Below are 56134 nucleotides of genomic sequence, written 5' to 3'. Positions count from 1 at the left end.
CGCGTTCAACGCCTTCGGGCGATTCAACGTGACCAAGCCGACCTTTCCCCGAGTCTCAACCAGGATGTTCTCGTAAACCATGACGCCTCCTAATGGTTAATGGCGCGCGAAAACGCTTCGCGCGGCCGTCCTAAAAATGCTACCATTCACCAACCAACCGGTCGGTCAATTATTCGACAGGCTTTTCCCAACGCACAGCCAAGCCCCTCTGCCATGACACATCCGCTATTCACCAAGCACGAAGACACGCTGCAAAAGGCACTCACCGCGATCGAAACGCGCGGCTACTGGAGTCCGTTCGTCGAGATGCCCAGTCCGAAAGTGTACGGGGAAACAGCTAGCGCAGACGGCGAAGCCGCATTCAAAGCGCATCTGAACAAGACGTTCGAATTGGACCAGCCTTCGACCGGAGAAACCGTCGGCGCTGAAGTCTCGCCGTTCGGGTTCCCGCTCGGCGTGCGCTATCCGAAGGCCGATCCTGACGCGTTGATCTCCGCGGCCGCCGTCGCGCAGCGTGATTGGCGCGCAGCCGGCCCCAGGGCATGGATCGGTGTATGCCTCGAAATCCTCGCGCGCGTTAATCGCGCCAGCTTCGAAATCGGCTACAGCGTGATGCACACAACCGGTCAGGCATTCATGATGGCGTTCCAGGCCGGCGGCCCGCATGCACAAGACCGTGCGCTCGAAGCGGTCGTATACGCGTGGGACCAATTACGCCGCATTCCTGCCGATGCCCACTGGGAAAAGCCGCAAGGCAAAAATCCGCCGCTCGCAATGCACAAGCGCTACACCGTTGTGCCGCGTGGCACCGGTCTTGTGCTCGGCTGCTGCACCTTCCCGACATGGAATGGCTACCCGGGCCTCTTCGCCGATCTGGCCACGGGCAACACGGTCATCGTCAAGCCGCATCCGGGCGCAATTCTGCCGCTCGCGCTGACCGTACGCATCGCACGTGATGTGCTGCGCGATGCCGGTTTCGATCCGAACGTCGTCACGTTGCTGGCCACAGAACCGAACGACGGCGCGCTCGTCCAGGACCTGGCCCTGCGCCCTGAAATCAAGCTCATCGACTTCACGGGCAGCACGCAAAACGGCACGTGGCTCGAGCGCAATGCGCATCAGGCTCAGGTCTACACCGAGAAAGCCGGCGTCAACCAGATCGTTATCGACTCGGTGGACGACATCAAAGCCGCCGCTCGCAACATCGCCTTCTCGCTTGCGCTGTACTCGGGCCAGATGTGCACCGCCCCGCAAAACATCTACGCCCCGCGCAACGGCATCCGCACCGCTGAAGGCACACTCGGTTTCGACGAAGTCGCCCGAGCTATAGCCGGCGCCGTGCAAAAACTGGTTGCAGACCCGGCGCGCGCCGTCGAACTGCTCGGTGCGATCCAGAACGAAGGCGTAACCCAACGTATCGACGAAGCCGCCAAGCTCGGGCGCGTTCTAGTAGAAAGCCAATCGCTCGAACATCCGGCTTTTGCCGGCGCTCGCGTGCGCACACCGCTCGTGCTCCAACTGGATGCCGCCACCGACCACGCACAGCTGACCAAAGAATGGTTCGGCCCGATCTCGTTCGTAATCGCGACGGATTCGACAGCGCAGTCGCTCGACCTTGCCGCCACAATCGCCGCCAAGCACGGCGCACTGACGCTGTCGGTCTACAGTACGGATGAAGCCGTGCTTGAAGAGGCGCACGAAGCATCGATCCGCGGCGGCGTAGCACTCTCGATCAATTTGACGGGCGGCGTATTCGTCAATCAGTCGGCGGCCTTCTCCGACTTCCACGGCACGGGCGCAAACCCGGCGGCAAATGCCGCGCTGGCCGACGCAGCCTTTGTCGCGAATCGCTTCCGCGTCGTTCAAAGTCGCGTTCATGTTGAACCGAAAGCGGCACCGGCGGTAGCTGGCTGAATGGCATAGGACAAGAGCACGGCTTTCGTCCTATGCCGTTTGGCCGAATAGACCGAGCCGTGCGCCCCAACTAACATGAGACATCGGATCGGCATGTCCCGCCGATCCGTCCCAGCAGGAACCCACATGAACGACGCCTTCATTTGCGACGCGATTCGCACTCCAATCGGCCGCTACGGCGGCGCCCTTAAGGATGTCCGCGCCGACGACCTCGGCGCCGTACCGATCAAGGCGCTGATCGAGCGCAACCCTGGCGTCGTCTGGCAAGCCCTCGACGACGTGATCTACGGCTGCGCCAATCAGGCCGGTGACGACAACCGCAACGTCGCCCGCATGTCGGCGTTGCTGGCCGGCTTGCCCACGGATGCATCCGGAACAACCATCAACCGGCTGTGCGGCTCGGGCATGGACGCGGTGGGCACGGCTGCTCGCGCCATCAAGGCTGGCGAAGCGCGGCTAATGATTGCAGGCGGTGTCGAAAGCATGACGCGCGCGCCGTTCGTGATGGGCAAGGCCAGCAGCGCGTTCTCGCGGCAGGCCGATATTTACGACACGACTATCGGCTGGCGCTTCATCAATCCGCTGATGAAGCGCCAATATGGCGTCGATTCGATGCCGGAGACGGCGGAAAACGTCGCCGTCGAGTTCGGCATCAGCCGTGCGGATCAGGACGCGTTTGCGCTGTCGAGCCAGCGAAAGGCAGCCCGCGCGCAGCGTGATGGCACTTTGGCCCAGGAAATCGTCGGTGTTGAAATTGCGCAGAAGAAAGGCGACCCCGTACTCGTAACGCTCGACGAGCATCCACGCGAAACGTCGCTCGAAAGCCTCGGCAAGCTCAAGGGCGTGGTCCGCCCCGACGGCAGCGTGACCGCCGGCAATGCATCGGGTGTGAACGACGGTGCATGCGCACTGCTGCTCGCGAATCGCGAAGCTGCCGATCAATACGGATTGCGTCGCCGTGCGCGCGTGGTGGGCATGGCAACGGCGGGCGTTGAACCGCGCATCATGGGCATTGGCCCGGCGCCGGCCACGCAAAAGCTGCTGAAGCAACTGAACATGACTCTCGACCAATTCGACGTGATCGAGTTGAACGAGGCCTTCGCATCGCAGGGATTGGCGGTCTTGCGCACGCTCGGTCTGCGCGACGACGATCCGCGCGTCAATCCGAATGGCGGAGCGATTGCGCTCGGCCACCCGCTCGGCGCATCCGGCGCGCGTTTGATCACCACTGCGCTTTATCAGCTGGAACGAATCAACGGCCGATTTGCGCTTTGCACGATGTGTATCGGCGTGGGCCAAGGCATCGCATTGGTGATCGAGCGGGTCTGAGACCAACGCCGCACCCACCGGTCAAAGAGACTTTGAGGAGACACCCAATGTCATATGAAGCGATTCGCGTCGACTTGGACGCATCGAGCCATGTAGCGACCATCACGCTGAACCGCCCGGACAAGCTCAACAGCTTTACGCGCGCGATGCACCAGGAATTAAGCTCGGCACTCGGCGAGGTTGAAGCGTCCGGCGCCCGCGCGCTCGTGCTGACCGGTGCAGGCCGCGGCTTCTGCGCAGGACAGGATCTGGCGGATCTCGACTTCACGCCGGGCGCGATGACCGATCTGGGCGAACTGGTCGACGCGCATTTCAATCCGCTGATTCGCCGCCTGCAAGCATTGCCATTGCCTGTGATTGCTGCGGTCAACGGCACGGCTGCCGGCGCAGGCGCCAATCTGGCGCTGGCTTGCGATCTCGTGCTTGCGGCGCGTTCGGCCAGCTTCATCCAGGCATTCGTGAAGATCGGCCTCGTGCCGGACTCGGGCGGCACCTGGTTCCTGCCGCAACGCGTCGGCATGGCACGCGCCTTGGGTCTCGCCATCACCGGCGACAAACTGAGCGCGGAGAAAGCCGAAAGCTGGGGGTTGATCTGGCAAACGGTTGATGACACCGAGTTGGCCACCACGGCAAGCAAACTCGCGGCACAACTGGCGCAGCAGCCCACGCGTGCCATCGCCGCGATCAAGCAGGCAATGCGCACGGGTGCAACGCAGACCCTGGATCAGCAACTCGATCTCGAACGCGATCTGCAACGCAAACTCGGTGCTTCCCACGATTATGCGGAGGGCGTGCAAGCCTTTGTGGAAAAACGCGCGCCGCGCTTCGAGGGTCGCTGACATGTCCGCACAACCGAACCACCCGACCCACATGACGCCCGACGAACTCGCCCGCGCAACCGCTGCCGCCATGTACGAAAACGACGCGTGCAGCCGGGCGCTTGGACTCGAAATCGTAGAAGTGCGCGCAGGTTACGCGCGTCTGCGCATGGCCGTGCGCGACGACTTCCTGAACGGTCATCAGATTTGCCACGGCGGCCTGATTTTCACGCTCGCTGATTCGACGTTCGCTTTCGCCTGTAACACGTACAACATCAACACAGTCGCAGCCGGCTGCTCAATCGAATTCCTGAGGCCGGTAAAAGGCGGCGACGTGTTGACGGCCGAAGCGGTCGAGCAAACGCTCAGCGGTCGCACCGGCATTTACGATATTCGCGTCACGAATCGCGCAGAAGAGACCGTGGCGATGTTTCGCGGCAAATCTGCGCAGATCAAAGGCAACCTGATTCCTACGGGCGATTGAGCGGCAGATTGAAAAGCAGGACCCCGGCACATTGGCAGCACCTACATAGATAGCAACGAGTCCCCGGTTTTGCGCGCAAGCGCACCGCACACCAGACTCAAGCATTGAGGCAGCAAGGAGACATTCGATGACCACCGCCCTCCCGCTCGATCCCATCGAGACAGCCAGCCGCGACGAACTCGCCGCGCTCCAACTCGAACGGCTCAAATGGTCGCTGAACCACGCTTATGAGAATTCGCCGGTCTATCGGCGCAAGTTCGATGAAGCCGGCGTCCACCCGAGCGAAGTGAAGACTCTCGCGGACCTGGCGCGCTTCCCCTTCACCACCAAGAAGGATCTGCGCGACAGCTACCCGTTCGGCATGTTCGCGGTGCCGCAGGAACAGATCTCGCGGATCCACGCGTCGTCCGGTACGACGGGCAAGCCGACGGTCGTCGGCTACACGGCGCGCGATATCGATACATGGGCAAATCTCGTCGCACGTTCGATCCGTGCCGCAGGCGCGAAACGCGGCGACAAGGTTCACGTGAGCTACGGCTACGGTTTGTTCACTGGCGGCCTGGGCGCACACTACGGTGCCGAGCGTGCAGGACTGACGGTAATCCCGTTCGGCGGTGGTCAGACTGAAAAGCAGGTGCAACTGATTCAGGACTTCCGGCCCGACATCATCATGGTGACGCCGAGCTACATGCTGTCGATCGCCGACGAACTCGAACGGCAAGGTATCGATCCGGCGAATTGCTCGCTGCGCCTCGGCATCTTCGGCGCGGAACCGTGGACCAACGACATGCGCCAGGCGATCGAAAAGCGCATGGGCATCGACGCGGTCGATATCTACGGCTTATCAGAAGTGATGGGACCTGGCGTCGCTTCGGAATGCGTCGAGACCAAAGACGGCCCGACCATCTGGGAAGATCATTTCTATCCCGAGATCATCGATCCCGAAACCGGCGAAGTGCTGCCGGATGGCGAACTCGGCGAACTGGTATTCACGTCGTTGACCAAGGAAGCGCTGCCGATCGTTCGATACCGGACGCGCGATTTGACGCGCCTCTTGCCGGGCAGCGCGCGCACCATGCGCCGGATGGAAAAGATCACGGGCCGTTCAGACGACATGATGATCGTTCGCGGCGTCAACGTGTTCCCGACGCAGATCGAAGAGTTGCTACTCAAACAACGCGCCCTGGCGCCGCACTATCAGATCGTGCTGACGAAGGAAGGCCCGCTCGATGTACTGACGTTGAATGTCGAGCCCTGCCCCGAATCGGCGCCGGATACTGCCGCGCTGACCACGGCAAAACAGGCGCTCACCTACGACATCAAGGCGCTGATCGGCGTGAGTGCGATCGTGAACGTGCTGGCTGTGAACGGCATCGAGCGTTCGGTCGGCAAAGCACGGCGGGTGGTGGACAAGCGGAAGTCGGGGCTCTAAGCGAAGCCGAAACGCCGAAGGTTGATACCAGATAACGGAGCTGATCAGCGTCAGCGCCGTTATCGAATATGCCGACCTTGCATACCCTCACGAATTCGGCAGCAACAACCACATCCGGCCGCCCTGCTTCATCTTGCCGGCCAGATCGCCGGCATCGTCGCCGAGGCCCCAGAAGTAGTCCGCGCGCACGCCGCCTTTAATCGCGGAACCCGTGTCCTGAGCAAAGACGAGACGATTCATCGGCGAATTTGTCAACGGACGCGTGGTCTGCAAGAACACCGGCGTCCCGAGCGGAATCGAAGTGGGATCCACCGCGATCGACCGCTCCGGCGTCAATGGCACACCCAGTGCACCGATTGGACCATCTGCCGCGCCGCTCGGCGCGCTCTCGCCCGACGGCATCTCGCGGAAAAACACGAAACGCGGATTCGTATCGAGCAACGCGTCGACCCGCGTGGGGTTGGCTCGCGCCCATGCCTTGATGCCTTGCATGGTCGCCTGCGCCGGCGTCAATTCGCCGCGATCGAGCAGCCACCGCCCAATCGACTTGTACGGCTGATTGTTCGTGCCACCAAATCCGACCCGCATCACGCTGCCGTCTTCCATCACGACGCGCCCGGAACCTTGCACTTGCAGGAAGAAGGCTTCGATCGGATCGTCGACCCACACGAGTTCATTGCCATTGAGCACGCCCGCGCGCTCGAGTTGCGCACGTGCCGGCAGTGGCGCACCCGCGCGATAACCGGATGGCCAGCGGTACAGCGCCGTTTGATACACGCCATGCCGCGTACGCGAACCGCGCAGCAACGGCTCGTAGTAGCCTGTGACGAGGCCGTCAAGCGTACCGTCGTTATTGGCTAGCTGGAACGGCGTGAAATACGCCTCGAAAAACGCTCGCGCGCCGGTGACGTCCAGATCGTCGATCTGCGAGGCCGCCGCGCATGCGCGGGCCCAGTTCGGTTGACGCGCAAGCCTCTGGCAGTTTTGCCGCAACGCAGCCGTTGCGCCGATCAGGGAATCGTCCTGCCACCCCGGCACCTGCTGCCAGGCCACGGCTGTCAGCCGCGTCGCGGCGATCTGTCCAGGTATGATCGCGGCACCCGTGGGCGGCGAAACCGAAGGCCGGATCGAGCCACCGCCACCGCAGGACGCCAGCATCACCGCGACCGAAAGCGCCCCGAGCCATGCTCCGGCCGTGCGGACAAAACGCATACAATGTTCGTTCTTGATGGAAACCGCCATGTCTGATCTGTTCGACGAATACCCGATGCTCATCTTCGCGCTGGAATCGCTCCTCGCGCTCTTCCTGCTCGTCTTTATCGTTGTCTGGACGTCGTCCGGCAAGAAAAAGGCCGCGCGCGCCGCCACCAATGAACAGCAAAAGCAGCAAAAATCTCAGTAAAGTTGCGCCGCAAAGCTTTTTAAAGACCGCGAGTCGCGCCCTCGGTTCAATGCAAAGTACGCGGCATACGCAGAATGAACTCGGGCACGGGTGCGTCGAAGCGCTCGCCGTCCTCCGCCACGCAGAAATAGTCGCCGCGCATGGTGCCGACCGGCGTGGCGATCACGGCCCAACTCGTATATTCGAAGTGCTCGCCCGGTTTGAGCAATGGCTGATGCCCGACCACGCCCAAGCCTTTTACTTCCTGGACATTGTTGTCGCTGTCGGTAATCACCCAGTGCCGCGCAATCAATTGCGCGGGCACCTGGCCGCTGTTACGGATAGTCAGCGTGTATGCAAACGCATACTGGCGGCGCTCCGGGTCCGACTCTTCGGGCAGAAACTGCACCTGCGCCGAGACGCTGAATTCGTACTGGCTCATCCTGATTCCGGTCTGGTGAAACGGGGTGTAAAAAATCGCGGAAAGCCCCGAACGCCAATGGTTTGCGGGCGCATTGGCAAAGCGGCGCTTATGGTTTGGCATTCTGCTTGATGCGCGGCACGCCCGCAACCGGACAAATCCCTCTGGCCGAGGGCCGCTAAGGCGTTTTGTCACTTTTGCCGCGCCTTTCCGGTGCCGGCCCCAAACCGACTGCGAGCCGGTTCGGAAGCGCACAAAACGGTAAAATGGCGTTTTCCCGCTTGCATCCGCCCCCGCCATGACGCAATTCCGCATCGCCCCCAGCATTCTGTCCGCCGATTTCGCCCGCCTTGGCGAAGAAGTCCGCAACGTTGTCGCCGCCGGCGCCGACTGGATTCACTTCGACGTGATGGACAACCATTACGTGCCGAACCTGACAATCGGCCCGCTCGTCTGCGAAGCGATCCGCCCGCACGTAGACGTGCCGATCGACGTGCACCTGATGGTGCGCCCGGTCGACCGCATCGTGCCGGACTTCGCCAAGGCCGGCGCGAATCTGATCAGCTTTCACCCGGAAGGCTCGGACCATATCGACCGCACGCTGTCACTGATTCGCGACCACGGCTGCAAGGCCGGCCTCGTGTTCAACCCGGCCACGTCGCTGAACCATCTGGACTACGTGATGGACAAGGTCGATCTGGTGCTGATCATGTCGGTGAATCCGGGCTTCGGCGGTCAATCGTTCATTCCTGAGGCGCTCGTCAAACTGCGCGAAGCGCGCAAGCGGATCGACGCCTACAAGGAAAAGACCGGCCGCGAGATTCATCTCGAAGTGGACGGCGGCGTGAAGGTCGATAACATCGCCGAAATCGCGGCGGCTGGCGCGGACACGTTCGTGGCGGGCTCAGCGATCTTCGGCGCGCCGGATCACAAGGCAGTGATCGACAAGATGCGCGCCGCACTCGCCAACATCGCGCACTGATATCCCGCACTAAAGATGACGACTCCGTTCCCTGCTCCGACCTTCACCGGCCCGCGCCTGCAAGCCGCGATCATCGACCTTGACGGCACGATGATCGATACCGCCGACGATTTCACCGCCGGTCTGAACGGCATGCTGGCGCAACTCGACGCGGCGGAAACCTCGCGCGAAGAGGTGGTCGGCTACATCGGCAAGGGCTCGGAGAATCTGATTCGTAGCGTGCTGGCTCAGCGCTTCGAAACGGACCACGCACAGGACCGTTTCGACGAGGCGCTCGCCATCTATCAGGCGGAATACGCAAAGATCAACGGCATACACACGCGACTGTACCCCGACGTCGAAGCAGGGCTCAGAGCGATGCGCGACGCCGGCCTCAAACTCGCCTGTGTAACCAACAAACCGCACCGTTTCGCGGTCGAATTGCTGGGGCAATACGGACTCAGCCAGTATTTCAGCGTCGTGCTCGGCGGCGACAGTCTGCCGAAAAAGAAACCTGATCCGCTGCCGATGCTCACCGCCGCGGCGCAGCTAGGCGTCCCGCCGCATGCCACGGTCGCGATCGGCGATTCGGAAAACGATGCGCTGGCGGGCCGCGCGGCGGGCATGGCAACGCTGACGCTGCCGTACGGCTACAACCACGGCCGAGCTATACAAGAAATAAAATCCGATGGTATAGTTGCCTCGCTGCTCGATGCCGCCAAGGCTATCGCAGCGCACCATTCCACGACTTGAAAAGTCCCTCATCCTCATGTTTCTGAATAAAAAACGGAGTCTGATTAGCATCGACCGGGGAGCCTGGCCCTGGCGTCGCTGGTCGCGCTAACCTCGCCTGAGGTACGCTGAAGCTCGTCTTCGGCAACCGTTTTTTACTTCGCTGCGCTCACGCGTTTTTTCCATCACCTTGTTTCGCTGCATCGGTTGATTCGGCCATCGTGTACCTGCAAAGTACCTCTGTGCGCTGAAACCCCTTGCGTGCGTCGGTGGAAAACTCGCGCCGGTCGGTATCATCGTGTCGAAACGTCGAACGAACGCCTGACCGGCCACGCAACGTCCCGCTTTGTCCGACGCATAGTGTCGTCTGACGTACGTACAGGATCGGAACATGACCGAACTCGAATTCCAGTCCCTCGCCAACGAGGGATTCAACCGCATTCCGCTGATCGCCGAAGCGCTCGCCGACCTCGAAACGCCGCTTTCGCTGTATCTGAAGCTCGCGCAGAGCGAACGCAACGGCGCCAACTCGTTCCTGCTGGAATCGGTAGTGGGCGGCGAACGCTTCGGCCGCTATTCGTTCATCGGCCTGCCGGCGCGCACGCTGCTGCGCACCCGTAACGGCGTGTCGGAAGTCGTACGGGACGGCAAAGTCGTCGAAACGCACGAGGGCGATCCGCTCGAGTTCATCCAGCAATTCCAGGGCCGCTTCAAAGTGGCGCAGCGCCCCGGTCTGCCGCGTTTCGCGGGCGGTCTGGCGGGCTACTTCGGCTACGACGCGGTGCGCTACATCGAGAAAAAGCTCGCGCACACCGCACCGAAAGACGATCTGAACCTGCCGGACATTCAGTTGCTGCTCACCGAAGAAGTCGCGGTGATCGACAACCTCGCTGGCAAGCTCTACCTGGTGGTGTACTCGGACCCAACGCAGCCCGAGGCGTACACAAAAGCCAAGCAGCGTCTGCGTGAATTGCGTCAGCGTTTGCGCTCGACCGTGCAACCGCCAGTCACGTCGGCCAGCGTGCGCACCGAGACTTACCGCGAGTTTGCGAAAGACGACTATCTGGCAGCGGTCCGCAAAGCGAAGGAATACATCGCGGCCGGCGAGCTGATGCAGGTGCAGGTCGGCCAGCGCCTGACCAAGCCGTATCGCGACAATCCGCTTTCGCTGTACCGCGCGCTGCGCTCGCTGAATCCGTCGCCGTATATGTATTACTACAACTTCGGCGACTTCCACGTAGTCGGTGCATCGCCGGAAATCCTGGTACGTCAGGAAAAACGTGGCGAAGATCGCATCGTGACGATCCGGCCGCTCGCCGGCACACGTCCGCGCGGCAACACGCCGGAACGCGATGCCGAGCTCGCCACCGAACTCCTGAACGATCCGAAGGAAATCGCCGAACACGTCATGCTGATCGACCTCGCCCGTAACGACGTAGGCCGGATTTCGCAGATCGGTTCGGTGGTCGTCACCGATCAGATGGTGATCGAAAAGTACTCGCACGTGCAGCACATCGTGAGCTCGGTCGAAGGCAAGCTGAAGCCCGGCACCACCAATTTCGACGTGCTGCGTGCCACCTTCCCGGCCGGCACGCTGTCCGGCGCACCGAAAGTACGCGCGATGGAACTGATCGACGAACTGGAACCGGTGAAGCGCGGCCTCTACGGCGGTGCGGTCGGCTATCTGTCGTTCACCGGCGAAATGGATATGGCGATCACGATCCGCACCGGCGTGATCCACAACGGCAATCTGTATGTGCAGGCGGCAGCGGGTGTAGTCGCGGATTCGGTGCCGGAATCCGAATGGCAAGAGACCGAGAACAAGGCGCGCGCTGTCCTGCGCGCCGCCGAGCAGGTTCAAGACGGCCTCGATAGCGACTTCTGACCGGAGACACACCATGCTGCTTATGATCGACAACTACGACTCGTTCACCTACAACCTGGTGCAGTACTTCGGCGAACTCGGCGAAGACGTGCTCACCTATCGCAACGACGAAATCACGCTGGACGAAATCGCGAAGCTCAACCCGGAGCGCATTTGCCTGTCGCCCGGCCCGAGCAATCCGCAACACGCCGGCATCACCCTCGACGTGCTGCGCGAATTCGCCGGCAAGACGCCGATTCTGGGCGTCTGCCTCGGCCATCAGGCGATCGGCGAAGCATTCGGCGGCCGCGTGGTGCGTGCGCAAACCATCATGCACGGCAAGGTGAGCACGATCGAAACCGACTGCAAAGGCGTGTTCGCCGACCTGCCGAAGCATTTCGTCGTGACCCGCTACCACTCGCTCGCGATCGAACGCGAATCGCTGCCGGACTGCCTGGAAGTGTCCGCATGGACCGAAGACGGCGAAATCATGGGCGTGCGTCACAAGGAACTGGCTGTGGAAGGCGTGCAGTTCCATCCGGAATCGATCCTGTCCGAACACGGCCACGCATTGCTCGAAAACTTCGTGAAGCAGTCGAAGACGGCCCACCGCAACGCTTAATGAAGAGAGACGAAATCATGTCGATTACGCCCCAGGAAGCGCTGCAACGGACCATCGAGCACCGCGAAATTTTCCACGACGAAATGCTGCACCTGATGCGGCTCATCATGCGCGGCGAACTGTCACCCGTGATGTCGGCGGCGATCATCACCGGCCTGCGCGTCAAAAAAGAGACCATCGGCGAAATCACCGCTGCTGCCACGGTGATGCGTGAATTTGCCCGGCACGTCGAGGTGCAGGACAACTCGAACTTCGTCGATATCGTCGGCACCGGCGGCGACGGCTCGCAAACCTTCAACATTTCCACTGCAACCATGTTCGTTACGGCTGCGGCGGGCGCCAAGGTCGCGAAGCATGGCGGCCGCGGCGTGTCGAGCAAGTCGGGCAGCGCGGACGTGCTCGAAGCGCTCGGCGTGAATATCGATCTGCAGCCGGAACAGGTAGCGGCCTCGATTGCGGAAACCGGCATGGGCTTCATGTTCGCGCCGAACCATCATCCGGCGATGAAAAACATCGCGCCGGTGCGCCGCGAACTCGGCGTACGGACCATCTTCAACATTCTCGGACCGCTGACCAATCCGGCCGGCGCGCCGAATCAGCTGATGGGCGTATTCCACGCCGACCTCGTCGGCATTCAGGTGCGCGTGATGCAGCGCCTTGGCGCCAAGCACGTGCTGGTGGTGTACGGCATGGATGGCATGGACGAAGTCTCGCTCGGCGCGGCCACGCAAGTCGGCGAGTTGCGCGACGGCGAGGTGCACGAGTACGAAATCCATCCGGAAGACTTCGGCATGCAGATGGTGTCGAACCGCACGCTGAAAGTGGCCGACGCCGCCGAATCCAAACTGATGCTGCTCGAAGCGCTCGACAACAAGCCGGGCGTCGCGCGTGAGATCGTCACGCTGAACGCGGGCACGGCCCTTTACTCAGCGAACGTGGCGGCGTCGATTGCGGACGGCATCCAGTTGGCGCGCGAAGCGATCGCAAGCGGCAAGGCACGGGCGAAGGTCGACGAGCTGATCCGGTTCACCCAGCAATTCAAGCAGTAACTACGTAGCGAGACACTCATGAGCGACATCCTCGACCGCATCATCGCGGTCAAACGTGAAGAAGTCCGCGCGGCTGAACAGAGCGCGCCGCTCGAAGAACTGCGCCTCGAAGCGTCGTCGCGCGACATCCGCGATTTCGTCGGCGCATTACGCGCGAAACACGCGGCCGGTCTGGCCGCCGTCATTTCCGAAGTGAAGAAGGCAAGCCCGTCGAAAGGTGTGCTGCGCGAAAACTTCGTGCCGGCCGAGATTGCCCGTTCGTATGAAAAACACGGTGCGGCCTGCTTGTCCGTGCTCACCGACGTACAGTTCTTCCAGGGCAGCGTTGCGTATCTCGAAGAGGCGCGCGCCGCCTGCAATCTGCCGGTGCTGCGCAAAGACTTCATCGTGGATCCGTACCAGATCGTCGAAGCCCGCGCGATGGGCGCCGACGCGATCCTGCTGATCGCTGCCGCTCTGGAAACCTCGCAGATGCAGGACCTCGAAGCGCTCGCGCATTCGCTGGGCCTCGCGGTGCTGGTTGAAGTACATGACCACAATGAACTGGTGGAATCGCTTAAGTTGAAGACACCCCTGATCGGCATCAACAACCGCAATCTGCGTACCTTCGAAACCTCGATTGAGACGACCATCGGCATGCTTGAATCGATTCCTGACGACCGCATCGTCGTCACGGAGTCGGGCATTCTGTCGCGTCAGGATGTCGAACGTCTGCGGGCGATGGACGTGCATACGTTCCTCGTCGGCGAGGCGTTCATGCGTGCAGAAGAGCCGGGTGTGGAACTTGCGCGGATGTTTTTCTAAGCGCGATTTCAACATTCAGCGGACGCTGCGGAGCACACGATGGCAATGGAACGTGAAATCAAGCTGGCACTGCCGGCAAGCCAGGTGAAAGCGGCGACGCAGTGGTTCGTCGCGCGCACCGGCGACGAGGGTCGGCCGATCGAGTTGGCAAATATCTACTTCGACACGCCGAGGCTTGCGCTGGCTACGTCGAAAAGTGCGCTGCGACTGCGGCACACGCCGGACGGCTGGCTGCAAACGTTCAAGACGGTGGGTAACGCCAAGGATGGCCTACACAGCCGGCACGAATGGGAAATGCCCGTGGCGGACGAAAAGCTGGAGATCGAAGCATTGCTGCATCAGTGTGACGAGCCCACCGCCGCGGAAGCTCTGCGTCAAGCCGCGCCCGAACTGATCGAACTGTTCCGCACGAATTTCACGCGCACGCTGTGGAATGTTGAACTCGATGGCTCGAAAGTCGAAGCTGCGATCGATCAGGGCGACGTTATCGCCGAGGTCAACGGCGAGACACGCAGCGCGCCGATCTCGGAAGTCGAACTTGAACTGAAGTCCGGGGACGAAGCGGCGCTCAATGCGCTGGCGAAAGAACTCGGCAAGCAGGTAAATGGGCTGGCGCCGGACAATATCAGCAAAGCTCAGCGCGGCTATCAATTGCGAGCCGGCTGAGCAGCAAGGTATGCCAAACCACGCGGCATCCACACCTTGAGCCAGCCCGCGTTTACTGCGACACTTCCCCGCCATGACCTCCGCCTCCCGCACCCGTTCCAAATCGTCGCAAGCCTCGTTATTCGACGACACCTCGGCCGCATCGGTCGACGCAACCGCACAGTTGCAGACACCCAAAGCCGCCGACTCGCCGCCCACGCTCGAAGCCCAATTCGCCGCTCTACCCCCCGCCTGGCGCGCGCACCTCAACCCGTTCATCGAAAGCGACGCCTACGCGCCGTTGTGCCGTTTCGTCGACGGTGAGCGCGCAGCCGGCAAAACCGTCTATCCCGCGGACGTCTTCCGGGCCCTGCGCCTCACCAGTCCCGACGAAGTCAAAGTCGTGATCCTCGGCCAGGACCCGTATCACGGCGAAGATCGCGATACGCCGCAAGCGCACGGACTGGCGTTTTCCGTAGCGCCGAGCGTCCGCACGCCGCCGTCGCTGCGCAACATCTTCAAGGAAATCGCCGCCAGCCTCGGCCACGAACCGCCTCGTCATGGCTGCCTCGACACATGGGCCAAACAGGGCGTGCTGCTGTTGAACACCGTGCTGACCGTGGAGCGCGATTCGGCTGCGAGCCACGCGAAACGCGGCTGGGAGAAATGCACCGATACGCTGATCCACGAACTGGCCATGCGCCATGACGGCCTCGTGTTCATGCTGTGGGGTGCGCATGCGCAAGCCAAACGCGCGCTGCTCGGCGGCAAATCGCATTACGTTCTGGAAGCGCCGCATCCGTCGCCGCTGTCAGCGCATCGCGGCTTTCTCGGCTGCGGGCACTTTGCATCGGCGAACGAATATCTCGCGAAGCACGGCCGCGAACCGATCGACTGGCGCTTGCCTGACGAAGCGCAGATGCTGGCATAACGCCTATCGCGCGAAACTCACCGGCACCCGCCAACGGCCAGAGACCGAAAACCGGAGGCCGAGTGCCGGTCCCAGAGATCGCAGCCGCAAAAGCAAAAACGCCACGGAATCACACCCCGTGGCGTTTTTTCATTCCACCGCGCCGCAGTCACGCGGCGCGAGACAAACCTCAAACCTTACGCAGCAGCGATCGCTTCACGCGCGCCAGCCAATGCGGCGGTCGCAGCGTCCGGGCCCATGTTCAGGCCTTCGGCGTAGATGAAGTTCACATCGGTCATGCCGAGGAAACCGAGGAAGCTCTTCAGATACGGCGTTTGGCTGTCGTTCGGGGTGCCGACATACTTGCCGCCGCGTGCCGAAACTACGTGGACCTTCTTACCCTTCACGAGACCTTCCGGACCGTTCGCCGTGTACTGGAACGTGATGCCGGCGCGTGCGATGAAGTCGAAGTAAGTCTTCAGTTGCGACGAGATGCCGAAGTTGTACATCGGAGCGCCGATCACGACGATGTCGGCGGCTTGCAGTTCGGTGATCAGCGCTTCGCTGCGAGCAGCGATTGCGGCTTGTTCCGGCGTGCGCTGGTCGGCAGGCGTGAAGAACGCGCCGAGGACGGCGTCGTCCAGATGCGGCAGCGGTTCAGCTTGCAGGTTACGGACGACGACTTGCGCGCCCGGATTCGATTGTTGCAGCTTTGCGGTCAGCTCGTTGACGAGCAGTGTCGAGTTCGCGCCTTGCGAGCGGGCTGCTGAGTTGATTTGCAGGATCGTGGTCATGGTTGACTCCAGTAGGGGCGCGCAGTTTTGCGCGAGTGGAGCCATTGTGATTTTTTACCGCCCCGGGAAAAAGCCATCCGGCAGCGAAGGATTGTTGCACCAATAGAACAATCCCCCGCTTTGAACCGTCGATTAACGCCGCCCGGGATTACGATCAGCTTGCTAGCCAGCGCTCCCGCGCCTTGCGCGCGGCGGGCCGTTTATCGCTCACGGTGAGCTTGTAGCGCGCCACCTCAGGCCCGTCCAGCTTGACTTGCGCCGTGCGCAGCTCGTCGCGGCGAAACGCGTGGACTTCGACCTTTGCGCCCGGCAGATAGCGCGAAAGCAGCGAATCAAGATTCGAGCCGGTGACACGCAGACCGTCGAGCGCGATCAGCACGTCGCCCGCCGAGAGACCGGCTTTTTGCGCCGCGCTGCCGTCGTGAACTGCAGCCAGTGTGCAATCCGCGCCGCCACGCACGCGCGCGCCGAGCGACGGCTTGCCGTTCTTGTCCAGTTCCGGCGCAAGCGTGATACCGAACGGCGCGAGCAGCGTGTCGAGGGGCAGATCGCGCGTGCCGCGCACGGCTTCGGCGAACAATTCACCCAGTTGCGCACCGGTCGCTTCAGCAAAAATCGCCTCGATCTCGCTTTCCTCGACGCCGACGGGCTTGCCGCGATAGAAATCGTGCCCAAACCGCTGCCACAGCAGACGCATCACATCGTCGAGCGATTTGCGGTTATCGGTCTGCGCGCGAATCGTCAGATCGAATGCGAGCGCGACGAGCGAGCCCTTGGTGTAATAGCTGACGATCGCGTTCGGTGCGTTTTCGTCCTGCCGATAGTATTTGACCCACGCGTCGAACGAGCTCTCGGCCACCGTCTGCTTCTGACGGCCGCTGCTGCGCAGCACGCCACCGACTACCTTGCCGAGCATGCCGAGATAGTCGTCCGGCGAGATCACGCCGCTGCGCACGAGGATCAGATCGTCGTAGTACGAGGTGAAGCCTTCGAACAGCCACAGCAGCGACGTGTAGTTTTCGACGCTCAGGTCATACGGTGCAAATGCGGCCGGCTTGATCCGCTTCACGTTCCAGGTGTGGAAATATTCATGGCTGCACAGACCGAGATAGGTTCGGTAACCCTCGGTTGGCGCATCCTGGCCTTCCACCGGCAGATCGCCGCGATTGCAGATTAGCGCCGTCGAAGCGCGATGTTCCAGTCCGCCATAACCATCGGTGACGGCCTGCGTCATGAACACGTAGCGATCCATGGGCGCCTTCTTCGACTTCGGCTCGAACAACGCAATCTGCTCTTCGCAGATGCGCTTCAGATCGGCGGACAGACGCGCCATATCGAGCCCGATCACGCGCCCCGCGACCACGATGTCGTGCGGGACGCCGTGCGCCTTGAACGTCGCCAGCGCGAACTCACCCAGTGTGACCGGGTGATCGATCAGCTCGTCGTAGTTCTGCGCACGATACTCGCCGAAGCCGTAGCGCTTCGTGCCGCGCGCTTCCGGAAGTGCGGTCGCGACGCGCCAGTTGCGATACGCCGCGCCTTCCGGCTTCTGGATATCGACGACACACTGCGCTTCCTCATGACCGAGCGGCGCCAGAAACACACTGGTGCCGTTGAAAAAACCGGTCGTATCGTCAAGATGCGCGGCGCGCACCGACAGATCCCACGCATACACCTCGTAGCGTAGCGTCAGCGCGCCTTTGACCGGCGCGGCCTGCCACGTGTGCTTGTCGGTCTTTTCGACGCGCACCTTGCGGCCCGCGTCGTTGACGGCGCGCAGCGTGACGATGTTGCGGGCGAATTCGCGCACCATGTAGCTGCCCGGAATCCACACCGGCAGCATGAAACGCTGGCCGGCCGGATCGGGATCGGCGACGGTCACGGTAACTTCGAACAGATGGGCGTCGGGTTGCTTCGGAACGATGGTGTAGCGGATCAGCTTCATCGGCGGCGATTAGGAGATTTTCTGGCGGGGATGTTCGGGCTTGATGTGAAAGGAGGCGCACTTCGCGCCTCCTCTTTTCGACTGTGCCATGCGCTCAGCGCACGGCGGACATTTCCTTGTCCAGCCGGTCTGCCGGCACGGCGCCGGGCAAGCGGCGGCCGTCGGCAAGGAATACCGTGGGCGTGCCCTCGACGTTCATCGCACGGCCGAGCGCCAGGTTCTTGTCGATCGCTGCGGTATCGCAGGTGCCGGCCGCGGTAGGTGCCTGATGGTCCTGCATCCACGATTCCCATGCCTTCGCGCGGTCGGTCGAGCACCAGATCGACTTCGACTTCGCGGTCGAATCAGGCGACAGCACCGGGTACAGGAAGGTGTAGACCGTGACGTTGTCGATCGACTTGAGCGTCGTTTCGAGCTGCTTGCAGTACGGGCAGTTCGGATCGGAGAACACGGCGATCTTGCGCGCGCCGTTGCCCTTCACGACCTTCACCGCGTTCGCGAACGGCAGGCTCGCGAAGTCGATGCGATTGGTTTCCGACAGACGCGCTTCGGTCAGATTCTTGCGGGTCTTCGCGTCGACCATGTCGCCGAGCATGAGGTAGTCGCCGTTCGCATCGCTATAGATGATCTGCGAGCCGAGGTTCACTTCGTAGAGGCCGGCAATCGGCGACTTCGTCACGCTCTTGATCGTCACGTCGGCTAGACGCGTTTGCAGCGTGGCCTTGAGCTTGTCGGTGGCTTGATCGGCCTGCGCCGAGCAGCCGATCGTCACGGCAGCGATCGCGAGCGCGACGGCCGCGATGCGGAAGGTTTTTTTCATGCTGAATTCCTGGAGTTCAATCGCGCGCGGTGCGCGTTTTGGGACGTTTCTGGTCTGACCGGAATGGTGTCCATCCGTTCATGATACCCGCCTCGCCGGCCGGGTATGTGGGCTCGGGCGCTTTACCCCAGCGCGGCCGACACCAGCCAGCGCTTGATGAACGGCTGCGCGCCGACAAACGCCATGCCGGTATTGCGCAACACCTTGGCGAACGGACCCGGTGCCGAAAAGAGCTTTTGCAGGCCGTCGGTGGCAATCATCAGTGCGCGGATGTCTTCGCGGCGGGCGCGTTCGTAGCGGCGCAGCAGCACCATGTCGCCGAGATCGCGGAACGCTTCCTTGCCGGCGACCGTCTCGGCAAGCGCCGCGACATCGCGCAAACCGAGGTTCATGCCCTGGCCCGCCAACGGATGAATCAGATGCGCGGCATCACCGACCAGCGCGACGCGCGGCGCCACGAGCTTGTCGACGGTTTGCAGCGCGAGCGGGAAGCCTTGCGCGGGTGTCACGCATTCCAAAGCGCCAAACTGCTCGCCCGTCACGCGTTCGACTTCGGCCGCGAGTTGCGCCGGATCGAGCGCGAGCAGTTGCTCGGCGTGCTCGGTGCGTGCCGACCAGACCAGCGACATGTGGCCGTCCGGCATCGGCAGCAGCGCGATGATTTCGCCGTCCTTGAACCATTGATAGGCGGTTTCGCTGTGCGGCTTTTCAGCCTTGAAATTCGCGACCACGCCGGTTTGCTTATAGTCGCGCCGGATCATTTTCGAACCGATCTGCGCGCGCACCCACGAATGCGCCCCGTCCGCGCCGACCACCAGATCGGCCTCGACCACATTACCGTTGGCAAGGCCGACGCTCGCGCCCTCGGCGGTAAAGTCGAGCGCCTGAGCACGCGTGTCGATCCAGGTGAGATTCGGCTGAAAACGCAGCGCGGCATCCAGTGCACGCTCGATCACCGACGACTCGACGATCCACGCCAGTTGCGGCACGGACGCCTGAAATGCCGAAAAATGGAGTTCGGCGTGCGCATCGCCGTAGACGCGCATGTCGTAGACGGGCCCAAGCTTCGACAGATCGAGCGCCTGCCACACCCGCAACCGCTCCAGCAGCACCTGCGAACTCGACGACAGCGCGTAGACCCGCGAGTCGAAGGTGGCGCCAGCGGGCAGCGCCGCGCAGGGTTGCGCGAGCAGCGCCACGCGCTGTCCGCCTTGCGTCAGCGCCAGCGCCGCGGTCTTGCCGACAAGCCCGCCGCCGATCACGGCGGCATCAAAAGTCTGGTGGTGTGCGTTCATCCGCGCATTATAGCCGCGGGGGTTGCTGGGGACGGCTCGAGCCGTGCGGCATTTCGGCCCGAAAACCTAGTGTCCAAGCGCGGCGTGCGCCGCATTGGCTTCGCGCAAACGCATGAATTCACGGTCTGTCGAAAGGACTCTCCACGCGCTCGTCACCAGTTCGCTCTTTCGGTCCCGCTGGTCCCCCCGTACGGTGCATTCTGGGAAAACCCGGTCGTACACACGCCACAGCGAGTCGAAATCATTGGTATCGGCGAACTGAGCAATGCTGCGTTTATCGTCCTGCGTGAGTTGCTTGGCCATGCAGTCCACCGTCTGGCGATCGGTTGCCGCCTGAGCGTCTTCGTAGTTCGGCGATAGCCCGGCAATCACACCAGCGCCTATCAGCGCGGCGCCCAATCCCCACCAGCCCCATCTTTTTATTGTCATCGTGCATCCTCGGAAAGGGCTCTAGCGGCCCCGGACCTGCATATTACAATGCTCTGACAAAATATTTCCCGGTAAGCACGGTTCTCGCGCCCTTCCCAGGACGCCCGTCCGAACGGGTTACAATTGCGCTTTCCGTGACAAAACTCGCCCAGAATCGTCGAGGCAACGCCCCGATCTGGTGTCTTGTCCCGCTCCGCTGCGCTTCCTCCGCCACGCCAGGCGCGAAGGCTTTTCGAATCCTGCACACAGCGTCGAGCGCATCACGCAACTTACTGATTCACTGAAGGATTTCCATGAGCCTCAAATGCGGCATCGTCGGCCTGCCTAACGTCGGCAAGTCCACCCTGTTCAATGCGCTGACCAAGGCGGGCATCGCCGCCGAAAACTATCCGTTCTGCACGATCGAGCCGAACGTCGGCATCGTCGAAGTGCCGGACGCGCGTCTGAAGGCGCTCGCTGAAATCGTCAAGCCGGAGCGCATCCTGCCGGCCGTGGTGGAATTCGTCGACATCGCCGGTCTCGTGGCCGGTGCGAGCAAGGGCGAAGGTCTGGGCAACCAGTTCCTCGCCAACATCCGCGAAACCGACGCGATTACGCACGTGGTGCGCTGCTTCGAAGACGAGAACGTGATTCACGTCGCGAACAAGGTCGATCCGCTGTCCGATATCGAAGTGATCAACACCGAACTGGCGCTCGCCGACCTCGCGACCGTCGAAAAGGCGCTGTCGCGCTATTCGAAGGCCGCCAAGTCGGGGAATGACAAAGAAGCCATCAAGAACGCCGCGGTGCTGGAAAAAGTGCGCGCTCAGCTCGACCAGGCCAAGCCGGTGCGCGCGCTCGATCTGTCGGATGAAGAAAAAACCACGCTCAAGCCGTTCTGCCTGATCACCGCGAAGCCGACCATGTACGTCGCCAACGTGAAAGACGATGGCTTCCACAACAATCCGCACCTCGACGCGGTCACGAAGTTCGCAGCAGCCGAAGGCGCACCGGTCGTCGCTGTTTGCGCGGCGATCGAAGCGGAAATCGCCGACCTCGACGAAGCGGATATGGAAGTGTTCCTCGCCGACATGGGCATGGAAGAGCCGGGCCTGAACCGCGTGATTCGCGCGGCGTTCAAGTTGCTGGGTCTGCAAACCTACTTCACAGCAGGCGTGAAGGAAGTGCGCGCATGGACGATCCATATCGGCGACACCGCGCCGCAGGCAGCGGGCGCGATCCACACTGATTTCGAGCGCGGTTTCATTCGCGCACAGACGATCGCCTTCAACGACTTCATCACCTACAAGGGTGAACAAGGCGCGAAGGAAGCCGGCAAGATGCGCGCGGAAGGCAAGGAATACGTCGTGCACGATGGCGACGTGATGAACTTCCTGTTCAACGTTTAAGGCTTCGCTGCGGCGCGAGGCGTCGATTGGCAACACGCTAAAAGCCGCAGCGGTATCCCGATAGAACAAAAAGCCCGCTCGCTGCGGGCTTTTTGTTTTACTGCGAGACCCCGGTTGCGTTTTGCGCTGCACACTGCAACGGCATGACCGCACCCGACTTGATCGCAGCCATCTGCAACGGTGAATCCGCCAGCACCGAATCGATCCCCATACACGCCGCCGCCAGATAATCGGCGGCACTATTCACCCCGATCGCGAGAATCCGCACGTCCGGGTTCCGCCTGAAGCAGGCAACCGTAGCCGGCGTCCACAGGGTCGCCGTCACTTCCGAACGACCCTCACCCAACGTGAACTGCTCGACCACCGTCAGTGCCCGGTGCATCTCAAACGCTGTTGACGTATGTTGCGCGGGTGCATCCACACAGCCCTGGTTGAGCAGCACACCCAACAAGCGTTGACGGGTTGCATCGCGTGACTCGTAAAGCTGGGCCTGCGTATAAATGCCGAAGCTCTGCTGGTACTGCTGATCGGTCGAATAGATCGTGACGCGCGACCACGCATTCTCCTCGCTTAGCACCTGGGCCACTGCCTGAGTTTGCGGCTGCACAGGCATCGCCTTCATATCCAGCACGACCGGCATGCTCGGGGGGATCGCACGCAGCGCTTCACGCAGGGTGGGAATACCCACCGGCTGGGCACGATACGGGTATGTGTCACCTCGACGGAAAGTCCAGCCTGCATTCACACGCGCGAGTTCCGCCGCGGTGTGCGCTGAAACCGGGCCCTTCGCGTCAGTCAGCGCCGACAGGTCTGCGGGACGGTACAGAACAGGTACTCCGTCTTTACTCAACTGGACGGAGAGCCACATGGCGTCTGCACGATGCGCGATCGACTGGCGAATCGCTTCGAGCGTGTTTTCGGGCGCGTCGCCCGTGCCGCCGCGATGAGCGACGATCTTCGGCAAGATGGCAACCGGCAGCGCGCCACTGTCCGCCGCCACGCGCGTCAAGGGGCAACCGACCAACACAAGGCCCATCACCGTACTGCACAGCGCAAATCGCATTGGTCGAAGCATATGGAATCCTGATTGACGAACGTCATGATAGTGCGTGCCCAATGAAGGTATAGCCCCGGCACCCGTCTACTCGCCCCGCTACCCTTCATGACCCCGCGCTCGCGGCGATGTTCGCCAGTCGACGTTTGGCCTTGACCTAGCGCAAACCGGCGTCTTCAGAAGCCCATTGTTTCCGTTTTGTGGCAGCGATGTTAAATTGCGGCATTTGGCGCCTGTCAAAAAGCGGACTGCCGCTCGGCGGCCGACGCCAGACTGTCATCGAACACAAATAGAATCGCGCGATTCGCATTCGCGCCCGTTCCGGTTAGGAGACAAATCGATGAGTTGCAAGCCGCTGTTCCGTTCGCTTTCCGTTGCCGCCGTATTGAGCTTCGGCATCAGCCAGGCGGCTCATGCCGCCACTGAAATCCAGTTCTGGCACGGCATGGAAGCCGCCCTCGGCGAGCGTCTGAACGACATCGCCAACGCGTTCAATGCGTCGCAAAGCGACTACAAGATCGTGCCGGTGTTCAAAGGCACGTACGACCAGACCCTCGCCGCAGGCATCGCCGCTTATCGCAGCGGCAACGCACCAGCCATTCTGCAAGTCTACGAAGTCGGCACCGCCACGATGATGCAGGCGAAGAAGGCCGTGATCCCGGTCTCGGACGTGTTCAAGCAAGCCGGCGTGCCGCTCGACGAAAAGGCCTTCGTGCCGACCATTGCCAGCTACTACAGCGACGCCAAAACCGGCGAACTGATCTCGATGCCGTTCAACAGCTCCACACCGGTGCTGTACTACAACAAGGACGCTTTCAAGAAAGCCGGGCTCGATCCGAATCAGCCGCCGAAAACCTGGGCCGAGTTGCAGGTGGACGCGCAGAAGCTGAAGGCGTCGGGCATGGCGTGCGGCTATTCATCAGGCTGGCAGAGCTGGATTCAGCTCGAAAACTATAGCGCCTGGCATGGCGCGCCGTTTGCGTCGAAGAACAATGGTTTCGACGGTGCCGACGCCCAGTTGGAATTCAACAAGCCGCTGCAGGTCGCGCACATCCAGTTCCTGCAGAACATGCAGAAGGAAGGCACCTTCACGTACGTTGGCCGCAAGGACGAACCGGTGTCGAAGTTCTATAGCGGCGACTGCGGGATCATCACGAACTCGTCGGGTTCGCTCGCCACGATCAAGAAGTACGCGAAGTTCAACTTCGGTACCGGCATGATGCCGTACGACGCGAATGTGAAGGGCGCGCCGCAGAACGCGATCATCGGCGGAGCGAGCCTGTGGGTGCTCTCGGGTAAAGACCCGGCGGTGTACAAGGGCGTGGCGAAATTCCTCGCGTATCTGTCGTCGGCGCCGGTTGCCGCGAAGTGGCATCAGGACACCGGCTATCTGCCGGTCACGACCGCCGCCTATCAACTGACGCAGCAGCAAGGCTTCTACGAGAAGAATCCGGGTAGCGACACGGCGATCAAGCAGATGCTCAACAAGCCGCCCCTGCCATACACGAAGGGCTTGCGTCTGGGCAATATGCCGCAGATCCGCACCGTCATCGACGAAGAACTCGAACAGGTCTGGGCGGACAAGAAGACACCGCAACAGGCGCTCGATTCGTCCGTGGCGCGCGGCGACGAGTTGCTGCGCCGCTTCGAGAAAGCCGGCAACTAAGCATTAATTAGTCGGCAGGGTTTCGGTGCTCCCGCACCGAAACCCTTTGTTGCAGCAGAACCTGGGAATCTTCGATGGAAAAGCGCTCCAGCTTCGGCACCAGCGTGCTGCCCTACCTGCTCGTCGCGCCGCAACTCCTGATCACGCTGCTGTTCTTTCTGTGGCCGGCAGGCGAAGCGCTGTGGCAATCCACGCAGAGCCAGGACGCGTTCGGCACGTCGAGTGAATTTGTCGGTCTGGCGAATTTCAAGCAGTTATTCGCCGATCCGCTTTATCTGTCGTCGTTCTATACAACGCTGATTTTCTGCGCGCTCGTCACGGTGTCGGGGCTGGTGATATCGCTACTTCTGGCAGTCTGCGCGGATCGCGTAACGCGCGGCGCGAAGGCCTACCAAACGCTGCTGATCTGGCCATATGCGGTCGCGCCCGCGATCGCCGCGGTGTTGTGGTCGTTCCTGTTCAATCCGAGCATCGGCTTGGTCACCTATGCGCTCGCCAAGTACGGCATCGTATGGAATCACGCGTTGAACGCGGGCCAGGCGATGTTTCTGGTCGTGCTGGCATCCGTATGGAAACAGGTCAGCTATAACTTTCTGTTCTTCTATGCCGGCTTGCAGGCGATTCCGCGTTCGCTGATCGAAGCGGCGGCGATCGACGGCGCCGGTCCGGTGCGGCGCTTCTTCGGCATCGCCCTGCCGCTGCTCTCGCCGACCAGCTTCTTCCTGTTGGTGATCAACATCACCTATGCATTCTTCGACACCTTTCCGGTGATTGACGCCGCCACCGGCGGCGGCCCGGCACAATCCACCCGCACGCTGATCTACAAGATCTTCGCCGAAGGCTTCCAGGGACTGGACATCGGCAGCTCGGGCGCACAGTCCGTCATCCTGATGGTGATCGTCGTCGCCTTGACGGTCGTGCAATTCCGCTTCATCGAACGCAGAGTTCAATACTCATGATCGAGAATCGCCGCGGTTTCGACCTCTTCTGCCATGCGGTGCTGATTCTCGGCGTCGTACTGGTGGTGTTTCCGGTGTACGTCGCGTTTTGCGCGGCAACGATGAGTGAGCAGGAAGTGTTCAGCGTGCCGCTCTCGCTGGTGCCAAGCACGCATTTATTCGAGAACATCGCGACGGTATGGTCGCAAGGCAGCGGCAATGCGGCGGCGCCGTTCGGCCGCATGCTGTTCAACAGCCTCGTGATGGCGCTGGTGATTTCGATCGGCAAGATCGCCATCTCGATGATCTCCGCGTATGCGATCGTGTTTTTCCGCTTCCCGTTTCGCAATCTGTCGTTCTGGCTGATTTTCATCACGCTGATGCTGCCGGTCGAAGTGCGTATCTTCCCGACCGTGCAGGTCGTGTCGTCGATGCATCTGAGCAATACGTACAGCGGCCTGACCTTGCCGCTGATCGCATCGGCCACCGCCACGTTCCTGTTCCGCCAGTTCTTCATGACGCTGCCCGACGAGCTGATGGAAGCGGCGCGCATCGACGGCGCCGGGGCGATGCGTTTCTTCTGGGACGTGGTGCTGCCGTTGTCGAAGACGAATATGGCGGCGCTCTTCGTCATCACGTTCATTTACGGCTGGAATCAATATCTGTGGCCGATCCTGATCACGAGCCAGCAATCGCTGACCACGGCGGTGGTCGGCATCAAAAGCATGATCGCGTCTGGCGACACCGCAACAGAATGGCATCTCGTGATGACCGCGACGCTGCTCGCGATGCTGCCGCCGCTCGCCGTCGTGCTGACGATGCAGCGCTGGTTCGTGCGCGGACTGGTGGACTCAGAGAAGTAACTCGCGCAGCTTGGGCGAGCTTCGGGTTGGACATGGAATCGGGAACACCGCGCAAAGCGTGGCACGCGCGGCAAGCAACGAAAAGGCTAAAACGGCATGGCTGCACTGACTCTGCAAAGCGTTAAAAAGACCTACGACGGCAAACAGTTCGTGTTGCACGGCATCGACGTGGACGTCGCGGACGGCGAGTTCGTCGTGATGGTCGGTCCGTCGGGTTGCGGCAAATCGACCTTGCTGCGGATGGTGGCTGGGCTCGAAGGTATTTCCGAAGGCTCCATCTCGATCGCCGGCAAAGTGGTCAATCGCCTGGAACCAAAGGATCGCAACATCGCGATGGTGTTCCAGAACTACGCGCTTTATCCGCACATGAGCGTCGCCGAGAACATGGGCTATGCGCTGAAGATCGCAGGCGTCGATCGCGCGCAGATTGCGAAGCGCGTGGACGCTGCGGCGCAGATTCTCGAACTTGGACCGCTGCTCGCACGCAAGCCGCGCGAGTTGTCGGGCGGTCAGCGGCAACGCGTCGCCATGGGCCGCGCGATCGTGCGCGAGCCGGCGGTGTTTCTGTTCGATGAACCGCTGTCGAATCTCGATGCACGCCTGCGCGTGCAGATGCGCCTCGAAATCCAGCGCCTGCATGCACGACTCGCGACGACCAGCCTCTATGTCACGCACGATCAGATCGAAGCGATGACGCTGGCGCAGCGCGTGATCGTGATGAACAAGGGTCACGCCGAGCAGATCGGCGCGCCGACCGAGGTCTACGAACGCCCGGCGACGGTGTTCGTCGCGAGCTTCATCGGCTCGCCGGGGATGAATCTGCTGGAAGGCCGGGTGTCGGATGACGGTTCGATGTTCGAGATGGCAGGCAACGGGCCGAAGCTGCCGCTCACAGGCGTCGCGTCGATCGGCCACGAAGTCGCCAAGGGCCGCGAATGGACGCTCGGCATCCGCCCGGAGCATATGACGCCAGGGCAAGCGGACGTTGCGAACGCCACGTTGACCGTCGATTCCTGCGAACTGCTGGGCGCAGACAACCTCGCGCACGGCCGCTGGGGCAAACACGACGTGACGGTCCGCTTGCCGCACACGCATCGGCCCGCAGCAGGCGAAACGCTGCAAGTCGCGTTGCCCGCGCAGCATCTGCATTTCTTCGATCCGTCGACGGGACGACGCGCAAACTGACGTCACCGCGGACGCCCTCTGCCGTCCCACCCCCGCCCCGAAGTACAATGCCATCTGCACAACCCGCCCGCGCGCGGGGCGTCGCGGGGTTCGAAGCCGCGCTCGACGCCGCGCCGGCCGGTGCCAGGCACACTGCCTGGTCACAACACCGATTACCCATCCACCCACGATTGCCCGCCCCTACGCGGCCGGCGTCGTCAACGTCTATTGCAAGCAAATGGCCCAATACGTCTTCACCATGAACCGGGTCGGCAAAATCGTGCCGCCCAAGCGTCAAATCCTGAAAGACATCTCGCTGTCGTTCTTCCCCGGCGCGAAGATCGGCCTGCTCGGCCTGAACGGCTCGGGCAAGTCGACGCTGATCCGCATCATGGCCGGTGTGGACAAGGACATCGAGGGCGAAGCCACGCCGATGCCGAACCTGAACATCGGCTATCTGCCGCAGGAACCGCAACTCGATCCGACCAAGACGGTGCGTGAAGCGGTCGAAGAAGGTCTCGGCGACGTCTTCGGCGCGCAAAAGAAACTGGACGAAATCTACGCCGCCTACGCGGAGCCGGACGCCGACTTCGACGCGCTCGCCGCCGAGCAGGCGAAGTACGAAGCGATTCTGGCCACCACCGACGGCAGCGCTGAACAACAAATCGAAATCGCCGCCGACGCGCTGCGTCTGCCGGCATGGGACGCGAAGATCGAACATCTGTCGGGCGGCGAAAAGCGCCGGGTCGCGCTGTGCAAGCTGCTGCTCGAAAAGCCGGACATGCTGCTGCTCGACGAACCGACCAACCACCTGGACGCGGAATCGGTCGACTGGCTGGAGCAGTTCCTGACGCGCTTCCCGGGCACGGTCGTCGCCGTGACCCACGATCGCTACTTCCTCGATAACGCCGCAGAGTGGATTCTCGAACTCGACCGCGGCCACGGCATTCCCTGGAAGGGCAACTACAGCAGCTGGCTCGACCAGAAGGAAGAGCGCCTGAAGCAGGAAGAGTCGTCGGAATCGGCACGTCAGAAGGCGATCAAGAAGGAACTGGAGTGGGTACGCCAGAACCCGAAGGGCCGTCAGGCGAAGTCGAAGGCGCGTATTGCCCGCTTCGAGGAGCTGAACAGCCAGGACTATCAGAAGCGCAACGAAACTTCGGAAATCTTCATCCCGGTCGGCGACCGTCTGGGTAACGAAGTGATCGAGTTCAAGAACGTCAGCAAGTCGTATGGCGACCGTTTGCTGCTCGACGACGTCAGCTTCAAGATTCCGGCCGGCGCAATCGTCGGCATCATCGGGCCGAACGGCGCCGGTAAGTCAACGCTGTTCCGCATGCTGACCGGCCGCGAACAACCGGATTCGGGCGAGATCGTGCAAGGCCCGACGGTCAAGCTCGCGTACGTCGACCAAAGCCGCGACGCGCTCGACGGCTCGAAGACCGTGTTCGAAGAAATCTCCGGCGGTGCGGACGTGCTGACGGTCGGCAAGTACGAAACGCCTTCGCGTGCATACATCGGTCGCTTCAACTTCAAGGGCGGCGATCAGCAGAAGACCGTCGGCAATCTGTCGGGCGGTGAGCGCGGCCGGCTGCATCTGGCGAAGACGCTGATCGCGGGCGGCAACGTGCTGCTGCTGGACGAACCGTCGAACGACCTGGACGTCGAAACGCTGCGCGCGCTGGAAGACGCGTTGCTCGAGTTCGCCGGCTCCGTGATGGTGATTTCGCACGATCGCTGGTTCCTTGACCGCATCGCGACGCACATCCTCGCATTCGAAGGCGACTCGCAAATCACGTTCTTCGACGGCAACTACCAGGAATACGAAGCGGACAAGCGCGCACGCCTCGGTGAAGAAGCTGCACGTCCGAAGCGTCTGCGTTACAAGCCGATCGCGCGATAAATCGCGGGCCTGGCAGCCCGCTCGTTGACTGACGAGCGGGCTGTTTTGCTGGTCATCTTTTGCTGAAGGTTTTGTCGACCGCTTTGCTCACCGCCTGATCGGGGCGTTTTGCCAGCCGATTGCCCAATCATTTTGCTCACCGCGGGCATGCCGGAAACGCCTTGCGCCTCCCGGATGGGCGGTAGGGCACACGCATTGCGTGCCACGGCGTGATACACGTCGTCCCGGCGAGTTCAGTCACACCGCCGTATCCAACAGACGTGCGCCCAACCCGCGCACGCACAGGCCAATCGCACCCACACCGCGAACAGCGCGGCGACGAGGAGGCAAGCATGGCAATGTCTAAGGGCAAACGCTGGGCGATTGCCGTAGGTGGCGTGCTGCTGGTGCTGATCGTCATCGTGGTCGGTACGCTGCAGTTCGCGCAGCGCGAAGTCAAAGAACGCGTCATTGCGGCGCTCGGACCATTAGGCAGCGCCGAAAGCATCCGGGTCGGCCTCACTTCAGTCCATCTCACCAACGTTCTGCTCAAAGCGCCACCCGGCTGGCCCGCTGGCAATCCGCTACGCGCCGACGAAATCACGCTCACACCCGATATCCGCGACCTGCTCGCGCGACGCATGCATATCCGCAGCGTGGTGGTGCGTGGCTTCGACGTCGCGGTGCTGCGCACCAAGGACGGCGAGATCAACCTGCTGCCGAATCTGCGGGAATCGGTGAACAACGCCGACAACGAAGCCAGCGGCGGCGCAACAGCGACTCCCCGCGAAAAGCTGATCGACCACATCAGCCTCGAGCAAGGCAACTTCCATTTCTACGATATGTCGGTCGGGCCGCCGGCATTCAAGATGACGGTCAGCAATGCCAACGCGACGGTCGATCACCTGCAACTGCCCGCGCTCAGCGAACCGACCACACTCAATCTCACCGGTTCGATCAAAGGTCCGGCGCATACGGGTACTGTCTCGTTCAGCGGCTGGATCAAGATCGCCTCCAAGGATTCGCAGACCACCACCAATCTGCGCGGCATCGATGTCGTGATGCTCGATCCTTACCTGCTGAAAAAGGCCGGCGCGAAGGCGCAAGTAACAGGCGGCACGGTCGACCTGACCGTCGAATCGACGGTGCGAAACTATCAGTTGCACGCGCCCGGCACGGTGACGATCCACCACCTGCAACTCTCCGACAGCGACAATCCGCTCGACACTTTCATGTCGATTCCGACCAAGGCGGCCATTGCCGCGCTCAAGACGCACAACGGCGATATCACGCTGCATTTCGTGCTTGACGGAAACCTCCGTGACCCGAAATTTTCGGTGCAGGAAGGTCTGATGCAGCGTCTCGGTGCGGGGTTTGCTAAAGCGTTGGGCGTGAGCGTCGAAGGCGTGGCAAAGAGCGCAGGGGAAACTGTGAAAGGCTTGGGCAACGCGTTGAAGAATCTGCTTGGACAGTAGGCTTAAACCGGCAAGCCCAACTCCCGCAATTTCGCTTCGGTTCGCGCGGCGGCGGTGTGATGCACGCCGTGCCAGCCAAGCGCCGTTGCGGCCTCGGCATTTTTCAGATTGTCGTCAATGAAGGCGAGTTCATCCGGCTGAATGCCCGGCAGTTGCGCCTCGATCCGCTGACGCATTTCCGCGAAGATCGCCGGATCGGGTTTCACCAGCTTCACCCTGCCCGACACGACGATGTCGCGGAACCGCCGCAGCACGGGGTAATGCTCCCACGCATAGGGAAACGTTTCCGCCGACCAGTTCGTCAGCCCGAAAAGCGGTACGCCGGCCGCTTCGAGCTTCTCCATGATCGCCACGCCCTCTTCCAGCACGCCGGCCACCATCTCATGCCAGCGCTCGTAGAACGCGCGGATCAGCGGTGCGTGATCGGGAAACTTCGCGACCAGTTCGTCTGTCGCCTCGACGATCGGCTGGCCGCCGTCCTGACGGATCACCCAGTCCATCGAACAGACGTGGGTCAGAAACCAGCGGCGCTCCGTTTCATCAGGAATCAACTGCCGATACAGATACTCGGGGCTCCAGTCGATCAGCACGCCGCCGAAATCGAACACGACTGCCTTGATGGCCATGCACTCTCCGTCAGTAAGGTCGTGGCGACGAGATCAGATCGGTTGCGTACGCAAGTCCAGCCACGCTTTAGCCTCGCCCGACACATGCGGCGACAGGCGCGTACGCACCATCTCGTGATACGCGTTGAGCCATGCGCGCTCGTCATCACGCAACAGCGACAGATCGAGGCAGCGCGTGTCGATCGGGCACAGCGTCAGCGTTTCGAACTTGAGGAAATCGCCGAATTCGGTTTTCTCCGCGGGCACGTTCAGCACTAGGTTCTCAATCCGCACGCCCCATTTGCCCGGCCGGTAAATGCCCGGCTCGACCGAGGTGATCATGCCCTCTTCCATCGCCGTCCATGGTTCGGCCGGCGCGTAGTGCGAAATCACCTGCGGGCCTTCGTGCACGTTCAGGAAATAGCCCACCCCGTGACCGGTGCCATGACCGTAGTCGGCGCCGGCTTCCCAGATCGGCGCACGGGCGATCGCATCGAGCATCGGCGAACGAATGCCGCGCGGGAATTTCGCACGCGACAGCGCCATGGTGCCTTTCAGCACGATCGTGAAGTCGCGCCGCTGTGCCTCGCTGACGGTGCCGACCGGCACGACGCGCGTGATGTCGGTTGTGCCGCTCAGATACTGCGCGCCCGAGTCGATCAGCAACAGGCCATTGCCCTCGATCACCGAATGCGCTTCATCGGTCGCGCGGTAGTGCGGCATCGCACCGTTCGCGTTGAAGCCGGCGATCGTGGCAAAGCTCAGCGACACGAAGCCCGGACGGCGCGCGCGGGCTGCCGTCAGGCGCTCGTCAATCGTCAGTTCGGTGATCGTTTCGCGGCCCAACGCACCTTCAAACCACGCGAAGAATTCGGCAAGCGCCGCGCCGTCCTGTTCCATCGTCTCGCGCACGTGCTCCGCTTCCGCTTCGGTCTTGCGCGACTTGAAGAACGTGGACGGATTGACCGCCTCAACGACCGTCACCGTGGACGGCACCGACTGCAGCGAGCCATACGTAATGCGGCGCGGGTCGATCAGCAGCGTGCTGCCGGCCGGCAGCGCGGCCAGCGCATCCGCCGCCTTTGCATACGGCTCGACACTGATGCCGTCACGCGCGAGTGCATCGGCCAGCGCTTGCGGCACCTTGCCGTCGGCGACGAAGAGCGACGCGCTCTCCAGACCGATCAGTGCATGCGCCACGAACACCGGGTTGTAGCTGACGTCGGCGCCGCGCAGATTCAGAAGCCATGCAAGATCGTCGAGCGTGGAAATGAAGTGCCACTGCGCGCCCTTCTCCGCCATCGCGCGGCGAATCTGCGCGAGCTTTTCCGAACGGGCGACGCTCGCGTGCGGCGCGGCGTGCTCGAAGACGGCGGCAGCGGGCAGCGACGGGCGCTGCGGCCAGATCGCGTCGAACAGATCGACGTCGGCGCGCAGCTTCACGCCGCGCGCGGTCAGCGCCTGGCTCAACGCACGTGCCGCCGACACGCCCAGCACGGCACCGTCCACACCGACCGTGCCGCCGGTCGCGACGTTCTGCGCAAGCCATTCGAAATGCGGCGCGGTCTGCTGGCCGCCGATCATCTTCATCAATTGAACGCCGGTGCCGGCCAGTTGCGCGTTGGCTTGTTCCCAATAGCGGCTGTCGGTCCACACGCCGGCAAAATCGGCGGTCACGACCAGCGTGCCAGCCGAGCCGGTGAAACCCGACAGCCACTGCCGGCCTTGCCAACGCCCTGGTAGATATTCGGAAAGATGGGGATCTGCGGACGGCACCAGATAGGCGGCTACGCCTTCGCGCGCCATCGCATTGCGCAATGTCGCCAGCCGTTCGGGGATAGAGGAAGTTTCGGGGAGTCGGGCATTCATCAGAGTCACCTGCAAGTATTCATCGACGGGAAAGCAAGCCGACCGTCACGGCGACGGCGACCAACGCGACGGCGGTACATACCGGCCATTCGAGCATATCGCCATCATGAAAGAGACCAACCACGTTACCGGCCATGCGCGCGACACCCGCGCCCAGCAAGCCGGCCAGTAACGCCACCCACCATTGGGCGCGGCTCGAACGGCGCAACGGATGCAGCCACCAGCCTGCCAGGCCGATCACCGCGCCGAGCGCCAGGATTCCGGGCCACCCCATCAGCGGCAGGTCTCGCGCAGTTTCAGATTCGTCTCATGGGCGCAGAAGGCCTGAGCAGCTAGCATTTTTGTCTCGTTAACTATAGAGGTTCAGCACGGCGCTTTCCGCATAGCGGTTGAGTTTAGGGGTCGGGGTGATGTTAGGCAAGTTGTAAGCCTTCCGAAAAAACCTCGTCCCGGGTGATTGCCAAGCTGAAAGCGTGCCATGCGAATCGCCCTTATCGAGCCGGACCTTCGGCACGCCACGTTAGTCGACCGGCTGATCTTTGCCGGCGGCCATGCGTGTCAACACTTCATTGCGAGCGCACCGTTTCTGAAACGCGCCGCCGACGAGTTCTTCGATCTTCTCATCACTGAAAGCTGGGCCGGCGACCATTCCGCCGAAGACGTAATCACGCGCGCCCGCTCCATCCTGCCGAGCTTGCCGGTGATCGTGCTGCTGTCGGATCCACGCGAAAGTCAGATCGTCGCCGCGCTGCGCGCGGGTGCAGACGACTGCCTGACCAAACCGGTTCGCGGCCCGGAAATGCTGGCCCGCATAGACGCGCTGCTGCGGCGCGCGGGCCTGCGGCGGCCACCCAACCGGCGACTCGACACGATCGGCGGCTATGCGTTCGACGCGGCGCGCCTTGCCGTCACGTTCCGGAACCAGACCGTCACCCTGACGCCAAAGGAATTCCGCTTTGCGCTGCTACTGTTTACCAATGTCTCGCGGCCCGTGTCGCGCGCGCATATTCTCGAAACCGTCTGGACCCGCCGCCGCGACGTAAGGTCGCGTACCGTCGACACCCATGCGTCGCGCGTGCGGACCAAATTGCAGTTGCGCCCGGAGCATGGTTATTGCCTGACACCGCTGTACGGCTACGGCTATCAACTCGACGCGGTGCCGCCAGAGGCCGTTATAACGGCCAGATGACGCCCCCACAATGTAAGAATCGTGAAAACGCTATAATATTGAGCTAAACCATAGCTCCCCATATGCAGCTTCTAACGATCGGAATCAATCACCACACTGCGCCTGTCGCCTTGCGCGAACGCGTGGCGTTTCCGCTCGAACAGATCAAGCCTGCATTGGACACCTTCAAGAGCGTCTGGCTCGGCCGCACTGCGCGCACGGCGCCGGAAGCCGCGATTCTGTCCACCTGCAATCGCACCGAACTCTACTGCGTCACCGACGACCAGGCCGCGCGTGAAGCGGCGATCCAGTGGTTCTCGAAATACCACAATCTCCCCATCGACGAACTCGCGCCGCATGTCTACGCGCTGCCGCAGTCGGAAGCGGTGCGCCACGCGTTTCGCGTCGCATCGGGGCTCGATTCGATGGTGCTGGGCGAGACGCAAATCGTCGGACAAATGAAGGATGCGGTACGCACGGCGTCAGAAGCCGGCGCACTCGGCACCTATCTGAATCAGTTGTTCCAGCGCACCTTCGCCGTGGCGAAGGAAGTGCGCAGCACGACCGAAATCGGCGCGCAGTCGGTTTCCATGGCGGCAGCCGCCGTGCGGCTCGCGCAGCGGATTTTCGACAAAGTCTCGAACCAGCGCGTGCTGTTCATCGGCGCGGGCGAAATGATCGAGTTGTGCGCGACGCACTTCGCGGCGCAGCAGCCACGTGAACTCGTCGTCGCCAATCGCACTGCCGAGCGCGGCAGCCGCCTTGCCGAACGTTTCAACGGCCGGGCTATTCCGCTGTCGGAACTGCCCACGCGCATGCATGAATTCGACATCATCGTGTCGTGTACCGCTTCCACGCTGCCGATCATCGGTCTGGGCGCGGTCGAGCGCGCCGTGAAAGCGCGCCGTCACCGGCCGATTTTCATGGTCGATCTGGCCGTACCGCGCGACATCGAACCGGAAGTCGGCCAGCTCGAAGACGTGTTTCTCTATACCGTCGACGACCTCGGCGCGATCGTGCGCGAAGGCAATGCATCGCGGCAAGCCGCAGTCGCTCAGGCTGAGGCGATCATCGAAACGCGTGTGCAAAATTTCATGCAATGGCTCGATGCGCGCAGCATCGTGCCGGTGATTCGCCACATGCATACGCAAGCCGACGTGCTGCGTCGCGCCGAAGTCGAACGCGCGCAGAAAATGCTTGCCCGCGGCGACGACCCGGCAGCAGTACTCGAAGCGCTGTCGCAATCGCTCACCAACAAACTGATTCACGGCCCTACACACGCTCTCAATCGCGCGAGCAGCGAGAACCGTGACACGCTCATCGAGTTGATGGGCGGCTTCTACAAACACTCCGGTTCTACGGAGCGTTAGCGGCGCAGCCACTGCCGCACCGTCCGCGTCACGCTGAGTGGCCCGCGACGTGCTTCTGACCAGGGCATCTGCCCACTCCCCTAGTCGCCATCCTTGCCGGAGCCCGCTCCGATACCCGTCCGATGAAAACGAGCATGCAACGCAAGCTCGACCAGCTCACTATCCGGCTGGCCGAACTGAACGACCTGTTGAGCCGCGAGGACATCACCTCGAATCTCGACCAATACCGCAAGCTCACGCGTGAACACGCCGAGCTCGGGCCGGTCGTCGAGCATTACGCGCTGTGGCGCCAGGCGATGAACGACGCGGCGACCGCGCAGGAACTGCTGGCGGACGCGTCGATGCGCGACTTCGCCGAAGAAGAAATTCGCGCGGCGCGCGAGCGGATGGAAAAACTCGGCGCCGAATTGCAGAAAATGCTGCTGCCGAAAGACCCGAACGACGACCGCAACATCTTCCTCGAAATCCGTGCCGGTACGGGTGGAGACGAATCGGCGCTGTTCGCGGGCGATTTGCTGCGCATGTACCTGCGCTTTGCCGAGCGCAATCGCTGGCAGGTGGAGATGATGTCGGCGAGCGAATCGGACCTCGGCGGCTACAAGGAGGTGATCGTGCGGATCGCCGGCGAAGCGGCGTATTCGAAGCTCAAGTTCGAATCGGGCGGCCATCGCGTGCAACGCGTGCCGGCCACGGAAACGCAGGGCCGCATTCATACGTCGGCGTGCACGGTCGCGGTCATGCCGGAAGCCGACGAAATCGGCGAAGTCGAAATCAATCCGGCCGATCTGCGCATCGACACGTTCCGCGCGTCCGGCGCGGGCGGTCAGCACATCAACAAGACCGATTCGGCGGTGCGGGTGACGCACTTGCCGACCGGCATCGTCGTCGAATGTCAGGATGACCGGTCGCAGCACAAGAACAAGGATCGCGCACTGAAGGTCCTGGCCGCGCGCATCAAGGACAAGCAGTCGCACGAGCAGCAGCAAAAGGAAGCCGCAACGCGCAAGAGCCTGATCGGTTCGGGCGATCGCTCAGAGCGGATTCGCACCTACAACTTCCCGCAAGGGCGTCTGACGGACCACCGGATCAATCTGACGCTGTACCGCCTCGACGCGATCATGGATGGCGATCTCGACGAATTGATCGCTGCCCTGGTCAGCGAGCATCAGGCCGAGTTGCTGGCATCGCTGGGCGACGCGGACTAAGCGCAGATGGATCCGCTCACGCCCGCTGCGCTGTTGCGCGCCTCGCCACTGCCGTCGCTCGAAGCGCGGATTCTGCTCACGCACGTGCTCGGCTGGCGGCATACGCAATTGATTACGCGCAGCGACGATGCGCTCGACGGCCCGGCAATTGAGCAATACCGAACCCTGGAAGCGCGACGCGTCGCCGGTGAGCCGGTGGCGCAACTGGTCGGCGCGCGCGAATTTTTCGGGCTGGATTTCGAAGTGACGCCGGACGTGCTGATTCCGCGTCCCGAAACCGAGTTGCTGGTCGAAACGGCGTTGGCGGCAATGGAAAGTATCTCGCGGCCACGTGTGCTCGATCTGGGCACCGGTACCGGCGCGATTGCCCTGGCTATTGCATCAATGCGGCCCGACGCGCAGGTCTGGGCGCTGGACCGTTCCGCCGAAGCGCTGGCGGTAGCCACACGCAACGCCGCACGTCTCCTGGATAGCAGTCGCCCCGGCGGCGCCGTGGTACTGCAGCAAAGCGATTGGTACGGCTCGCTCGACGCAGCATTGCGCTTTAACGTGATCGTCAGCAATCCGCCGTATATCGCGAGCGGCGATCCGCATCTGTCGGAAGGCGATCTGCGCTTCGAGCCGCGCGGCGCGCTCACCGACGAAGCCGACGGCCTCAGCGCGATCCGTAAGATCGTCGCGGGCGCGCCCACACGTTTGGCCGCCAACGGCGTATTGTGGATCGAACACGGGTACGATCAGGCGGAAGCGGTGCGCGGCCTGCTGACGGCACAAGGTTTTGCTCACGTGAGTTCGGAGCAGGATCTTGCCGGCATCGAGCGAATCAGCGGCGGGCAGTTGCCCGCCTAACCTCGACGGATCGCCTTAATCGCCGGGGTGGCAAAGCGGCCCTCGGCCGGTCTTACCGAAATCCGCTATCATTTCAGCCTATTCCCTACACATAACGGAACCGCAAGGTCAGTCATGGATACGCAACAACGCATCAAGCAAATCGTCGACGAAAACAACGTCGTGCTCTTCATGAAGGGCAGCGCTCAGTTCCCGATGTGCGGCTTTTCCGGCCGCGCCATCCAGATCCTGAAGGCGTGTGGCGTCAACGAAATCAAGACCGTCAACGTGCTGGAAGACGACGAAGTCCGCCAGGGCATCAAGCAGTTCTCGAACTGGCCGACCATTCCGCAGCTCTATGTGAAGGGCGAATTCGTCGGCGGCTCGGACATCATGATGGAAATGTACGAATCGGGCGAACTGCAGCAACTGTTCGCCGCGGCTTAAACGGCCGCTGTCCGAACGTTTGCCGTCCTCCGAAAAGGCGCCGCGAGCCATGGAAACACGCGCTGCGGCGCCACGCCGGCTGATCGTCGCGATCACCGGCGCGACCGGTGCCATTTACGGTATCCGGTTGCTTGAGACGCTGCGCAGGCTGGGCGGTGTCGAGAGCCATCTGCTGATTTCGAGCGCCGGGTGGCTCAATATCCAGCACGAACTCCAGTTAAGCAAAGAAGACGTGCATCCGCTCGCGGATGTCGTCCACTCGGTGCGCGACGTCGGCGCGAGTATCGCGTCCGGCTCGTTTGCCACCGACGGCATGGTGGTCGCCCCCTGCTCAATGAAGACGCTGGCAAGCGTCGCACACGGTTTTTCCGATAATCTGATCACCCGCGCCGCCGATGTCACGCTCAAAGAGCGCCGCCGGCTCGTGCTGCTCGTGCGCGAAACGCCATTCAATCTCGCGCATCTGCGCAACATGACAGCCGTCACCGAAATGGGCGGCGTGATCTTTCCGCCTTTACCTGCCTTCTACAACCAGCCCGCCTCGATCGATGAGATGGTCGATCACACGGTGGCGCGCGTGCTGGATCTGTTCGCGTTAGGACCCGCCATGTCGCCCGCATGGCAAGGATTACGCGGCACGGATTAACAACACCTGCAACACAATCAATTCCGTTTTCACCCGTTTATCAAACGCCGGTACGGACCTATATTGATAGCAACCCCACTTTTGCGCCGCGTCTTCGCGGAGGCGTTGCTGCCATGACTCGCTTACCGTCGCTCTTCCTCTCTCACGGCGCGCCCACGCTGCCGATCGACCCGTCCCTGCCCTCCGCCGAATTCGGCAAGCTATCGGCGCAATTGCCGCGTCCTGAAGCCGTCCTGATGCTGTCGGCGCACTGGGGCACGACGCAGCCGGTGGCGAGCACGTCCACGGCGCCGGAAACCATCCACGATTTCTACGGTTTCCCGCGTCAGTTGTACGAGATTCAATATCCGGCTCCCGGCGCACCCGATGTAGCGCGCCGGGCCGCCGTGCTGCTCGGCGAACACGGCATCCTCGCCGACGCCCAGCCGCATGGTCTCGACCACGGCGCGTGGGTGCCGATGCTGCTGATGTTTCCGGAAGCTGACGTGCCGGTCGCGCAGTTGTCGATCCAGCCGCACATGGACGCTGCCCATCACTTCCGTGTGGGTCGCGCACTGCGCTCGCTGAAAGACGACGGCGTGATGGTGATCGGCTCGGGCCAGATCACCCACAACCTGCGCGCCGCTGACTTTTCAGCGCGCCCGGAAGACGCCGATCCGCGCGTGACCGAATTCACCGACTGGTTCGAGGCAAAGCTCGCCGCGCGCGATATCGACGCGTTGCTCGACTACCGCCGTCAGGCGCCACACGCGGTGCTGATGCATCCGACCGACGAACACCTGCTGCCCGTATTCGCGGCACTGGGCGCGGCGGACGACGACTATTCGCTGGCGATTCAGTCGCTCGGTACCTATCAGCGGTCGCTCGCCATGACGAATTACGTGTTCGGCACTGCCTGACTCGACGCCAACGCAGCGCCGTTAAAGCACCTGAACAAGGTCAAGGCGCCGCCAACAAAAAAGCCCGCCTGAGCAACTCAGGCGGGCTTTTTTCGTACTGAGCCGGATCACGGCGGTCCGGCGGTCCGGCGAAAGACTCGTCGCCGCCTTAGTGTGCGCCCATGCCTTCAAGCACTTCGTCGTGTGTCTGACGCTCTTCGAGGTATTCCGACCGGTAGCCGCTCTGCACGCCCCAGTAGTAGAACACCAGCGAGAACGCAGCCACCACCAGCATGTCCCAGCCGTACGGCAGGATGCCGTGGCCGCCGAATTCCTTGCTGCCGATCAGCGACAGGATCGCCATCACCGGCAGGTAGGCCACGAGCCACCACGCAGCCTTCAGGTCGCGCCCCCAGCCGCTGAAACCCGACTTCGCCTGGAAGTAGAAGTACACCGGCAGCGCGACGACCATCAACAGAATGATTTCGCCGGTCAGCGGCCACTTCGCCCAGTATAGAATCAGCGACGCGCAGACGAAAGCGAACGGTGCAATCAACTTCATGCCTGGAATGTGCAGCGGGCGCTCGAGATCCGTCGCCGCACGGCGCAGCGCCATCAGGCTGATCGGGCCAGTCAGGTACGAGATCACGGTCGCGACCGAGATCACCGCCGCCAGCGAGCTCCAGCCACGGAAGAAGAACAGGAAAATGAACGACACCAGCAGGTTGAACCACATCGCCTGACGCGGCACGCCGTAGAACGGATGCACGTTGCCGAACATCTTCGGCATCGTGTTGTTGCGCTCCATGGCGTAGATCATGCGGGTGGTGGTCGCCATGTAGGTCGTGCCGGTGCCGCTCGGGCTGACGAACGCGTCGACGTACAGCAGGATAGCCAACCAGTTCAGGTTCAGCGCGATCGCCAGTTCGGCAAACGGCGACGCGAAGTTGAAGTGGCTCCAGCCCTTCATCACGTCGCCCGGGCTCACTGCGCCGATATACGCAATCTGCAGCAGCACGTAGATCACCAGCGCGAGCAGGATCGAGCCGATCACCGCGAACGGCACGCTTTTGGCCGGATTGCGCGCTTCACCCGCGAGGTTGATCGGGCTCTGGAAACCGTTGAAGGCGAACACGATACCGCTCGTCGACACGGCCGTCAGCACAGCCGACCAGCCGTACGGCGCGAAGGTACTCACTTCGCCGAAGTTTTCCTTGTGGAAGCCCGTCAGCATCAAGCCGAGGATCGTCGCACCCGGAATCAGGAACTTGAAGACCGTGATCGCCGAATTGGCGCGTGCAAACAACTTCACGCCCCAGTAGTTCAGCAGGAAGTAAATGATCACGAGGGCTGCGGACAGCAATAGCCCATTAGTCGTTAATGACCCATCGACGAATAGCGCATGCGCCCATGGATACGGCCAGGTACTCATATATTGAATGGATGCTTCAGCCTCGATTGGAATGACCGAGACAATGGCGATCCAGTTGGCCCATGCACTGATGAAGCCCACCAGCGCGCCGTGCGAGTAGCGTGCGTAACGCACCATGCCGCCGGACTCAGGGAACATCGCGCCGAGTTCCGCGTAGGTCAACGCAATGGCGAGAATCACGACCGCGCCGATGACCCATGCACAAATGGCAGCAGGCCCGGCAATTTTTGCAGCCTTCCACGCGCCGAACAGCCAGCCCGATCCGATGATCGAACCCAAGCCGGTCAGCAGAAGCGCGACCGGTCCGATGTTCCGTTGTATAGAACTTTTCACATCCTCTCCTGTGTCGACCAGAGTTAGTGCAAAGCACTTACTCTGGTCCCATACACCGTATGACGGCCCCGAGTTCGCGATTTAGCGCTTACTCCGGTCCCATGCAAGTTGCGAGCATATCGGCACCGCGTGACATCGCTTGTGGCGTTGGAGACGGGGTGACGCGCATGCGTGTGCGACGGTCCACTCTAGTCAGGTGCAACCGACGCGCGGCGCGTAGTTTAACGGTTGCACCCGCACGTTGCAGCGAAACTAAGGGTTCTCCCTAGCAAAATTCTCAGGCGAATAGCAAGCTTTGTAAGCAATTTTTGCGCCAATCCATCAAAATTTTGTAAAGTTGGGATCGGAGTGTTGACCTTCGCCCGAAATGGCCGTATAACGTTCGGGCAGGATTTCAAGCGGCGAGTGAATTGGTCTTTCGTAGTTCGCCCATCAACGGTACTCCGGTTGGTCCCATTACCCCCTTCCTTGATTTTCATGCGCACCCATTGGGCTTCGGCCTTATTTACCATCTTTAGGAACAAGTAATATGGAAACCGGTACCGTCAAGTGGTTCAATGACGCAAAGGGCTTTGGCTTCATCACGCCGGACGGCGGTGGCGAAGATCTGTTCGCGCATTTCTCGGAAATCCGCACGGAAGGCTTCAAGACGCTGCAAGAAAACCAAAAGGTTACGTTTGAAGTGAAGACGGGCCCGAAGGGCAAGCAAGCTGCTAACATCAAGCCGGTGTAAGCAAGCACGCTTCCTTCTGGACGCAAAAACCCCGCCTCGGCGGGGTTTTTTTATATCCGTCACAACTGCATGCGGTGATTATCTTCGCAGTATGCGACTGGTTAGTCTGGTTATCCGAACAGACGTCGCGCGTGAATACCGAGACCTGTTGCGACGCTGGCAAGACGGTCGCCGAATACCGCTTTGGCATCGGGAAATGCCGCCGCCAATGCGCCCGATAGAAACGCCAATCCGGTCGAACCGCCTGTGAAGTAAATCGCGCTGACGTCACGCGGGGCCACGCCGGCCGCTTGCACCGTATCGCGCGCCGCTTGCACGATGCGCTGCGTCTCGTCCTGCCCGGCCTTGATGAGTTGCGCTTCGTCGAATGCCAGGCGCAGGTCGTCTTCCACCTCGTCGAGATCGATCACGGTCTCGCCACCCGCCGCCACGCCGATCTTCGCCTCTTCCGCGTGAGCAGCCAATGCATGCCCCAAGCGGCGCTCCACGACGCGCATCAGGCGGTCGTGATGTTTGACCTGAGTGAACAGATGCCGCATGAGCGTGAGTTCACTGACGCGCTTCGGTGCGTAGACGGTGTTGATCAGGTGCCAAGTTGCCAGATCGAAATAGATGCGGTTCGGAATCTCACGGCCTTCGGGATCGAGCGCCTGATAACCGAGTTCGCGCAGGATCGTCACCAGTTCGACGCGACGGTCGAAATCGGTGCCTGCAACGTGTACCCCGTGGTGTGCCAGCACGTCGTCCTTCCGTTCGACGCGCTTCATCCGCTCCGGCCCTACCCGCACCAGCGAAAAGTCCGACGTACCGCCGCCGATGTCGGCCACCAGCACGAGTCCCTCTTCCGTCAGATGCGATTCGTAATCGAACGCGGCCGCGATCGGCTCATACTGAAAGTGAATCTCCCGTAAACCGACCGACCGCGCCGCGGCTTCGAGCTGCTGCTGCGCCATCTGGTCCGCGCGCGGATCGTCGTCGACGAAGAACACCGGGCGGCCCAAGACGGCGCGGCTGATCGGGCCACCGACGCTTTTCTCGGCCGAACGCTTCAGATGGTCGACGAAAATCGCGATGATGTCCGTGTACTTGATCGCCGAACCGTCGCCGAGATCCGTCGAATTTTCGGCCAGCGGCGAGCCGAGAATACTTTTCATCGAGCGCATCAGACGACCGTCGAAACCGTCGATGTACGCCGCCAACGCCGAGCGCCCGAACTCACGGGTGTCCTCGTCGGTGTTGAAAAAGACAGCGGTCGGCAGCGTCGTATAGGCGCCCTCGACCGGCGCAAGCCTAAGCGCAGCGCCGTCAGGGACGGCTACGGCCGAATTGGAAGTACCAAAGTCAATCGCGCAATAGTTCATGGCAGGAATCGCCGCTCACGGCTGGCGCGGACAGAAAGGGGAGCGGCTTTGTATCACGAAAGCCCGGCCAGCATCAACTGGCGCTTTCGGGGACACCCGCGACAATGTCCCAAACCCGCTCGACGGAACAGAAATTGCTGAATTCGACAGGATACGCCACCAATTTTCGGCAATCAGGAGACTTACGCAATGAGCGCGCCGCCTACCGCCGTTGTCCACGAGAAAAACGCCGCCATCATTGAAACCGACCTGCCCTCGCGGCTCGACCGTTTGCCGTGGGGACGCTTTCACTCGCTGCTCGTCGTCGCGCTGGGTATAACGTGGCTGCTGGATGGCCTGGAAGTGACGCTGGCGGGCGCTGTGGCAAGTGCGTTGAAGTCTAGCCCATCGTTGCATTTCACCAACGCCGACGTGGGCCTCGCCGGCAGCGCTTATATTGCCGGCGCCGTGCTCGGCGCGCTCGGCTTCGGCTGGCTAACCGACCGGCTCGGCCGTCGCAAGCTGTTCTTCATCACGCTCGCGTTGTATCTGGCCGCCACCGCGGCGACCGCTTTGTCGTGGAATCTCGCCAGTTTTCTGCTGTTTCGCTTTCTCACCGGCGCAGGCATCGGCGGCGAATATACGGCGATCAACTCGACAATCCAGGAATTCACGCCCGCGCGGCTGCGCGGCTGGACCGATCTCGGCATCAACGGCACCTTCTGGGTCGGTGCGGGACTCGGCGCGGCGGGCTCGCTGGTCCTGCTCGATCCGAATCTGCTGCCGGGCGACTGGGGCTGGCGCGCCTGTTTCTTCATCGGCGCGATGCTGGCGCTGGCGATTCTGCCAATGCGCATCTGGGTGCCCGAAAGTCCCCGCTGGCTGCTCACGCACGGCGGCGAACGCGAGGCGCGCTCGATCGTCGACGGCATCGAAACGCGCTTTCGCAGTGAAGGGCACGCGCTCGCCGACGATGATCTCACGCGGCTCAAACTGCGGGCACGCGGACATACGCCGCTACGCGAGGTGTTTCACACGCTGTTCAACGTGCACCGACGGCGCGCGCTGGTCGGCCTCTCGTTGATGACCGCGCAGGCGTTCTTCTACAACGCGATCTTTTTCACCTACGCGCTGGTGCTGACTGATTTCTATCACGTGCCGGGCGACCGCATCGGCTGGTATCTGTTGCCGTTCGCGCTCGGCAACTTCCTTGGACCGCTGGTGCTGGGCCGGCTCTTCGACGTAATCGGGCGCCGCAAGATGATCGGCGCGACTTACGCGCTATCCGGCATCCTGCTGACACTGAGCGGCTACCTGTTCGAGCAGCAGATGCTCACCGTCGTGACGCAGACGATCGCGTGGATGGTGCTCTTCTTCTTCGCCTCGGCGGCGGCGAGTTCGGCGTATCTGACGGTCAGCGAATCGTTTCCGCTGGAAATCCGCGCGCTGGCGATCGCGGTGTTCTATGCGTTCGGTACAGCGCTGGGCGGCATCATCGGACCGGCGTTCTTCGGCCGGCTGATCGATACGCATCAGCGCAGCGAAGTGTTTTTGGGCTATCTGGTCGGCTCGGGGCTGATGCTCGCCGCTGCGGTGATCGCGGGGATCTGGGGCGTGGATGCGGAGCGTAAGTCGCTCGAGACTGTTGCCACACCGCTTTCAAGCATCGCGGACGGCGCGGAATGAACCACACGCCTTACCGCGTCGCAGACAAGCGGAATAAAAACCGCGCGGTCAGCGCCGCGCGTTTATGTCATCACCAAGAAGGCGACAAGGCGCTCAGAACGCCTTCTTCCAGCCGCCGCCATAAGCGATATCGGCAAGCGGCAAACGTTGACGCACCGACTTCTCACGCTCGCGCAGCACCGGATCGAGTTTGTCGACGTCGCCGTAATGGCCGAGCGAAATGATCGCAATCACGTCGACGTCGGTCGGCAGCTTGAACGCCGTGCGGAACGCGTTCGGGTCGAAGCCGCTCATCTGATGCGCGGCGAGACCGAGCGCGTGCGCCTGCAGCACCAACGCCATCGCCGCGGCACCCGCGTCGTACGGTGCGCAACGGTTCACTTCGCCCTTGTTGGTCAGCGTATGCGTGGTCACCGCGATCAGCACCGGCGCCGGCGCATTCCAGCCCTGGTTGAACGGCACCAGCGTGGCGAAAGCCTGCTTGAACGAGACTTCATCGACGCTGCGATCGAATACGAGGAAACGCCACGGCTGCGCGTTATACGAAGACGGCGCCCAGCGTGCCGCTTCGAGCACCGAATGCAGATGTTCGCGGCTCACCGGCTCGCTCGAATACGCGCGCGGGCTCCAGCGACCTGCAATCAGCTCGTGAATGGCAATTGCGGTAGGGGCGGGTTTGTTGGTCATGCGCTTCTCTCGGTCGAAATTCATGATCGGCGGGCGGCTGCCCGGGGTCTCATAGCATAACCGGGGTGGGCCGCTCACGGCTCCAACAAGTGCGCTTTAGTTTTCACTTCGGCTGCAATGGCAAGCGGCTCCGAAGGAAGCCGTTTGCGTTGGCCCGCTTTGTCCACCCTGCGAAGGAGCGCAGCTTCACACCGCTTGCGGCTCCGGCGCCCTGGCCGGCCGGTTGATTCGCAGCACGATCACGGCGGCAACCAGGCACAGCCCGCCGGAAATCATCGATGCCACCGTGTACGTGCCGAGGCTTGCGCGCAGCATGCCCGCGCCGAGCGCCGCAAAAGCCGCCCCGAGCTGGTGTCCGGCGACTACCCAGCCGAACACGACCGGCGCCGCTTCCTTGCCGTATACATCGGTCGCGAGACGCACGGTGGGCGGCACGGTGGCGATCCAGTCGAGACCATAGAACACCGCGAACAACGGCAGGCCGAAGAAATCGATGCCGAAAGCGTGCGGCAAATACATCAGCGACAGACCGCGCAGGCCGTAGTACCAGAACAGCAGCACGCGGCTATTGAAGCGGTCCGACAGCCAGCCCGACAGCGTCGTGCCGAACAGATCGAAGATGCCCATTGCGGCAAGCAAGGATGCACCCTGCACTTCGGTCATGCCATAGTCGCCGCACATCGCGATCAGGTGCGTGCCGACGTAACCGTTGGTACTCGCGCCGCAGATAAAGAAGCTGAAGAACAGCAGCCAGAAATCACGCGTCTTGCTTGCCATGGCGAGCGTGCCGAAGGCGATTGCCAGCGGATTCTGCTTGGTCACGGAGGTGGAGACCGGCGCGTCGGCCGGTTCGCCGAACGGACGCAGCTTCATATCCGCCGGCCGTTCCGGCAACAGAAACGCGACCAGTGGCAAGACAATCGCCGCCGCCCCCGCGACCACCCACACCACCTGGCGCCAGCCGTAATGCTCGGCGATGGCTGCAAGCATCGGCAGGAACACCAGTTGGCCGGTCGCCGAACTGGCGGTGAGAATCCCCATCACGAGGCCGCGATGCGTGGTGAACCAGCGCGTCACCACAGTCGCAGACAACGACAGCGCAGCCACGCCCGTCGAGCCGCCGACCATCACGCCCCAGATCAGGACCATCTGCCACGGATGCGTCATCAGCGACGACAGCGCTACGCCCGCCGCCATCGTGCCGAGCGCGATCAGCAAGGTAGGACGCACACCGAAGCGTTGCATCGCCGCAGCCGCGAACGGCCCCATCAAGCCGTAAAGCGCGATGTTTACGGAGATTGCGAGCGAAATCGTCGCGCGGCTCCAGCCGAATTGATGCTCCAGCGGCACCATCATCACGCTCGGCGTGGCGCGCGTGCCGGCCGCCGCCAGCAACACCAGAAACACCACCGCGACGGTCAACCAGCCGTAGTGGAAACGTCCGCCAATCAGTCTCGCTGCCCAGTTCATCGGTTCTCCAATCGACGCCTGCCCCGCACGCCGCATCGCTCGTATTGTTACGACTTCGGTAAAGGACTTGTGACAGATCAGTCACAATAGGTGTTGCGATACTAGTTACTGCTCGGTAACATGTCAAGGCGTCAATTCAATCTAGGTGGCACTCCATGTCCGACAGTAAGGCACTCAAGCCGGCCGAAGCAAGGCGAGCACGCGGTGCGCAGACAGCCGGCCCGCAGGCGCAGCAGCATCTGCTGCGCGCCGCGGACGAACTGTTCTACCGCGAGGGTGTGCGGGCGGTTGGCGTCGACGCGGTGGTGGAGCGTGCGGGCGTGAACAAGATGAGCTTGTACCGCCAGTTTTCGTCGAAGGACGAATTGGTCATGGCCTATCTGGAGCAGAAGGACAAGCAGTTCTTCGGCTACGTGGAAAAGAGCTTTGCGAAGCATCCAGGCGAGCCGGCAAAGCAGCTTCAGCAATATTTCGACGACCTGGCGGTGCGTGCATCGATCGATGACTACCGTGGCTGTCCTTTCGTGAATGTGTCGGTGGAGTTTCCTGACGCGACGCATCCCGCGCGGCAATTCGTGTTTCGCAACAAGGAACGGTTGATGGCGCGGCTTCTGGAACTGACGACCGCGGCAGGCGCCGATGATCCGGTGACGTTGGCCAATGGGCTGGGTTTGATGATCGAAGGCGTGTACGCGGCCAGCCAGACCTACGGCCCAGGCTGCGGGCCGATTCTTGCCGCACCCAAGTTGGCGGCGCAGTTGATTGCCGCCGCGTGCGGCGCGACGCCAGCGGGCTGAGCTTTTTGACGCCTTCTTGCGGCAGGGCGCGGATCGGTGCCGTTCCGCACCGTTAGAATGGCACTTTCCCCTTTCGCTGCTTGCCATGTCGTTGCCTGCCGAATCTCATGATGCTGTTATCGCCGCCACTCGTCATTGGCTGACAGCGGCCGTAATTGGGCTCAATTTGTGCCCCTTTGCCAAGGCCGTGCACGTGAAAGAGCAGATTCGCTATGCCGTTAGCGACGCTGTGGATATGGAAGGGGTTTTAACCGATCTCGAAACCGAGATTCAGGCACTGGTCGCGGCGAATCCTGAAGTGGTGGATACCACGCTTCTGGTTTTACCGTACGCGCTGGGTGATTTTCTCGATTATAACGATTGCCTGTTTTTTGCCGAGAGGATGATCAAGCAACTTCGGCTGGAAGGCATTATTCAGATTGCCAGCTTTCACCCTCATTATCAGTTTGAAGAGAGTGAGCCCGACGATATCGAGAATTATACTAATCGGGCGCCTTATCCTATTTTGCATCTGCTTCGTGAGAATAGTATTGAACGGGCAGTTCAGGCTTTTCCGGACGCGGAAGATATTTATGAGCGAAATCAGGAGACTCTTCGGCGAATTGGTCTTAAAGGCTGGAATGATCTGATGAAGATGTAGTTCGCGCGGTGGCTATGAAAGAGCCACCGCCGCAGGACAGATCAGGCTGAGACGAAAAACCTTTCTTTCAGCTCCTCGATGCCGAGCGTCTCCATCACTTCATTAAGCCGCTCAGTCGGCCGCCGCCTCGGCAAATCCTTGAACTGGGCAATAATCAGTTCATTCTTCATGGAATGCTCCCACCCGACCAGCTCGGTCACACTCACCTGATATCCATGTGCTTCCAGCTGCAAGCAGCGCAGCACGTTAGTAATCTGGCTTCCGAATTCCCGCGTATGCAGCGGATGCCGCCAGATCTCGGTCAGGGCATTCCCGAGCGATTTACCCTTGTTCTGCCGTAAAACCCCCGCCACCTCAGCCTGGCAACACGGCACGACCACGATGTACTTCGCATGCTTCTCCAGAGCAAACCGGAGCGCGTCGTCAGTCGCGGTATTGCACGCGTGCAGCGCCGTCACGATATCAATCTGCGCCGGCAAACGCTCCGAGGTAATCGACTCCGCCACCGACAAGTTCAAAAACGACATCCCCTTGAAGCCCAGCCGGTTGGCCAGCTCCTCGGATTTCGTCACCAGATCCTCGCGTGTCTCGATGCCGTATATGTGCGACGCACCACCAGCCGCGTCCTGAAACTCCTTGAAGAAAAGGTCGTACAGGATAAAACCTAGGTATGACTTGCCCGCGCCGTGGTCGACGAGCGTCACCGCGCCCTGCTGCTCCTTGAGGTCTTTCAGCAGCGGCTCGATGAACTGGAACAGGTGGTAGACCTGCTTCAGCTTGCGGCGGCTGTCCTGATTCATCTTGCCGTCGCGCGTCAGGATATGAAGCTCCTTCAACAGCTCGACGGACTGATTCGGGCGGATTTCGTGGGTTTTGCTGGACATCGTGGGGACCGCCATCGATTGCAACGCGAACGTGCGACAGATGACGGAAAAAAGGAAAAGTTGCTGCCAGTTTACCCAAAGCGCAGCCCGCTCACCTAAGGAGTCGCGTCGACCCTGCGAGAAACGCCATAAACCTGGAACACTTCCTGCTCAAAAAGCAGTGCGCGGGTCGTTTCCGACGTGGCTTGAAAGTATCTTGCGGGCCGGCTCACTCAATGGCGTAAGCCGTGTTGCGCATAACAACAGGCTGCCGGCCGTGTCATCGAGCACGCGAACCGAATGCATGTGGGGAGGACGGTCCCGGAACACGGGCCGAACGTTACGTAACCAGCAGCGCGCCGCGATCTCAAACGGACGCGCGCCTGGATAATAGAAGAGGCAGCAATGGACACGGTACCCAACGGAAACGTCGAACAGAAATTTCAGGAAATGCTGGCCAGGCTCACCGCCACCCCTGCGTGGTCGGAAAAGCAGCAGCTCGAACTCGAGATGGCACGCGACATTTCCACCGAAATGCTGCGGCTGGCCGAGGTCATGCGCGATGGCAGTGTCGACATGGAAACGTGCCTGACGATGCTCAAGTACGCGAAAGTGCTCGACTTCGTCATGACGACGCTCGCATCGCGCCGCGACATCAAACCGCAAACACTGCGGGTCATTTTCAAGCTGGCCGGGTTGAAGGTGGACGAGGCTTACCCAGGCTAGAACGCGAAGACAACGCCGCGACCAGCGCGCGCGGTTCGCCGCCGCACGAACTGGTCAGGCGATATCTGAGCTCAAAGAAAAACGGCAAATCATGCGCGGGGGGCTTCGACCGGCGGCGTGCCTTCATGAAACAACGTCTTGAGCTGGGAACGCAGTTCCGGCGAGTCCGTATGTTTGTGCACCGTGACGGCATGCTGCACGGCCGCGTCGAGCAATTCGCTCTCGCTGTCGGCGGATAGGGCAACGGTGCAATTCATTTCGCTCGGGAACTCGCGGCAATCAATGTATTTGCGAGTCATGGCAGTCTCCTTGAACAAACGTCGAAACATCCAAACGAACCGCAGGCGCGCAAACCACGTCGCCAGCCGCGACGTGGCGGCGTTGGCCACGTCGAACGGCACGAGAGCGGTGGGTTAGTTTGACGCGGGGAAGACGCGGACTGCGCCCGATGGAAGGTGTTTGAAAAGTATAGTTCGCGCGTGGGGATTGCAAAGACGCGCGCACAAACTCAGCGGATACGAAAGCGCCCGAACCCAGCGTTTTTCAGCCGACTGATCCTGCATGCTGCCGTCCGTTTGCCCTGCGCTGCCCACGGTGTGAAAATAGCGCCCTTCGCGCCGCCCGATTGTCCGATCAGGCCAACGCGCCGCCCCTCCGCTCATCAGCAGGACCGCATGTCATCCTCCTTCGATTCCGCCCGCGTCGCCGTGATCGGCGGCGGCCCCGCCGGCTTGATGGCCGCCGAGGCGCTCGCTCAGCACGGCTTGCAAGTCGACGTCTACGACGCGATGCCGTCAGTTGGCCGCAAATTCCTGATGGCGGGCAAAGGCGGCATGAACATCACGCATTCGGAACCGCTCCAGCCGTTCCTTGACCGCTACGGTGCGCGCCGCAACCAGATTGCGCCGCTACTCGACACGTTCGGTCCCGACGCCTTGCGGGCCTGGTTGCACGGGCTCGGCGTCGAAACTTTCGTCGGCAGTTCGGGGCGGGTTTTTCCTACCGATATGAAAGCGGCGCCTATGTTGCGTGCGTGGTTGCATCGATTGAGAGAAACCGGCGTGCGCTTTCACATGCGCCACAAGTGGACGGGTTGGGACAACGATGGCGGCAACACAGCTGCGCACACCTTGCGCTTCGAAACACCCGGCGGCGAGCAGCGCGTGGTCTGCGATGCCGTGGTGTTCGCACTCGGCGGCGCCAGTTGGCCGCGTCTCGGATCGGACGCCGCCTGGGTGCCGCTGCTGAGCGCACGCGAAGTGCCGGTGACGCCGCTGCGGCCCGCTAACTGCGGCTTCGACGCGGACTGGAGCCCCTATCTGCGCGAGCGTTTCGCCGGCCAGCCGGTGAAATCGGTGGCCATCACGCTCACCGATGTAGACAATAAAGTCCACAATCGACAAGGTGAAATACTTCTGACCGAAACGGGCCTCGAAGGGAGTCTAATTTACGCCCTGTCGGCAGCGATCCGAGAGCGGATTCTGGCGGACGGCGACGTCACGATCGCGCTGGATCTGGCGCCAGGCTTGACATTGGAGCGTGTCGTGGCCGAAGTCACGCGACCGCGTGGCTCACGCTCGATGTCGACTCACCTGCACGGCAGAATCGGCATTAGCGGCGTAAAACTGGCCCTGCTGCATGAGATTCTGTCGAAGGAAGCCTTCGCCGATGCGAATGGTCTTGCGCACGCAATCAAGGCTCTGCCGGTGCGGCTCACGCGCGCCCGGCCTATCGCGGAAGCGATCAGCACCGCAGGCGGCGTCCCCTTTGAAGCCCTCGACAAACATTTGATGATCGAGCGTCTTTCCGGCGCGTTCTGCGCGGGTGAAATGCTCGACTGGGAAGCGCCGACCGGCGGTTATCTGCTCACTGCCTGCTTCGCCAGCGGGCTGACAGCCGGACGCGGCGCATTAGCGTATCTCGAGGCACGCGGCACATTGACCTGACGCGCGCCGCTTTTCAGCGGCGCGTCGTCGCATGCTCGCCTAGCGCGCCTTCAGACGCCAGAGCGAAGTCAGTTCAGCCACGCGCGCCGTGTGCAGCGCATCGGTTTCATCGGTCGACTTCGGGTGCCGCGGACGAATATCTTCGCGACCGACCACGGTCAGCCCGGCCTTTTCAATGGCGGCAAGCAGCCATTCGCGCGTGCGCAATCCGAGATGCTCTGAGAAGTCCGACATGATCAGCCAGCCTTCCCCGCCTGGTGACAAATGCTCCGCCAGGCCGTTCAGGAAGCCGAGCAACATGCGGCTTTCCGAATCGTAGATCGCGTATTCAATCGGTGATGCGGGTCGCGCCGGCACCCACGGCGGGTTGCAGACCACCAGCGGCGCACGTCCCTCCGGAAACAGATCGGCTTGCACGACCTCGACTTGCTGATCGTAGCCGAGACGCGTCAGGTTTTCGCGCGCGCAGGCAAGCGCTCGCGGGTCCTGGTCGGTCGCGACGATTTTCTTGACGCCGCGCTTGGCAAGCAGCGCGGCCAGCACGCCGGTGCCGGTGCCGATATCGAACGCCTTGTTCAAAGACGGTAACGGTGTACGAGCGACAAGATCTACATATTCGCCGCGCACCGGCGAGAACACGCCGTAGTGCGGATGGATGCGATCGCCCAGCGCGGGAATCTCCACACCCTTCTTGCGCCACTCGTGCGCACCGATCAGACCGAGCAATTCGCGCAGCGACACGACCGAGGGTTCGTCAGTAGACGGTCCGTAGGTTTCGATGCAGGCCTGCTGCACTTCCGGCGCGCGGCGCAGCGGGATGCCGTAGGCGGCGTCGAGCGGGATCAGGATCATGCCGAGCGTGCGGGCACGTTGCGACTGCGCCTGACGATGCAGATTGAATGCGTCGAGCGGCGTTTCACCCTGCTTGCGCGGTTTGCGTTCCAGCCGGCGCGTCACCGCCTGCAGAAGTTGGCGGGCGTTCTGAAAGTCGCCGTTCCACAGTAGGGCCGTACCTTCGCAGGCGAGGCGATAGGCCGAGTCGGCAGTCGTGCGGTCGTCCGCGACGACAACGCGCTTGGGCGGCGGCACCGCGGCTTCGGAACGCCAACGCGCGGTGCGGGGGCCGTCGGCTTCGGGCCAGGTAATGGTCGCGGGGCTGGTCATGATGAAGATGGGGGTCTGTGTTGCGGGAGTGACGCGGTGAAACGTCGCGTCTTGGGGGGCGTTGCCCGCCGGAGTGACTGATCGTGATGCCGACTGACGCCCGAATAGTACCTCTCCGGGTCGGGTTCGCGGGACGCAATTCACTATCGTCGCGTGGCCAGGAAGCCCACTCCCGGCACCCACCGCGGCAATCAGGCGCAATTGACGCGGACAGCGCCCCAAACTACCGTCGGACCAATTGTCAAACGAGGGAGTGTTCATGATCAGCGTGACACGTGATGATTTGCGCTACCGTACCCTGACGAAAGGATTCAATCTGCGCTGGCCTGCGACGGAAGCCCAGGCAGCCGCGCGCATCGAACTGTGCGAAAGCATGGAGGACGTTGCCACTGCGCTGCAACGCTGTGTCAACGCGGGATCCCGGCCAACGATCCGCAGCGGCGGCCATTGCTACGAAGACTTCGTCTCGAACAATCCCGGCGGTACCTTGCTCGATCTCAGCCTGCTGAGCGGCTCCAGGGTCGGACGAGACGGAAGTTTTCGCATCGCAGCGGGCACGCAGAACTGGAACGGCTGCCTGGATCTGTATAAGCGCCACGGCGTCACGCTACCCGGCGGCTCATGCTATTCGGTCGGCGTGGGCGGACATATCTCCGGCGGCGGCTACGGTTTGCTGTCGCGGCTGCACGGACTGACCGTCGACTGGTTGACCGGTGTGGTCATCGTCACCGTCGATGCGCACGGCAAAGTCCTGCCGCGCAGCGTCGACGCAAAGCGTGATCCGGATCTGTTCCGGGCATGCCGGGGCGCCGGCGGCGGCAACTTCGGCGTGCTGACCGAATACGCGTTTGCACAATTGCCGCGCCCGCCTTCCGAAGTTGCCATCGCCAGTGTCGCGTTCGATTGGGCGGACATGAGCGAGGCGCGCTTTACCGCCTTGTTGCGTGCGTACGGCGAATATTGGGAAACGCGCGGAACCCATCCGGACACGTGGGGCCTGTTCTCGTTACTCAAACTCACCCATCGTTCGGCCGGCCAGATCGTGCTGCTCTGCCAGTTTTGCAACCCGGACGGTACGTGCCACGATCTCAACTTACTGAACGATTTCCTCGACCGCTTCAGGGCGTGCGGCCCGGTGCCGATCAAGGCCGCGCCGCCCGGCTACGGACCGGCGCACCGGTCGGGCGGACAACTGCTGTGCTCGCAATCGCACAGCGTGACACGCTATGACTGGCTAACCGCGACGCAGGATCTGAATGGTTCGGGGCCTAATCAGCGCGGCAAGTACAAGTCCGCTTATATGAAGCACAACTTCACGGACCATGAGATCGCGCGTCTGTACGCGCACCTCACGCGAAACGTGCCGGATCTCGATTTGAGCCAGTCGCTGGTTCAGGTCGATTCGTACGGCGGCGCCATCAATCGCGCCGAACTCGCCAGCACGACCGCTGTTCCACAGCGCGCCTCGATCATGAAGCTGCAATACCAGACCTACTGGCGCACGCCGGAAGAGGACGCTGCGCATGTGCGCTGGATTGGAGATCTGTATCGCGCGGTTTATTCTGCGCACGCCGGCATGGATCACCGTTATGACGGCACACCTTATCCGGGCGAGCGCTATGAGGGCTGCTATATCAACTACCCCGACGCCGATATGCTCATGTACCCGTTCTGGCCACAACTGTATTACGGGGACAGCGGACTCTATGCATTTCTGCAAGACGTGAAGCGCCGGTACGATCCGAACAACATCTTTCATCATGCCATGTCGATACGGCCGGGCTCCCTTCGGAGCGGATCTTGACCCCGCGCCTGGGGCGCCGCCGCTTCATACAGGCTGGCGCGGCACTGCCGGCGCTCGGTGTGCTCGCCTTATCGCGCAGTGCAGAAGTCCACGCGGCAATCGGGCAAGCCGCCAGTAGGCCGCCTGGAGCGACGCAAACGGTGAAGCAAGCGAGCTTTGCTTACGTGAGTACAGTGGACGATGCTTTGAACGGGCCGGCCGATCACCACCGCGCGGCGACGGGCACGCGACCCGGCATTCATGTGTTCGCCATCACGCGCGACAACTGGCGGCGGGTCCAGGTCGTGGAAAGCGAACAGCCTGTGTTTCTGGCGCGTCATCCGTCCGGGCGCTTCCTGTATGCCGTCAATCGGGTAGAGCCTCACCAGGGGTTGTGCACAGGAAGTGTCGAAGCCTACGCAATCGATCCGCTCAACGG

General features: G+C 62.0%; 55 protein-coding genes (2 of these 55 only partly in view). 36 read left to right on the top strand and 19 right to left on the bottom strand.

Annotation, left to right across the window (positions count from 1 at the left end; all coding sequences use genetic code 11):
• Nucleotides 1-81 carry the 5' portion of an enoyl-CoA hydratase gene (locus tag KHO31_RS23995; protein ID WP_201079433.1) on the bottom strand. The gene continues 696 nt to the left of window position 1, outside the view, so 81 of the gene's 777 nt are visible here — the first part of the coding sequence; it begins with the start codon at nucleotides 79-81; the stop codon falls past the left edge of the window.
• Nucleotides 82-213: 132 nt separating this feature from the next.
• Between KHO31_RS23995 and paaN the strand changes: the two genes are divergently transcribed.
• The 5 genes from paaN to paaK all read left to right on the top strand — a co-directional run bounded on the left by paaN (nucleotide 214) and on the right by paaK (nucleotide 5977).
• Nucleotides 214-1914: a phenylacetic acid degradation protein PaaN gene (paaN, locus tag KHO31_RS23990; protein WP_211624253.1), complete on the top strand. Its 1701-nt coding sequence runs from the start codon at nucleotides 214-216 to the stop codon at nucleotides 1912-1914.
• Between the two features lie 126 nt (nucleotides 1915-2040).
• On the top strand, nucleotides 2041-3243 hold the full coding sequence (pcaF, locus tag KHO31_RS23985) for a 3-oxoadipyl-CoA thiolase (protein WP_211624251.1): 1203 nt from the start codon (nucleotides 2041-2043) through the stop codon (nucleotides 3241-3243).
• A gap of 47 nt (nucleotides 3244-3290) precedes the next feature.
• Nucleotides 3291-4082 carry a 2-(1,2-epoxy-1,2-dihydrophenyl)acetyl-CoA isomerase PaaG gene (gene paaG / locus KHO31_RS23980; protein ID WP_201086113.1) on the top strand — a complete coding sequence of 264 codons (792 nt, stop codon included), beginning with the start codon at nucleotides 3291-3293 and terminating at the stop codon, nucleotides 4080-4082.
• 1 nt (nucleotide 4083) lies between these two features.
• Entirely contained in the window at nucleotides 4084-4545 is a 462-nt protein-coding gene (gene paaI / locus KHO31_RS23975) for a hydroxyphenylacetyl-CoA thioesterase PaaI (protein ID WP_201079442.1), read from the top strand.
• 127 nt (nucleotides 4546-4672) lie between these two features.
• Entirely contained in the window at nucleotides 4673-5977 is a 1305-nt protein-coding gene (paaK, locus tag KHO31_RS23970) for a phenylacetate--CoA ligase PaaK (RefSeq protein WP_201079444.1), read from the top strand.
• 87 nt (nucleotides 5978-6064) lie between these two features.
• On the opposite strand, the gene mltA is transcribed toward paaK, so the two are convergent.
• Complete coding sequence (mltA, locus tag KHO31_RS23965) at nucleotides 6065-7189, bottom strand: murein transglycosylase A (RefSeq protein WP_201079446.1); 1125 nt, start codon at nucleotides 7187-7189, stop codon at nucleotides 6065-6067.
• A 28-nt stretch (nucleotides 7190-7217) separates the two neighbouring features.
• Between mltA and KHO31_RS23960 the strand changes: the two genes are divergently transcribed.
• Complete coding sequence (locus KHO31_RS23960; protein WP_181448382.1) at nucleotides 7218-7379, top strand: hypothetical protein; 162 nt, start codon at nucleotides 7218-7220, stop codon at nucleotides 7377-7379.
• Nucleotides 7380-7425: 46 nt separating this feature from the next.
• Here KHO31_RS23960 and apaG read toward each other — a convergent pair whose 3' ends face one another.
• On the bottom strand, nucleotides 7426-7800 hold the full coding sequence (apaG, locus tag KHO31_RS23955; RefSeq protein WP_201079448.1) for a Co2+/Mg2+ efflux protein ApaG: 375 nt from the start codon (nucleotides 7798-7800) through the stop codon (nucleotides 7426-7428).
• A gap of 277 nt (nucleotides 7801-8077) precedes the next feature.
• Here apaG and rpe point away from each other — a divergent pair, with 277 nt between their 5' ends.
• From rpe to KHO31_RS23915, 8 genes are all read left to right on the top strand, one after another.
• Nucleotides 8078-8761, top strand: a complete 684-nt coding sequence (gene rpe, locus KHO31_RS23950) for a ribulose-phosphate 3-epimerase (protein ID WP_201079450.1) — start codon at nucleotides 8078-8080, stop codon at nucleotides 8759-8761.
• Nucleotides 8762-8776: 15 nt separating this feature from the next.
• Nucleotides 8777-9493, top strand: coding sequence for a phosphoglycolate phosphatase (locus KHO31_RS23945; RefSeq protein ID WP_211624249.1), 717 nt, complete (start codon nucleotides 8777-8779; stop codon nucleotides 9491-9493).
• A 370-nt stretch (nucleotides 9494-9863) separates the two neighbouring features.
• Nucleotides 9864-11357: an anthranilate synthase component I gene (gene trpE, locus KHO31_RS23940; protein WP_201079454.1), complete on the top strand. Its 1494-nt coding sequence runs from the start codon at nucleotides 9864-9866 to the stop codon at nucleotides 11355-11357.
• A gap of 13 nt (nucleotides 11358-11370) precedes the next feature.
• Nucleotides 11371-11958 (top strand): aminodeoxychorismate/anthranilate synthase component II, encoded by a 588-nt coding sequence (locus KHO31_RS23935; RefSeq protein WP_201079456.1) that lies wholly within the window; start codon nucleotides 11371-11373, stop codon nucleotides 11956-11958.
• A 17-nt stretch (nucleotides 11959-11975) separates the two neighbouring features.
• Nucleotides 11976-13007, top strand: coding sequence for an anthranilate phosphoribosyltransferase (gene trpD / locus KHO31_RS23930; RefSeq protein ID WP_201079459.1), 1032 nt, complete (start codon nucleotides 11976-11978; stop codon nucleotides 13005-13007).
• An 18-nt stretch (nucleotides 13008-13025) separates the two neighbouring features.
• Entirely contained in the window at nucleotides 13026-13811 is a 786-nt protein-coding gene (trpC, locus tag KHO31_RS23925; protein WP_201079461.1) for an indole-3-glycerol phosphate synthase TrpC, read from the top strand.
• Nucleotides 13812-13850: 39 nt separating this feature from the next.
• Complete coding sequence (locus tag KHO31_RS23920; RefSeq protein ID WP_201108350.1) at nucleotides 13851-14477, top strand: CYTH domain-containing protein; 627 nt, start codon at nucleotides 13851-13853, stop codon at nucleotides 14475-14477.
• A 73-nt stretch (nucleotides 14478-14550) separates the two neighbouring features.
• Nucleotides 14551-15387, top strand: a complete 837-nt coding sequence (locus KHO31_RS23915) for a uracil-DNA glycosylase (protein ID WP_201123505.1) — start codon at nucleotides 14551-14553, stop codon at nucleotides 15385-15387.
• 176 nt (nucleotides 15388-15563) lie between these two features.
• Here the strand turns inward: KHO31_RS23915 and KHO31_RS23910 are convergent, their stop codons facing one another.
• From KHO31_RS23910 to KHO31_RS23890, 5 genes are all read right to left on the bottom strand, one after another.
• Complete coding sequence (locus KHO31_RS23910; protein WP_201123503.1) at nucleotides 15564-16160, bottom strand: FMN-dependent NADH-azoreductase; 597 nt, start codon at nucleotides 16158-16160, stop codon at nucleotides 15564-15566.
• Nucleotides 16161-16314: 154 nt separating this feature from the next.
• A complete protein-coding gene (locus KHO31_RS23905) occupies nucleotides 16315-18105 on the bottom strand; it encodes a M61 family metallopeptidase (RefSeq protein WP_211624247.1) in 1791 nt (596 codons plus the stop codon).
• Nucleotides 18106-18199: 94 nt separating this feature from the next.
• Nucleotides 18200-18925, bottom strand: coding sequence for a DsbC family protein (locus KHO31_RS23900; RefSeq protein WP_201079471.1), 726 nt, complete (start codon nucleotides 18923-18925; stop codon nucleotides 18200-18202).
• A gap of 122 nt (nucleotides 18926-19047) precedes the next feature.
• On the bottom strand, nucleotides 19048-20220 hold the full coding sequence (locus KHO31_RS23895) for a UbiH/UbiF family hydroxylase (RefSeq protein ID WP_201086118.1): 1173 nt from the start codon (nucleotides 20218-20220) through the stop codon (nucleotides 19048-19050).
• A 66-nt stretch (nucleotides 20221-20286) separates the two neighbouring features.
• Nucleotides 20287-20649: a hypothetical protein gene (locus tag KHO31_RS23890; RefSeq protein ID WP_201079474.1), complete on the bottom strand. Its 363-nt coding sequence runs from the start codon at nucleotides 20647-20649 to the stop codon at nucleotides 20287-20289.
• 293 nt (nucleotides 20650-20942) lie between these two features.
• Here KHO31_RS23890 and ychF point away from each other — a divergent pair, with 293 nt between their 5' ends.
• Nucleotides 20943-22037, top strand: a complete 1095-nt coding sequence (ychF, locus tag KHO31_RS23885) for a redox-regulated ATPase YchF (protein WP_211624245.1) — start codon at nucleotides 20943-20945, stop codon at nucleotides 22035-22037.
• 97 nt (nucleotides 22038-22134) lie between these two features.
• On the opposite strand, the gene KHO31_RS23880 is transcribed toward ychF, so the two are convergent.
• The gene (locus tag KHO31_RS23880; protein ID WP_201079478.1) at nucleotides 22135-23112 is read right to left on the bottom strand and encodes a glycerophosphodiester phosphodiesterase family protein; all 978 of its coding nucleotides are present in this window, start codon (nucleotides 23110-23112) and stop codon (nucleotides 22135-22137) included.
• Between the two features lie 319 nt (nucleotides 23113-23431).
• On the opposite strand from KHO31_RS23880, the gene ugpB reads away from it, so the two are divergent.
• The 6 genes from ugpB (at nucleotide 23432) to KHO31_RS23850 (ending at nucleotide 31079) form a co-directional block, all read left to right on the top strand.
• Complete coding sequence (gene ugpB, locus KHO31_RS23875; RefSeq protein WP_201079480.1) at nucleotides 23432-24757, top strand: sn-glycerol-3-phosphate ABC transporter substrate-binding protein UgpB; 1326 nt, start codon at nucleotides 23432-23434, stop codon at nucleotides 24755-24757.
• Nucleotides 24758-24831: 74 nt separating this feature from the next.
• Complete coding sequence (gene ugpA, locus KHO31_RS23870) at nucleotides 24832-25716, top strand: sn-glycerol-3-phosphate ABC transporter permease UgpA (RefSeq protein WP_201079482.1); 885 nt, start codon at nucleotides 24832-24834, stop codon at nucleotides 25714-25716.
• Nucleotides 25713-26558: a sn-glycerol-3-phosphate ABC transporter permease UgpE gene (ugpE, locus tag KHO31_RS23865; protein WP_201079484.1), complete on the top strand. Its 846-nt coding sequence runs from the start codon at nucleotides 25713-25715 to the stop codon at nucleotides 26556-26558. Before ugpA ends, ugpE begins: the two co-directional genes overlap by 4 nt.
• 96 nt (nucleotides 26559-26654) lie before the next feature.
• Entirely contained in the window at nucleotides 26655-27743 is a 1089-nt protein-coding gene (locus tag KHO31_RS23860; RefSeq protein ID WP_201079486.1) for a sn-glycerol-3-phosphate import ATP-binding protein UgpC, read from the top strand.
• Between the two features lie 217 nt (nucleotides 27744-27960).
• Nucleotides 27961-29625 (top strand): energy-dependent translational throttle protein EttA, encoded by a 1665-nt coding sequence (ettA, locus tag KHO31_RS23855; RefSeq protein WP_074282079.1) that lies wholly within the window; start codon nucleotides 27961-27963, stop codon nucleotides 29623-29625.
• A 332-nt stretch (nucleotides 29626-29957) separates the two neighbouring features.
• Nucleotides 29958-31079, top strand: coding sequence for a DUF748 domain-containing protein (locus KHO31_RS23850; RefSeq protein WP_211624243.1), 1122 nt, complete (start codon nucleotides 29958-29960; stop codon nucleotides 31077-31079).
• 2 nt (nucleotides 31080-31081) lie between these two features.
• Here KHO31_RS23850 and KHO31_RS23845 read toward each other — a convergent pair whose 3' ends face one another.
• The 3 genes from KHO31_RS23845 to KHO31_RS23835 are packed head-to-tail and all read right to left on the bottom strand — an operon-like array spanning nucleotide 31082 to nucleotide 33827.
• Nucleotides 31082-31705 (bottom strand): HAD family hydrolase, encoded by a 624-nt coding sequence (locus KHO31_RS23845; protein WP_201086125.1) that lies wholly within the window; start codon nucleotides 31703-31705, stop codon nucleotides 31082-31084.
• A 33-nt stretch (nucleotides 31706-31738) separates the two neighbouring features.
• The gene (locus KHO31_RS23840) at nucleotides 31739-33553 is read right to left on the bottom strand and encodes an aminopeptidase P family protein (protein ID WP_201086126.1); all 1815 of its coding nucleotides are present in this window, start codon (nucleotides 33551-33553) and stop codon (nucleotides 31739-31741) included.
• A 19-nt stretch (nucleotides 33554-33572) separates the two neighbouring features.
• The gene (locus tag KHO31_RS23835) at nucleotides 33573-33827 is read right to left on the bottom strand and encodes a hypothetical protein (protein ID WP_201079496.1); all 255 of its coding nucleotides are present in this window, start codon (nucleotides 33825-33827) and stop codon (nucleotides 33573-33575) included.
• 204 nt (nucleotides 33828-34031) lie between these two features.
• On the opposite strand from KHO31_RS23835, the gene KHO31_RS23830 reads away from it, so the two are divergent.
• From KHO31_RS23830 to KHO31_RS23800, 7 genes are all read left to right on the top strand, one after another.
• Nucleotides 34032-34742 carry a response regulator transcription factor gene (locus tag KHO31_RS23830; RefSeq protein WP_201079498.1) on the top strand — a complete coding sequence of 237 codons (711 nt, stop codon included), beginning with the start codon at nucleotides 34032-34034 and terminating at the stop codon, nucleotides 34740-34742.
• A 62-nt stretch (nucleotides 34743-34804) separates the two neighbouring features.
• Nucleotides 34805-36091 (top strand): glutamyl-tRNA reductase, encoded by a 1287-nt coding sequence (hemA, locus tag KHO31_RS23825; protein ID WP_201079500.1) that lies wholly within the window; start codon nucleotides 34805-34807, stop codon nucleotides 36089-36091.
• A gap of 122 nt (nucleotides 36092-36213) precedes the next feature.
• Complete coding sequence (gene prfA / locus KHO31_RS23820; RefSeq protein WP_201079502.1) at nucleotides 36214-37296, top strand: peptide chain release factor 1; 1083 nt, start codon at nucleotides 36214-36216, stop codon at nucleotides 37294-37296.
• Between the two features lie 6 nt (nucleotides 37297-37302).
• Nucleotides 37303-38145, top strand: coding sequence for a peptide chain release factor N(5)-glutamine methyltransferase (gene prmC, locus KHO31_RS23815; RefSeq protein WP_211624241.1), 843 nt, complete (start codon nucleotides 37303-37305; stop codon nucleotides 38143-38145).
• 114 nt (nucleotides 38146-38259) lie between these two features.
• Nucleotides 38260-38571, top strand: a complete 312-nt coding sequence (grxD, locus tag KHO31_RS23810) for a Grx4 family monothiol glutaredoxin (RefSeq protein WP_211614571.1) — start codon at nucleotides 38260-38262, stop codon at nucleotides 38569-38571.
• A gap of 49 nt (nucleotides 38572-38620) precedes the next feature.
• The gene (locus KHO31_RS23805; protein WP_201079508.1) at nucleotides 38621-39217 is read left to right on the top strand and encodes a UbiX family flavin prenyltransferase; all 597 of its coding nucleotides are present in this window, start codon (nucleotides 38621-38623) and stop codon (nucleotides 39215-39217) included.
• 113 nt (nucleotides 39218-39330) lie between these two features.
• A complete protein-coding gene (locus KHO31_RS23800) occupies nucleotides 39331-40116 on the top strand; it encodes a DODA-type extradiol aromatic ring-opening family dioxygenase (RefSeq protein ID WP_211624239.1) in 786 nt (261 codons plus the stop codon).
• 148 nt (nucleotides 40117-40264) lie between these two features.
• Here the strand turns inward: KHO31_RS23800 and KHO31_RS23795 are convergent, their stop codons facing one another.
• Complete coding sequence (locus tag KHO31_RS23795) at nucleotides 40265-41860, bottom strand: APC family permease (protein ID WP_201079512.1); 1596 nt, start codon at nucleotides 41858-41860, stop codon at nucleotides 40265-40267.
• Nucleotides 41861-42389: 529 nt separating this feature from the next.
• Between KHO31_RS23795 and KHO31_RS23790 the strand changes: the two genes are divergently transcribed.
• Nucleotides 42390-42593, top strand: coding sequence for a cold-shock protein (locus KHO31_RS23790; protein WP_007180251.1), 204 nt, complete (start codon nucleotides 42390-42392; stop codon nucleotides 42591-42593).
• Between the two features lie 110 nt (nucleotides 42594-42703).
• Here KHO31_RS23790 and KHO31_RS23785 read toward each other — a convergent pair whose 3' ends face one another.
• On the bottom strand, nucleotides 42704-43954 hold the full coding sequence (locus KHO31_RS23785) for an Hsp70 family protein (protein WP_211624237.1): 1251 nt from the start codon (nucleotides 43952-43954) through the stop codon (nucleotides 42704-42706).
• Between the two features lie 189 nt (nucleotides 43955-44143).
• On the opposite strand from KHO31_RS23785, the gene KHO31_RS23780 reads away from it, so the two are divergent.
• On the top strand, nucleotides 44144-45619 hold the full coding sequence (locus tag KHO31_RS23780) for an MFS transporter (protein WP_211624235.1): 1476 nt from the start codon (nucleotides 44144-44146) through the stop codon (nucleotides 45617-45619).
• 93 nt (nucleotides 45620-45712) lie between these two features.
• Here KHO31_RS23780 and KHO31_RS23775 read toward each other — a convergent pair whose 3' ends face one another.
• On the bottom strand, nucleotides 45713-46306 hold the full coding sequence (locus KHO31_RS23775) for a nitroreductase family protein (RefSeq protein WP_201079519.1): 594 nt from the start codon (nucleotides 46304-46306) through the stop codon (nucleotides 45713-45715).
• 186 nt (nucleotides 46307-46492) lie between these two features.
• Nucleotides 46493-47776 (bottom strand): MFS transporter, encoded by a 1284-nt coding sequence (locus tag KHO31_RS23770; protein WP_211624233.1) that lies wholly within the window; start codon nucleotides 47774-47776, stop codon nucleotides 46493-46495.
• A gap of 155 nt (nucleotides 47777-47931) precedes the next feature.
• On the opposite strand from KHO31_RS23770, the gene KHO31_RS23765 reads away from it, so the two are divergent.
• Together KHO31_RS23765 and KHO31_RS23760 are read left to right on the top strand one after the other, a co-directional pair.
• On the top strand, nucleotides 47932-48573 hold the full coding sequence (locus KHO31_RS23765) for a TetR/AcrR family transcriptional regulator (protein WP_211624231.1): 642 nt from the start codon (nucleotides 47932-47934) through the stop codon (nucleotides 48571-48573).
• Between the two features lie 85 nt (nucleotides 48574-48658).
• Nucleotides 48659-49213: a DUF1415 domain-containing protein gene (locus tag KHO31_RS23760; protein ID WP_211624262.1), complete on the top strand. Its 555-nt coding sequence runs from the start codon at nucleotides 48659-48661 to the stop codon at nucleotides 49211-49213.
• A 41-nt stretch (nucleotides 49214-49254) separates the two neighbouring features.
• Here the strand turns inward: KHO31_RS23760 and KHO31_RS23755 are convergent, their stop codons facing one another.
• Nucleotides 49255-50097, bottom strand: coding sequence for a class I SAM-dependent methyltransferase (locus KHO31_RS23755; protein ID WP_211621205.1), 843 nt, complete (start codon nucleotides 50095-50097; stop codon nucleotides 49255-49257).
• 384 nt (nucleotides 50098-50481) lie between these two features.
• Here KHO31_RS23755 and KHO31_RS23750 point away from each other — a divergent pair, with 384 nt between their 5' ends.
• A complete protein-coding gene (locus KHO31_RS23750; protein ID WP_201079524.1) occupies nucleotides 50482-50802 on the top strand; it encodes a type II toxin-antitoxin system HicA family toxin in 321 nt (106 codons plus the stop codon).
• 89 nt (nucleotides 50803-50891) lie between these two features.
• On the opposite strand, the gene KHO31_RS23745 is transcribed toward KHO31_RS23750, so the two are convergent.
• Nucleotides 50892-51101 carry a DUF1059 domain-containing protein gene (locus tag KHO31_RS23745; RefSeq protein ID WP_201079526.1) on the bottom strand — a complete coding sequence of 70 codons (210 nt, stop codon included), beginning with the start codon at nucleotides 51099-51101 and terminating at the stop codon, nucleotides 50892-50894.
• Nucleotides 51102-51476: 375 nt separating this feature from the next.
• Here KHO31_RS23745 and KHO31_RS23740 point away from each other — a divergent pair, with 375 nt between their 5' ends.
• Complete coding sequence (locus KHO31_RS23740; RefSeq protein WP_211624229.1) at nucleotides 51477-52748, top strand: TIGR03862 family flavoprotein; 1272 nt, start codon at nucleotides 51477-51479, stop codon at nucleotides 52746-52748.
• Nucleotides 52749-52787: 39 nt separating this feature from the next.
• Here the strand turns inward: KHO31_RS23740 and KHO31_RS23735 are convergent, their stop codons facing one another.
• A complete protein-coding gene (locus KHO31_RS23735) occupies nucleotides 52788-53912 on the bottom strand; it encodes a methyltransferase (RefSeq protein WP_211624228.1) in 1125 nt (374 codons plus the stop codon).
• A 259-nt stretch (nucleotides 53913-54171) separates the two neighbouring features.
• Between KHO31_RS23735 and KHO31_RS23730 the strand changes: the two genes are divergently transcribed.
• Both KHO31_RS23730 and KHO31_RS23725 read left to right on the top strand, forming a co-directional pair.
• Entirely contained in the window at nucleotides 54172-55716 is a 1545-nt protein-coding gene (locus KHO31_RS23730) for an FAD-dependent oxidoreductase (RefSeq protein ID WP_211624227.1), read from the top strand.
• Nucleotides 55713-56134 carry the 5' end (the start) of a lactonase family protein gene (locus KHO31_RS23725; protein ID WP_236071409.1) on the top strand. It continues 892 nt past the right edge of the window, so 422 of the gene's 1314 nt are visible here — the first part of the coding sequence; the start codon lies at nucleotides 55713-55715; its stop codon lies off the right edge, out of view. The genes KHO31_RS23730 and KHO31_RS23725 overlap by 4 nt, the downstream gene beginning before the upstream one ends.

This window comes from Paraburkholderia domus, assembly GCF_905220705.1.
GTDB classification, from domain to species: domain Bacteria; phylum Pseudomonadota; class Gammaproteobacteria; order Burkholderiales; family Burkholderiaceae; genus Paraburkholderia; species Paraburkholderia domus.
This window is presented reverse-complemented; position numbering and strand designations above follow the sequence as displayed.

Excerpts from the sequence above, each read along its gene's own strand:
- paaN (WP_211624253.1), top strand. The coding sequence starts at position 214 with ATGACACATCCGCTATTCACCAAGCACGAAGACACGCTGCAAAAGGCA.
- pcaF (WP_211624251.1), top strand. The coding sequence starts at position 2,041 with ATGAACGACGCCTTCATTTGCGACGCGATTCGCACTCCAATCGGCCGC.
- paaG (WP_201086113.1), top strand. The coding sequence starts at position 3,291 with ATGTCATATGAAGCGATTCGCGTCGACTTGGACGCATCGAGCCATGTA.
- paaI (WP_201079442.1), top strand. The coding sequence starts at position 4,084 with ATGTCCGCACAACCGAACCACCCGACCCACATGACGCCCGACGAACTC.
- paaK (WP_201079444.1), top strand. The coding sequence starts at position 4,673 with ATGACCACCGCCCTCCCGCTCGATCCCATCGAGACAGCCAGCCGCGAC.
- mltA (WP_201079446.1), bottom strand. The coding sequence starts at position 7,189 with ATGCGTTTTGTCCGCACGGCCGGAGCATGGCTCGGGGCGCTTTCGGTC.
- KHO31_RS23960 (WP_181448382.1), top strand. The coding sequence starts at position 7,218 with ATGTCTGATCTGTTCGACGAATACCCGATGCTCATCTTCGCGCTGGAA.
- apaG (WP_201079448.1), bottom strand. The coding sequence starts at position 7,800 with ATGAGCCAGTACGAATTCAGCGTCTCGGCGCAGGTGCAGTTTCTGCCC.
- rpe (WP_201079450.1), top strand. The coding sequence starts at position 8,078 with ATGACGCAATTCCGCATCGCCCCCAGCATTCTGTCCGCCGATTTCGCC.
- KHO31_RS23945 (WP_211624249.1), top strand. The coding sequence starts at position 8,777 with ATGACGACTCCGTTCCCTGCTCCGACCTTCACCGGCCCGCGCCTGCAA.
- trpE (WP_201079454.1), top strand. The coding sequence starts at position 9,864 with ATGACCGAACTCGAATTCCAGTCCCTCGCCAACGAGGGATTCAACCGC.
- KHO31_RS23935 (WP_201079456.1), top strand. The coding sequence starts at position 11,371 with ATGCTGCTTATGATCGACAACTACGACTCGTTCACCTACAACCTGGTG.
- trpD (WP_201079459.1), top strand. The coding sequence starts at position 11,976 with ATGTCGATTACGCCCCAGGAAGCGCTGCAACGGACCATCGAGCACCGC.
- trpC (WP_201079461.1), top strand. The coding sequence starts at position 13,026 with ATGAGCGACATCCTCGACCGCATCATCGCGGTCAAACGTGAAGAAGTC.
- KHO31_RS23920 (WP_201108350.1), top strand. The coding sequence starts at position 13,851 with ATGGCAATGGAACGTGAAATCAAGCTGGCACTGCCGGCAAGCCAGGTG.
- KHO31_RS23915 (WP_201123505.1), top strand. The coding sequence starts at position 14,551 with ATGACCTCCGCCTCCCGCACCCGTTCCAAATCGTCGCAAGCCTCGTTA.
- KHO31_RS23910 (WP_201123503.1), bottom strand. The coding sequence starts at position 16,160 with ATGACCACGATCCTGCAAATCAACTCAGCAGCCCGCTCGCAAGGCGCG.
- KHO31_RS23905 (WP_211624247.1), bottom strand. The coding sequence starts at position 18,105 with ATGAAGCTGATCCGCTACACCATCGTTCCGAAGCAACCCGACGCCCAT.
- KHO31_RS23900 (WP_201079471.1), bottom strand. The coding sequence starts at position 18,925 with ATGAAAAAAACCTTCCGCATCGCGGCCGTCGCGCTCGCGATCGCTGCC.
- KHO31_RS23895 (WP_201086118.1), bottom strand. The coding sequence starts at position 20,220 with ATGAACGCACACCACCAGACTTTTGATGCCGCCGTGATCGGCGGCGGG.
- KHO31_RS23890 (WP_201079474.1), bottom strand. The coding sequence starts at position 20,649 with ATGACAATAAAAAGATGGGGCTGGTGGGGATTGGGCGCCGCGCTGATA.
- ychF (WP_211624245.1), top strand. The coding sequence starts at position 20,943 with ATGAGCCTCAAATGCGGCATCGTCGGCCTGCCTAACGTCGGCAAGTCC.
- KHO31_RS23880 (WP_201079478.1), bottom strand. The coding sequence starts at position 23,112 with ATGCTTCGACCAATGCGATTTGCGCTGTGCAGTACGGTGATGGGCCTT.
- ugpB (WP_201079480.1), top strand. The coding sequence starts at position 23,432 with ATGAGTTGCAAGCCGCTGTTCCGTTCGCTTTCCGTTGCCGCCGTATTG.
- ugpA (WP_201079482.1), top strand. The coding sequence starts at position 24,832 with ATGGAAAAGCGCTCCAGCTTCGGCACCAGCGTGCTGCCCTACCTGCTC.
- ugpE (WP_201079484.1), top strand. The coding sequence starts at position 25,713 with ATGATCGAGAATCGCCGCGGTTTCGACCTCTTCTGCCATGCGGTGCTG.
- KHO31_RS23860 (WP_201079486.1), top strand. The coding sequence starts at position 26,655 with ATGGCTGCACTGACTCTGCAAAGCGTTAAAAAGACCTACGACGGCAAA.
- ettA (WP_074282079.1), top strand. The coding sequence starts at position 27,961 with ATGGCCCAATACGTCTTCACCATGAACCGGGTCGGCAAAATCGTGCCG.
- KHO31_RS23850 (WP_211624243.1), top strand. The coding sequence starts at position 29,958 with ATGGCAATGTCTAAGGGCAAACGCTGGGCGATTGCCGTAGGTGGCGTG.
- KHO31_RS23845 (WP_201086125.1), bottom strand. The coding sequence starts at position 31,705 with ATGGCCATCAAGGCAGTCGTGTTCGATTTCGGCGGCGTGCTGATCGAC.
- KHO31_RS23840 (WP_201086126.1), bottom strand. The coding sequence starts at position 33,553 with ATGAATGCCCGACTCCCCGAAACTTCCTCTATCCCCGAACGGCTGGCG.
- KHO31_RS23835 (WP_201079496.1), bottom strand. The coding sequence starts at position 33,827 with ATGGGGTGGCCCGGAATCCTGGCGCTCGGCGCGGTGATCGGCCTGGCA.
- KHO31_RS23830 (WP_201079498.1), top strand. The coding sequence starts at position 34,032 with ATGCGAATCGCCCTTATCGAGCCGGACCTTCGGCACGCCACGTTAGTC.
- hemA (WP_201079500.1), top strand. The coding sequence starts at position 34,805 with ATGCAGCTTCTAACGATCGGAATCAATCACCACACTGCGCCTGTCGCC.
- prfA (WP_201079502.1), top strand. The coding sequence starts at position 36,214 with ATGAAAACGAGCATGCAACGCAAGCTCGACCAGCTCACTATCCGGCTG.
- prmC (WP_211624241.1), top strand. The coding sequence starts at position 37,303 with ATGGATCCGCTCACGCCCGCTGCGCTGTTGCGCGCCTCGCCACTGCCG.
- grxD (WP_211614571.1), top strand. The coding sequence starts at position 38,260 with ATGGATACGCAACAACGCATCAAGCAAATCGTCGACGAAAACAACGTC.
- KHO31_RS23805 (WP_201079508.1), top strand. The coding sequence starts at position 38,621 with ATGGAAACACGCGCTGCGGCGCCACGCCGGCTGATCGTCGCGATCACC.
- KHO31_RS23800 (WP_211624239.1), top strand. The coding sequence starts at position 39,331 with ATGACTCGCTTACCGTCGCTCTTCCTCTCTCACGGCGCGCCCACGCTG.
- KHO31_RS23790 (WP_007180251.1), top strand. The coding sequence starts at position 42,390 with ATGGAAACCGGTACCGTCAAGTGGTTCAATGACGCAAAGGGCTTTGGC.
- KHO31_RS23785 (WP_211624237.1), bottom strand. The coding sequence starts at position 43,954 with ATGAACTATTGCGCGATTGACTTTGGTACTTCCAATTCGGCCGTAGCC.
- KHO31_RS23780 (WP_211624235.1), top strand. The coding sequence starts at position 44,144 with ATGAGCGCGCCGCCTACCGCCGTTGTCCACGAGAAAAACGCCGCCATC.
- KHO31_RS23775 (WP_201079519.1), bottom strand. The coding sequence starts at position 46,306 with ATGACCAACAAACCCGCCCCTACCGCAATTGCCATTCACGAGCTGATT.
- KHO31_RS23770 (WP_211624233.1), bottom strand. The coding sequence starts at position 47,776 with ATGAACTGGGCAGCGAGACTGATTGGCGGACGTTTCCACTACGGCTGG.
- KHO31_RS23765 (WP_211624231.1), top strand. The coding sequence starts at position 47,932 with ATGTCCGACAGTAAGGCACTCAAGCCGGCCGAAGCAAGGCGAGCACGC.
- KHO31_RS23760 (WP_211624262.1), top strand. The coding sequence starts at position 48,659 with ATGTCGTTGCCTGCCGAATCTCATGATGCTGTTATCGCCGCCACTCGT.
- KHO31_RS23755 (WP_211621205.1), bottom strand. The coding sequence starts at position 50,097 with ATGTCCAGCAAAACCCACGAAATCCGCCCGAATCAGTCCGTCGAGCTG.
- KHO31_RS23750 (WP_201079524.1), top strand. The coding sequence starts at position 50,482 with ATGGACACGGTACCCAACGGAAACGTCGAACAGAAATTTCAGGAAATG.
- KHO31_RS23745 (WP_201079526.1), bottom strand. The coding sequence starts at position 51,101 with ATGACTCGCAAATACATTGATTGCCGCGAGTTCCCGAGCGAAATGAAT.
- KHO31_RS23740 (WP_211624229.1), top strand. The coding sequence starts at position 51,477 with ATGTCATCCTCCTTCGATTCCGCCCGCGTCGCCGTGATCGGCGGCGGC.
- KHO31_RS23735 (WP_211624228.1), bottom strand. The coding sequence starts at position 53,912 with ATGACCAGCCCCGCGACCATTACCTGGCCCGAAGCCGACGGCCCCCGC.
- KHO31_RS23730 (WP_211624227.1), top strand. The coding sequence starts at position 54,172 with ATGATCAGCGTGACACGTGATGATTTGCGCTACCGTACCCTGACGAAA.